Origin of the sequence: Skermanella stibiiresistens SB22 (assembly GCF_000576635.1) — a bacterium.
Lineage (GTDB): Bacteria > Pseudomonadota > Alphaproteobacteria > Azospirillales > Azospirillaceae > Skermanella > Skermanella stibiiresistens.
Genome location: NZ_AVFL01000008.1, coordinates 227,717 through 281,819, shown reverse-complemented (window position 1 = coordinate 281,819; position 54,103 = coordinate 227,717). Strand labels below are relative to the sequence as shown.

The window sequence follows — 54,103 nt, the reverse complement described above, 5'->3', positions numbered from 1 at the left end:
TCAAGACGTGGGAGAGTAGGTCGCCGCCAGGTCCGCCAGCCGCGTGTCGCGTGCGAAGCGCACAAACCATAACGCCAAAGGACCGGAAGCTTCACGCTTCCGGTCCTTTGGCGTTTCTGTCTTCCCATCAGCGGCCCCGGGTTCGGGACCCGCCGACGGAAATTTGTAACCGTCTGTGTCGATCCCACCCCGCGATACACAGGTTTACAAATCGACGGATTCCTTACACCGCCGGTAAAGCATCGGGGGCCGACCATCGGGTCAGTGTTCAGCAGTGGAGACACCAGATGATCAGCAGCCTTGGCTCGATGCCCACCGGAGGTCCCCAGGGTGGTCCGCCTCCGTCGAAACCGATGACCGATACAGAAAAGAAGAAGGCGCAGGAGATCCTCGAGCAGTACGACCCTGAAAATCTCAGCACCGACGACATGGATGCCATCAACAGCAGCCTCAAGGAGGCCGGCATCCGCCCCAGTAGCGACATGAAGACCATGCTCGAGGATGCGGGCTTCGACGCCAAGGCGCTTGGCGAGCGCGCCCGCGAGACAGGCGGTGCCGGTGGTCCTCCTCCCGGGGGGCCACCGCCCGGAGGCCCGCCGCCGGGCGGTGGTGGCGACCAGGAAGCCACCGCCTCGAACGATCAGATCAAGCAACTCGCTTCGATCCTGTCGCAGTACGATACGAACAACCTGAGTGACGAGGACCAGTCGAGCATCAGCCAGAAGCTGACGGAGCTTGGTTTCAGCGCGACGAAGTCCAAAGTCTCCTTCTCAGTATGACGTCGCGCGGCTGGGCGGCTTCCCGAACGGGTGGCCGCCCAGCCACGTTCAGACCCGGCGCAGGGCGACGATCGGATCCAGCTTGGACGCCTGCCACGCGGGATAGAGTCCGAAGACCACGCCGATGGCGCCGGCGCTGAGGAAGGCGCCCAGCGCCACCAGGGGGTCGATCACGGGAGCGATCTCGGTCAGCCCATCGACGGCCAGGATGCCGCCAAACCCCAGCAGGACGCCGAGCAACCCGCTGACCAAGGCCAGCGCCGCCGCCTCGATCAGAAACTGGGACAGGATATCGCGCCGACCGGCTCCCACCGCCAGCCGCAGCCCGATTTCGGCGGTTCGCTCCGTCACCGAGACCAGCATGATGTTCATGATGCCAATCCCGGCGATCAGCAGCGACAGTCCCGCGATGCCGATCAGCAGGACCGTCAGCATGCGGGCGGAGGAGGCGCGGGCCTCGGCGACCTCCGACAGGTTGCGGACATCGAAGTCGTCCGGCTCGTCCGGCATCAGCCGGTGCCGCTGGCGCAGCAACTCGCGGATCTCCGCCGTGGTCGCCGACAGGCTGGCGGTGTCGCGCGCCTGGATCATCAGCGAATTGACGGCGCCGGCGAACACCACCGACGGATTGGCCTTCAGTGTCTCGACCTTCTGGAAGCCGCTGGTTCCGGTTCCGTCGAACCGTTTCTTGCCGGTGATGGCGCTGACCGCCTGAACCTTGGGAGCGGGCTTGTTGTTCAGCCGCATCCGGGCTGTCGCCAAGGGGACATAGACGACGTCGTCCTGATCCAACCCCTGGGATGACTGCCCCTTGCGCTCCAAGACGCCAATCACCTGGAACGGCACGTTCCGCAGCCGGATCATTCGTCCGACCGGGTTCTCGCCCGGTTCGAACAGGCGTCCGACCACCGTCTGGCCCAGGATCGCGACTTTGGCGACCGCCGCGTTGTCCTCGTCCGACAAATCCCGGCCAGCGATCAGCGGCCAATCCCGGATGGTCAGGTATTGGGCGGTGATGCCATGCATCCGGGACCAGGAGTTCTTGTTGCCATTGATCGATTGGCCGCTGCCCCACCACATCGAACTGACCGCGCGCACCGACGGTATCTCCAGCCCGACGGCGATCCCATCCTCCTCCGTCAGGAGGACATTGGAGTCGCCGCTCAGCCGCACGCCACCGGGCCCGATCCGCTGGCCGGGCACCACCATGATCAGGTTGGCCCCGAGGTTCTGGATCTGCGCGATCACTTGGCCCTGGGTCGCGGTGCCGATCGCCACCATCAGGATCACCGCCGCGATGCCGACGGCGATGCCCGTCATGGTCAGGAGGCTGCGGAGGCGGTGTAGCCACAGCGCGCGGATCGCCGTCTTGAGCACCATCGCGTTCATGAGCCGGTATCCTCCATCACCTGACCGTCGCGGAACGCGATCCGGCGGTTGGCGCGCTGCGCGACATGACTGTCGTGGGTGACCAGCACGATGGTCCTTCCCTCATCGTTTAGCGAGCGGAACAGCGCCATGATCTCCTCGCCGGTGGCTTGGTCGAGCGCGCCGGTCGGCTCGTCGGCCAGCAGGATGCGGGGATCGTTGACCAGCGACCGCGCGATGGCGACGCGCTGCTGCTGACCGCCCGACAGTTCGGCGGGGCGGTGATGCGCCCGCTCCGCCAATCCCACGGCCGCGAGGTGGCGCATCGCCCGCTCGCGGCGTTCCTGGGCGCCCACATTGGCGTAGGTCAGCGGCAGTTCGACGTTCTCCACCGCCGTGTGGGTCGGCAGCAGATGAAAGCTCTGGAAGACGAAACCAAGCTTGCCATTGCGGATCCGGGCTCGCTGGCTTTCCGCAATACCGCCGACCTCGGCGCCGTCCAGCCAGTAATGCCCATCGGATGGCGTGTCGAGGCAGCCCAGGATGTTCATGAAGGTCGATTTGCCGGACCCCGAAGGCCCCATCACGGCGACGTATTCGCCAGCCCCGATGGCCAGACTGACACCCCGCAACGCGTGGACGACCTGTCCGGCCATGGTGTACCGCTTGGTCAGGTCGACGGTCAGCAGCAGCGGGGTCACGTCCCCGCCCCGGCACGGCGCCCGACCACCACCTGCTGCCCCTCGGTCAGGTTGCCGCCCGTGATCTGGGTGAACGCCAAGTCCGCGATCCCGGTGGACACCGGCACCGCCACGAAGGAGCCCGACTTGTCCATCACGTAGACCTCGCCTTGGCCGCCGGTCGATCTGGCTGGCCTGGACCTGCCGGCCACACGGGCGGCCATGTGGGCGGAAGGTGGCTCGGTGGGAGCGGGGCGAAAGCGCAGCGCCGCCGATGGCACGCGCAGGACGTCGGGCTGTTCCGTCACCTTGATGTCGACGGTCGCGGTCATGCCCGGATAGAGCTGCAGCGCGTCGTTGGCGGCGGTGATGATCACGACATAGGTCACGACGTTCTGGATGACCTGCGGCGCCTTCCGGACCTGCGCCACCGTGCCGCCGAACTGCTGGCCGGGAAAGGCGGAGACGCCGAAGGTGACGGACTGGCCCGGTTGGACCGCCCCGATATCGGCCTCGTCCACGAAGGTTTCGACCTGGAGTCGGCGCAGGTCGCGGGCGATGGTGTACAGGACCGGCGCCTCCAGGCTGGCGGCGACGGTTTGCCCGACATCCACGGCGCGCTCGATCACGACTCCGTCGATCGGCGACCGGATCGTCGTGCGGTCGAGATCGACACGAGCCTGCGCCAAGGCCGCCTCGCGCTGCTGGTGCGTCGCCTTGGCGACCAGGACATCGGCCTCGGCCTCGCCGACCGACGCGTCGGCCCCCAGGATCACCGTGGCCTGGGCGGCTTCCTCGGCCTGCGCGGCGGCGAGGGCGGCCTGGGCTTGGTCGGAAGTGGCGGCGGCGCGTTCCCGCTCGGCTGCGGCGACGTAGTCCGCGCGACCGGTGGCGAAGGCCCGCTGCTGGTCCCGCCGCGCCTGATCGGCGACCGACCGCGCGCTCAGTACCTTGGCGCGCAGCACCTCTTGGGTGGCTCGCGCGTTCTGGGCCTCCGCGCGGGCGCGGGCGAGCTGGGCGGTCGCCGCCGCGATGCCGGATGCGGCCACATCGCGCACGGCTGTCGCCTCCGCGACCTTCGCGGCGAAACCCTCGGGGTCGATCTGGGCTACGACTTGGTTGGAGGTGACGACCGAGTTGAAATCGGCGCTGAGGGATTGGATACGCCCCGAGACGGCCGAGCCGACCTGGACCAATCCGACGGCGTTCAGCGTCCCCGTCGCCGAGATCGTCCTTACGATGGTGCCGCGATCGACCATCGCCAGATCGACATTGGGAATGTCTTGCCGGTCCTCGTTCAACGCCGCGTAGCCGCCGACACCGCCAGCCAGAAGCACGGCGCCGACAGCCACCCAAAATGCGATAGCTCGTCTCACGCTCTCGTCCTCCGCCGGGTCAGGCGCGTATTATCCTGGAACAACATGGCGTTGACATGGCGTCGTCGCGAAGTGGTCAGGATGTCGCGTTGACCGGCGCGCGGTTCGGGTGTTGGCCATTCTGCTGTGACGGGGCTTGGGTGAGGTCATCCAGCGCCATGCGGAACCACCCTTCGGACCCCAACGCCTCCAGGGGTTGGAAGCGCGCCTTGTAAGCCATCTTGCGGCTGTTGCGGATCCAATATCCGAGATAGACGTAGGGAATGCCCTCGGCCACGGCCTGCGCCACCAGCGACAGGATCATGAAGGTCCCGAGACTGCGCTTCTCCTGATCCGCGTCATAGAAGCTGTAGACCGCCGAAAGGCCGTCGCGCAGACGATCGGTCAGGATGCCGCCGACCAAGGTGTCCCGCAGATCCCGGACCTCGAACAGGCACGTCTCCGCCCGGCCTTCGTCGACCATGGCGCTGTAGTCGCCCAAGCTCATCCGCGCCATGTCGCTGTCGCCGTGGCGGGACGATTGGTAGGCGTGGAACAACCTGAACTGCTCATGGGTGGCGATCGCCGGAACCTCGGCGACGCTGAGATCGGCGTTCGCCTTGAGGATTTTCCGCATGCTGCGGCCGGGCCGGAAATCAGCCACGGGAATGCGTACCGGCACGCAAGCCGAGCAGCCAGGGCAGACGGGCCGGTACACGATATCGTGGCTGCGCCGGAACCCGGCACGCGACAATGTCGAATTGACCTCCGAAGCGTGGGGCGTGCTCAGCCGCGTGAACAGCTTCCGCTCGACCCGGCCGGGCAAGTAGGGGCACGGCATCGGGCCGGAACGGAAGAACTGCTGCAAGGGCCGCGGTGGCGGCGGAATCACGGACATCGGTCCTGCCCTACTGCTCCGCCATCGCCTCGGCCGGAACCGCGCCGAAGAAGGCTTTGCTGATCTCCTGGGTGACGGTGTTCAGATGCAATTGCAGCCAGTCCAGATATTCATGCAGACCGCCCTTGATCACATCCTCGACCGGCCGGGAATGCAGCGCCGCCTGGATCTCGTCGATCCTTTCCATCGCGACACTCCCGCCCTTCAAGATATACCGCGATTTCAGCCTGACCAGCAATCCGTCGATCTGCCGCACGCAGGTGGTGACCGACCGGGGGAAGCTCTCGTTGTACAGCATGAAGCCGGCGACCGCCGCCGGGGTCATGCCGCGGGGATAGACCCGGCGGAAGGCGTGATATCCCGCGGCCGAGCGCAACACCGCGTTCCACTGGCTGACGTCGAGCGCCGACCCGACATCGTCGGAGAACGGCAGCAACGTGTGGTACTTGATGTCGAGCAGGCGGGTGGTCTGGTCGGCCCGCTCCAGATACTTGCCGAGCTGATAGAAATACCAGCCCTGGTCGCGGTAGAACGTGCCCTCCGTGATGCCGGTATGGGCTTGGCACGCCTCCTTGACCATGTTGCACAGCCGGGTCAGGTTGTGCGGCGCGATGTCGGAGGGCCCCAGCGCCAGCAGACGATTGTAGAACACATTGATCTGCGTCCACATCTCGGTGCTGATCAGCGGCCTCAGGGTGCGGGCGTTTTCCCGCGCCGATCGGATCGCCGAGACGATCGAGGTCGGGTTCTGGGTATCCAGCACATAGAAGTTGACCACGTTCTGCGCGGTCGCGGAGTCGTAACGGGCCGCGAAGCGCTTTTCGTCGGCGTTGAGCTGGATGATCGACATCCAGTTCTTGGCGCCGCGGGTATCGCGCGAGAAGGTTTCGTGGACATCGAGGATGCGGGCTAGATTCTCGGCGCGCTCCATATAGCGCGCCATCCAGAAAATGCACTCCGCATAGCGGGCGAGAAGACTACTCAAGGACCCACGTGTCTTTCGACCCGCCCCCCTGCGAGGAGTTGACGATCAGCGTGCCCTTGCGGAGGGCGACGCGCGAGAGGCCGCCGGGAAGCACCCAGGTGTTCCGCCCGGTGATGGCGAACGGCCGAAGGTCGACGTGGCGGGGTTCGATGCCGTCCTCCACCAGCGTCGGGCACACCGACAGTGGGATCATCGGCTGGCTGATGTAGTTGGAGGGGTCGGCAAGCAGCTTCGCGCGGCAATCGTCCAACTCCGCCTTGGTGGCGCGCGGACCGATCGTGATGCCATAGCCGCCGGCCTCGCCGACCGGCTTGACCACCAGTTCGTGAAGATGGTCCAGCGTGTAGGACAGGCCATCGGGCTCGCGGCAGATATTGGTCTCGACGTTCGGGATGATCGCGTCCTGGTCGAGATAGTATTTGATCATCCGCGGCACGTAGCAATAGACCGCCTTGTCGTCCGCGACGCCGGTGCCGATCGCGTTGGCAAGGGTCACGTTGCCCTTGCGGTAGGCTTCCATGATGCCGGGCACGCCCAACTGGCTGTCCGGGCGGAACGCCAGCGGATCGAGGAAGGCGTCGTCGATCCGGCGGTAGATGCTGTCGACCCGGGCCAAGCCGTTGGTCGTCTTCATGTAGACCCGGTCGTCCTTGACCACCAGATCGCGTCCCTCGACCAGCGGCACACCCATCTCGCGCGCCAGGAAGATGTGCTCGAAATAGGCCGAGTTGTAGGAACCGGGCGACAGCAGGACGACCTGAGGATCCTGGATGTCGGCCGGCGCCACCTCGCTCATGGCCTCCAGCAGCTTGACGCCATAGTTGTCGACCGGGCGGATGCCGATGTCGCTGACGAGGTCGGGGAACGCGCGCATCATCATGTGGCGGTTCTCGACCACGTAGGAGACGCCCGACGGAACCCGCGCGTTGTCCTCCAGCACCCGGAAGATGCCTTGCCCATCCCGCACCAAGTCGACGCCCATGATGTGGACGTAGGTGTTGAAGGGCACGTCCAGGCCGATCATCTGGGGCCGGAAATTGTGGTTCCCCAAGACCAGATCGGCGGGGATGACGCCGTCCTTGAGGATCTTCTGGTCGTGGTAGATGTCGTGCAGGAACATGTTGAGCGCGGTGACGCGCTGCACGACGCCCGCTTCGACGGCGGCCCATTCCCGCGCGGAGATCACCCGCGGGATGACGTCGAAGGGCAGGATCCGGTCCACGGCGTCCTGGTCCGAATAGACCAGGAACGTGATGCCCAGGTTGTACAATTCCCGTTCGGCGTCCTTGGCTCTCCGCTGAAGGTCGGCGAAGTCGAAACTGGACAGACGGCCCCGGATCGCCGACGTGTGCTCGGAGGGACTCCCTGGTCCGCCAAACAGCTCATCGAAGAATCCACCTGGGTCGTAGTTCGCGAGTAAGTCCGTGGGGACGGTACCGGATGGGTTCACGCTTGTTCCTCGGGGCTTGAATGCACGCAACGGGGAAAAGGCCCGCAGCCGAGCTGTTGTTCCGAGATTATGACCCGATTTTTCCGGCATTGACCAGAGTTTCTAGGGAGATTCCGCAACGCGGCGAAAATTGCCGCAACCAGCCTTTTGGAACACTGGTCGTGGGGAACCATCAACCTGGAGGATAGGTGTGTCGGTGGTGTTGGGCTCCTGGCAAGGCGCCCTCAAGGCGCTGGACCCCGTCATCGGCCCGAAAAGGGCCGGTGGCCGGTGGCGTATCGAATGGTATGTGTCGGAGCGTCAGCGGCCGCCCGGCCGTGAGAAAGCCGGGCGGCGCGGGGACTCGGCTCAAAGGACCGAATCGACCCACTGGAACAGCGCGCCCTTCGGCAGGGCGCCGATCTTGGTGGCGGCGACCTTGCCATCCTTGAACAGCATCAGCGTCGGGATGCCGCGGACGCCGAACTGGCCGGGGGTCTTGGGGTTCTCGTCGATGTTCAGCTTGGCGACGGTGACCTTCTCGCCGTACTGGGCGGCGAGATCCTCGAGCGCCGGAGCGATCATCTTGCAGGGACCGCACCATTCAGCCCAGAAATCGACCAGGACGGGGCCAGTCGCCTTGAGGACGTCGGAGTCGAAGCTCGCGTCCGTGATCTTGGTGGTGGTGCTCATGATACCTCATCTACTTATCCGGTGCGGCGGCCACTCATCCGGCAGGGATGAGGGCGGCACCTCGGGTGTTGGTTGAAATGTAGGGGCGGCCGATACCCTCGGTCAAGGAGCGGGGTGTTCACCAATTCCGCATGTGTGGAATGCCCCTTGGGCGTGACGTCTGTCACTGTGAAACCTGATGGACTGGATCACCCTGAAGTGCCGATTTCGAAAACCGGTGCCTCATGGCGCGTGGCCGTCCAGCAAACCGGGGGACAGCGGCATCAGCCGCGGTCCATCGGTCCACAGCAGAAGGCAATGGATCGGCCTGTCGGGGTAGATCTCCGCCAGCGCCGCCCGGTAGGCAGCCATCTGGCGCAGATAGACTGGGGAGACCTGGCTTTCGACCAAGGGCGGTGGACGGTTGGTCTTGTAGTCGACGATCCAGACCTCCTTGTCCGTCACCAGCAACCGGTCGATCTGACCGGACAGCGCCCGGCTCGACACCAAGCCGACGACCGGCACCTCGGCCTTGCTTCCTGGACCGAACAGCGGGGCGAAGGTTGGATCGGACAGGACCGCCAGGGTTTCCGCCGTGATCATCTCCTGCCCCTCGACGGTCAGGTTATGGGCGGGGCGCGCCAGGAACCGGCGGCAAGCCGCCTCCCGCGACGCGGGCTCCAGGTCCGGCAGGGTCTGCAACAGCCGGTGGATCAGCGTGCCGCGCAGGAAGCGCGCGCCATCGTCGTTACCCAGCGGCGAGCGCACGGCGGGTTCCGCCTCCTCGGGCCGCGACGGCGTCAGCGGACGTGATGGTGTCGGCTCCTCCGGGGCGGCCGCGCGGGCCCAGCCGGGCAGCGGCGTCGCGGCCACGCCGAAGTCCGTGTCGCGATGGTCGTCCTTGGCCGGCACCGTCTGGGGCCCGCGCAGACGCCAACCCTCGCCGGTCCAGCCGTCCTGTGGCGAGATCGCGCGGAAATCGAAGTCGCATGGCTCGGCGATCTCGCGCATCGCCTGTTCCGCCAGCCTGTACCAGCAGGCGTCGGCTGGGTCGCGCTTACCCTGCCAGCCGCAGATATACAGGCGATCCTCGGCGCGGGTCAGCGCGACATAGAGGAGGCGGCGGTATTCCTGATCGCGCCTTTGGTCGGCCAGCGCCCTGGCCCTGCCACACGAGGCGTCCTCCTGGGCGCGGCGCGGGGCGAACAGAGGCACGCCGTCGGCACGTTCGGGCCATAGGATGCGCGGGCTCTGGTTCGGCACCCCCATGCTGTCCGGCAGGAAGACGATCGGAGCCTGCAAGCCCTTAGAGCCGTGGACCGTCATGATCCGGACCCGGTCGCTTCCCTGTTCCAGCTCGCGCTTGATCTCGGCCTCGCTGGCGCCCAGCCAGTGCAGGAAGGCCTGGAGCGAGGGCGGATGGCCACGCTCGAAAGCCAGGCAGGCCGACAGGAACTCGTCCAGCGGGTCCTGCGCGTCGGGACCCAGCCGTTTGAGGATGGCGCGCCGGCCACTGACCGCGTCGGCGGGGCAGGGGGCGCTGAGCACGCGGGCGAACAGCTCGAACGGCCGGATGAAGTCCGTCTCGTTCTGGAGGGCGCGCAGATAATCGCGGGCCGGCCGGAACAGCAGGTCGCTTTCCGCCCGTTGGCGCAGCGCGTCCCACAGATGGCCGCGCCGACCATGGGCGATGTCGAACAGCTGTTCTTCCGACAATCCGATCAGCGGGCTCTTCAGGATGGTCGCCAGGGTCAGGTCGTCCTGCGGCAGCAGCAGGAAATTCGCCAGCGCCATCAGATCCATGATGCCAAGCTGCTGGGTCAGGACCATGCGGTCGACACCGGCGACCGGCACGGCGCGCTCCTTCAGCGCGCGCACCAGTTCCTCGACGAAGCCGGTGCGGCGGCGGACCAGCACCATCACGTCACCGGGCCGGATCGCCCGGCCGCGGGCGGGAAGCTCCTCGCCGCGCGCCAGCCAGTCGCGGATGGTGTCGGCGATCACCGCCGCCAGCCGGGCGGGCGGGCTGTCGGTGCGCTGGCGCGTCAGCGGCGGCTCCCAGGGTGCCGGGGCTTCCCGCTCGGTCGGGGCGACCGGCGGCCATAGCTCGACCAGCCCGGCATGACCCCGGCGGAACGCGACGTGATGAATGGTGGTCGTGGCCTCGAACGCCACGCCATCGCGGGCGGTCTGGAGCGCGAAGACGGCGTCGACCGCGTCCAGCACGGCGGCGGTCGACCGGAAGGAGATCTCCAAATCGATCTTCTCCCAGCGTCCGGCGGCGATCTGGACCCGCTCCTGGAAATGGCCGCGCATGCGGGTGAACTCGGCCGGGTCGGCCCGCTGGAAGCTGTAGATCGACTGCTTCTCGTCCCCCACCGCGAACAGCGTCCGAGACCTGTCGGCACCGGCCATGCCGGCGAAGAACTCCTCCGCCAGCGCCGCCACGACCTGCCACTGCTCGGGGTTGGTGTCCTGCGCCTCGTCGATCAGGATGTGATCGAGCCCGCCGTCCAGCTTGAACAGCACCCAGGGCGCCACGCCCGGCTTGGTCAGCAGATGCTGGGCTGCCAGGATCAGGTCGTCATAGTCCAGCCTGGAGCGATCGGACTTCAGCTTGGCGTAGGTCTCGATCAGCGACTCGGCCAGCACCAGCAGCGCCGCGGTGGCGTTGGCGACGCCCGCCGACTTGACGCGGTCCAGCACCTCGCACAGGCGCTCCGCCTCGGCCATCAGGGCGGGCAACGCCGCCGGAAAGGTGGTCGACGGCTTCTTGGTCAGCAGCGTCTTGCGGGGAGCGCCCTCCGCCGTCAGGAAATGCCGGGCGTAATCCTGGAACCGCTCGACGCGGTCCTCGGCGGCGTCGAGCCATGCCTGGACGCCGAGGCCGCGCTCCTGGTCCTTGTCGCCGCCGCTGGACAGCGCCCGGCAGGCGTCGCGCAACGCGGGAACATCGCACACGTCCTCGCGGCAGGCGCGTTCCAGGATCGACGCCTCGTCGGCGCCGGGCGGAACGCCCAACTGGCCGAAGACGGCCGCGATGGTGGCGTCCAAGCCGCCCTGCCGGTCGATGATGCGGCGGATGCGGCCACGCTCCATCGCCACCGACTTGAGGATGTCGCCGAAATCATCCTGCTGGATGTCGCGGGTCAGCCGGGCGATGGCCTTGCCAAGGTCGCTTTCCGGCTCGAAGCGCGAGCGCGCCAGCACGGTGTCGCGCGCGGCGGCCAGCAACTCGTCCGCGGTGCGCTCGTCCATCACGTCGAATTGGGGCGCCAAGTCCGCCTCCAGCGGAAAGCGCCGCAGCAGCGATTGGCAGAAGGCGTGGATCGTCTGGATCTTCATGCCGCCCGGGCAGTCCACCACCTGGGCGAACAGCCGGCGGGCGCGGGTCCGCATGTCGCCGTCGGGGCGGGCGCCGGTCAGATCGGCCAGCCGGTCCTCCAACCGCGCGTCGCTCAGCGTCGCCCACTGGGCCAGCGTGTTGTTGATGCGGATCGACATCTCCGCCGCGGCGGCCTTGGTGAAGGTCAGGCACAGGATGCGCGCCGGCTTGGTCCCCGCCAGCATCAGGCGCAGCACGCGGTCGGTCAGCACCTTGGTCTTGCCGGTGCCCGCCGAGGCGCCCACCCAGACGGAACAGTCCGGATCGGAGGCGCGGCGCTGCTTGACGTTGGGATCCATCTGCCGTGACGGGAGTTCGACGACGTTCATGGCTTCGCACTCATTCCACGGGTTCGCCGCCGCCGGCGGACCATTCCTGGACCCGGGCCAGATGGCCGTAGTCGGTGTAACGCGGCGCCCAGTCCGGACGCGGGCGCGAGCGGTAGGGTGTGGCGGGATCGTCGAAGGTTCGGATCAGGTCGAGCAGGCCCGAGCGCGCCTGTTCCGCCAGCAGGGCGAGGTCGCCCTTGACGGCGATCTCGGCACCGGCCGGCTCGCCGCCCGACAGCTTCCAGAACGACAGGCCGCCGACCGGCGCCGCGTCCACGGTGTCGAACCCGCCAACCGCCGCCATGACGGCCTCCAGCGGCAATTGCGGCGCGAAGCCCAGGGCCACCTCCACGCCGGAGGGGGGAGTGCCGGTCTTGTAGTCGATGATCGCCAAGCCGCCGTCCGGCAGCTTGTCGATCCTGTCGGCCTTGGCGCGCAGCTCGAAAGGACCGGCGGGACCGTCCAGCGCCAACTTGCCCTTGATCTCGGTCGCCAGGGGCCGGATCGTCTTCCGCCGTTCCCGCTCGAACTGGATGAACCACGCGGCGACCCGCTCGAAGCGCGGCCACCAGAAAGCCCAAACCTCTGGCTGGCTCAGCAGCTTGCCGAACGTCGCCCGTCCGACCTCCGTCAGCTTGCCGACGGCGTCGCTGGGCAGGGCGTCGGGATGGGCCTTGGTGAAGGCGTCCAACGCCTGGTGGATGAACTGGCCCCGTTCGGCGGCGCCGGGATCGGCGGCGATCGGCTCCAGCGCCTCCAGCTTCAGGATGCGGCGGGCGTAGATCGCGTAGGGATCGCGCATCCACGTCTCGATCTCGGTCACCGACAGCGTGCGGGGGCGGGCGGACAGGGGAGGGCGCGGCTCCGGCGCCGACCAGGGGCGGACCTCGTCCGGCCGGTCCAACTGCTCGACCCAGGACAGCCACTGCTCCGTCTCCATGTCGATCCTGCCGTCCAGGCCCAGGCCGCGCAGCACGGTATCGAGCCGCAGCAGCCAGCGCGACGGCACGGTCGGCGTGCCGTCGACCCGCTCCGCCCTGGACAGCACGACGCGGGCGCCGCCCGCCGCTTGGACGAAGTCGTGCGCCGCCACGCCGACCTGGCGCTCCGGCACGGGCAGGCCAAAGGCCTTCCGCATCGGGCGCGACAGCCAAGGATCGGTGGCGGCGTCGGGCGGCCACGTGCCCTCATTGAGACCCCCCAGGATCATCAGGTCGGCGTTCTGGAGGCGGGCTTCCAGCAGGCCCAAGATGCTCAGCCGCGGGTGCCGGCCATAGCGCGGGCGGACCACGTGGGCCGCCATCAGCGCTTCGAGGAAGGCCGGGTATTGGGACGCCGGGATCGGCGGGAAGTCCCCGGCGGCTTGCCGCAACTCGTTGACGAAGCTGGCGGCGGCCTCGCCGTCCTCTTGGCGCCACAGCCGGTCGGGGCCGGACAGATCGTCGCTGGCCGCCAGATGCTCGGCGAAGGCGACATGCAGGGTCAGCCACTCGGCCGGAGGCTGGGGATCCGGCGCCTCCATGGCGTCGAAGAAGGGGGCCGCGACGGCGTGCAGATGCTCGACATACTGGATCAGCTCAGCCCGGGTGTCGCCACCCCGGTCGAACCGGTTGTTCTCGGCATCCTCCAGCGCTCTCAGCAGGCCCCGGAAGCCCGGTGCCGGACGGGGGCCGCGCAGGACGGCGCGCTCCAGGTCGCGCGCCTGGGTGCGGAACCACAGCGGGTTGAGCCCGCCGCCCGCCAGCGGGTGCTTCAGCACCGCCAGCAGGGGCAGCGGGTCGGCGCGTTCCACCGCGCAGGCGGCGGTCAGGCGCAGATAGGTCCCGACGGCGGTATCCGCCAACGGGCGTCCGCCCGAATCATCGACCGCGATGTCCCAGCGTTCAAGCGCGGTCGCGACGCGGCGGGCCAAGTTGCGGTCCGGCGTCACCAAGGCGGCGGTCTGGCCGGGGTTCTCCAGGGTCTGGCGCATCATCAGGGCGATGACGGCGGCCTCCTCCTGCGAGCTTGGGCAGTCGATCCGGACGATGTTGTCGAGCGCCCGCTCCTCCACCGTCTCCAACTCCCGCCACGCCTCGGTGGTGGCGGCGGGCCGCATGGTCTCGCTGAGAAACGTCGTCCGGGCGCTGTTGTTGGGTGTCAGCGGACTGTCCCAGGCACGGACGCGGTCGCGCGGCAGGTCGAGTTTGTTCAGCAGGCTGGCGAGGCCGTGCTGGGGGTGGCCGTCATCCAGCGCCGCCGCTTGCCAACTCGTCTCGTCCATTCCGGTATCGAGGCCGGGCAGCACGACGCAGCCATTGGGCATCGTCGCCACGACGGCCAGAAGGTCGGCGGTCGCCGGGATGGTGCCGGTCGAACCGGCGGCGATCACCGGGCCGGTGGGGGGGTTGGCGCGCCACGCGTCGGCCTGCGCCTTGAGGACCCGGTTGCGCCGCTCGGCGGCGTCGATGGCGCCTTCCACCTCCAGGATGGTCGGCCAGACGTGGGTCAGGATCTTCAGGAATTCCAGCGTGATCTGCCAGTGCTGGGCGTATTCCTCGGGCACCAGGCTTTCCAGCTTGTCGAAGGCGACGCCCTCGGTCTGCACCTGGTCGAGCAGACGGGCCAAGTCCGCAGCGAGCCGCGCCGCCTGGTCGGCGGTAATGGTCTTGCCCTCCTTCGCCAGGATGGCGCGGCCCAGCAGCAGTTGCCGGCGCAGGCTGGACAAGGCGGGTGGCAGGTCGAGCGCGCCGGCCAAACCGGGGATCTCCTCGATCGCGAGGCTCAGCTCGTCCGCGTCGATGTCGCCGAGCGGGCTCATGCGCGGCAAGAGCTGCGGCGCCCCGCCCGACAGGCGCAGGAACGCCTCGCGGAGTGTCCGGCAGGCGCGGCGGGTCGGCAGCAGGACGGTGTAGCTGGCGAGGGCCAAGGGGCCGCCATCGGCTTCCACGCGGGCGAGGATGCCGCTGGCCAGCGCGTCGACGAACGGCACGCCCGACGGGATGGTGTAGACTTGCGCCATGGTTCCCGAGCTTGTTGATGCCAGAGGCTTCAGGGAACGAGCATACTAGAGCTTGACGGCCGAACGCAAATCTTCCGCATATCTGGTGTTCTGGCGATGCCTCAGGATTCGCTGTGGGATGGCCGCTCCTCCAGGCGCTGGTTGACCTCGGCGATGCTGTCGGGTGTTCCGACATGGAACCATAGACCATCGTGGCGCATGCCAAAGAGGCGTTCGGTCTCGAGCAGGCGATCCCAGATCAGGTTGGTCGAGAAGGCCCCCTCGGGCGCGTCCTTGAACAGTTCCGGCTTGAGGATCTGGACGCCGGCGAAGACGAAGGGGGCGATCTCGCCGCTGCGGCGGCGCGTCAGGCGACCCAGCGGGTCCATGTGGAAATCGCCCTTGCCGTCATAGCCGAAGGCCGCCACGGCGGGATGGACTAGCAACAGCGCGTCCATCGCATCGGGGTTCCAGGCGGAGATCAGCCGGTCGATCGCGGGCGTCGGGCCGTCGAGCCACAGGATATCGGCGTTGATCGACAGGAATGGCTTTGTGCCAAGCTGGGGCAAGGCCCGCTTGATGCCGCCCCCCGTCTCCAGCAGGTCGGCTTCCGGCGACAGCACGATCCGGGGAGACCGGCGGTCCGCGAGATGGGCCGCGATCATCTCGCCCTTATAGTGGGTGTTGACGACAGCCGTTTCGATGCCCGCCGCCGCGACCCGGTCGAGCGCGTGGTCCAGCATGGGCTTGCCCGCGACGGAAATCAGCGGCTTGGGTCGCTCCAAGGTGAGCGGGCGCATGCGCAGGCCAAGCCCGGCTGCCAATACCATGGCGTGGGTCACGGTCGTCATAATTCGTTTTCTTTCAAAACTTTGGAATGCTGGTTGAATAGGGGCGCGCGGGCCGATGCCGGCAGGGTGTCGTCGAACCACGCGCGGACCGGCGCCAGCGCGGGGTGGCTCAGCTTAGCCTCGAGCAGGCGCCAGACGCGGGGCAGGTGGCGCAGGTATTCCGGTCGGCCATCCCGGAGGAACAAGCGGGCGAACACGGCGACGATCCGGGTGTGGCGCACGGCGCCCAGCACGGCGTAGGAGCGGTGGAAGGCGGCGCGATCCAGGTCGGGGAACGCCGCCAGATAGTGGTCGAGCATGGCGGCGGCGAGATCGGTGGGAACGTCGCGCCGGGCGTCCTCCAGCAGCGATACCAGATCGTAGCTGATCGGGCCCAGTCCGGCGTTCTGGAAATCGAGCAGGCCGCAGGCCGCCGCACCAACACGGCCCTCCAGCCGCATCAGGTTGTCGACGTGGTAGTCGCGATGCATCAGCGAGGTGGCGAGGTCGACCGCGTCCGGAACGACCGATTCCCACGCCCGCTCCAAGGCTTCGCGTTCCTCGGCGGTGGCGGGGCGTCCCAATGCCGCCGGGACGTAGACGTCCGCCAGCAGCATGACCTGATCGATGAACAGCGCCGCGTCGTAGCACGGTAGGTCGAGTGCCGCCGCGTGTTCCGGCCGAAAGCCGCGCCGCAAGGCGATCAGGGCATCCACCGCCAGCCGGTAGAGTTCGGCGGGATCGGCGCCCTGGTCCATCAGGCGCGTGAAGGTGCCGTCGCCGAAGTCCTCGATCAGCAGCAACCCGTCCTCCGCCCGCTCCGCGATGATCTCCGGAGCCGACAGGCCGAGGTCCCGCAGGAGATCAGCGATGGTGACGAAGGGGATCACGTCCTCGGCCGGGTTGGGCGAGTCCATCAGGAGCACGCGGGTATCGGCGCGGTGCAGGCGCACATAGCGGCGGACCGAGGCGTCGCCCGCCAGGGGCTCGCGCCGGGCGTCGGCCCAACCCGCCGACGTGAGGAAATCGGTGATGGTCTGGTCGCGAGGGGTCACTTCGGCTCCAGGCTTTCGACGCGGCCAGCCCAAGCGCCGAAGCCGGTCAGGGTGGCGCGGCGCGCCGTGGGATCGGGGCCGAACGCCAGGGTGATGTCGAGCCGCTCGTCGGGCATCAGGGTGCCGAGCCGGTCCGGCCATTCGACCACCGCGATGCCGTCGGTGCGGGCGTCATCCCAGCCAAGCTCGATCACCTCGTCGGGTCCCCCCAGGCGATAGAGGTCGAAGTGCCAGACCGGGCCGGCGGGGGTCTCGTAGGTCTGCACCAGCGTGAAGGTCGGGCTCGGCACCTCCTCGTCCGCGTCGCCCAGTGACTGGATCAGCGCGCGGGCCAGGGATGTCTTGCCGGCGCCCAGGTCGCCGCGCAGCGCCACCATGTCGCCGGCGCGCAGCAGGCGGCCGAGGCGGCTGGCGAGGTCCGCCGTCGCGGCCTCGTCCTGGAGGTCGATGGTCAAGTCGTGCCGAATCCGTGGAGTCATGGCCGTTGGCCCGTGTCCTGCTTTCCAGCTTTCAAGTCATGGCCGGCAAATGATGGCCGGGGGTTTGATCGCGCGGGGAAATCCGGTACATGAAGGGCATGTGCCGCAACCCTCTTCCTAGCTTTTCCGGAGTCCCCATGTCGAGCCCCGAGCAGCATACCGATGTCGCCATCATTGGTGCCGGTCCCGTTGGTCTGTTCGCCATTTTCGAATGCGGCATGCTGCGCATGAAATGCCACGTGGTCGACGCCCTCGACATGGTCGGCGGCCAATGCGCCGCACTCTACCCGGAAAAGCCGATATACGACATCCCAGGTTACCCGTCGATCGACGCCGCCGACCTGATCGACCGGCTGAGCGAGCAATGCGCCTCGTTCAATCCCGTCTTCCATCTGGGACAACAAGTCGTCGGGCTGACCCGGACCGCCGATGACCGCTGGCTGGTGGAAACCTCGACCGGCACGCGGATCAACGCCGCGGCGGTGATCGTCGCGGCGGGCGTCGGCGCCTTCGGTCCCAACCGGCCGCCGCTGGATGGGTTGGAACAGTTCGAGGGCAAGTCGATCCACTATCTGGTACGCCGGCGTCTGGACTACGCCGGCAAGCGGGTCGTGATCGCCGGGGGTGGCGATAGCGCGGTCGATTGGGCGATCAGCCTGGCGGAGGTCGCCGCCAAGATCATGGTGGTCCACCGCCGTCCCAAGTTCCGCGCGGCGCCGGAAAGCGTCGCCCGGATGGACCAGCTGACCAAGGAAGGCCGGATCGAGATGGTGGTGCCCTATCAGCTCTCCGGCCTGGAAGGATCGGACGGACAACTGACCGGCGTGCGGGTCGCCACGCTGGACGGGGAAGAGAAGGTGCTGGACGCCGATGTGCTGCTGCCATTCTTCGGCCTGTCCATGAACCTGGGTCCGATCGCCGAGTGGGGCTTGGAACTGGAACGCCACCACATCAAGATCGAGCAATCGACCTGCGCCACCAGCGCTCCCGGCATCTTCGCGATCGGCGATATCGCCACATATCCGGGCAAGCTCAAGCTGATCCTGACCGGCTTCGCGGAAGCAGCCTCCGCCGCGCATTCCGCCTTCCCGCTGGTCCACCCCGGCGAGGTGCTGCACTTCGAATATTCGACCACCAAGGGTATGCCGGCGGGGGTTTGAGGAAACCCTTGGCCGTCTCGCCTGTTGTCCTACCAGCCCATCAACGGGCAACGGATTCGAGGATGACGATGAAACAGCCGCACACCGAAGAGACGGTCAAGCATACCGAGGACCAGCAGAACACCGGCAACCACCACAAGCCGAACGCTCCCGACGCCGGCGGGCCGGACAAGTTCGGCGGCACCCGCAAAGGCGCCGAGAACGTCGAGCCGGACGCCGGCAAGAAGTAAGTCGGAAACTACTGGAAGGCTGCCTCGGCGAAGCTGCGAAGCTTGCGTGAGTGCAGCTTTTCCAGCCCGTTTTTCCGCAGCAGCTCCATCGCCAGCACACCGATCTTGAGGTGCTGATCGACCTGACTGCGGTAGAAGTTGTTCGCCATGCCGGGCAGCTTCAACTCGCCGTGCAGCGGCTTGTCCGAGACGCACAGCAACGTCCCATAGGGCACCCGGAAGCGGAACCCATTGGCGGCGATGGTGGCGCTCTCCATGTCCAGCGCCACGGCCCGACTCTGGCTGAAGCGCTGGACCATCTCCGCGTGGTCGCGCAGTTCCCAGTTCCGGTTGTCGATCGTGGCGACCGTTCCCGTCCGCATCACCCGCTTCAATTCGTATCCGCTCAGGCCCGTGACATGCCCGACGGCGCCTTCCAGGGCCACCTGGACCTCCGCCAGCGGCGGCACCGGGACCCAGACCGGCAGGTCGGCGTCCAGAACGTGGTCCTCGCGGACATAGCCATGGGCCAGGACATAGTCGCCCAGCCGTTGCGTGTTGCGGAGGCCCGCGCAGTGGCCAAGCATGATCCAGGCGTGCGGGCGGAGTGCCGCGATGTGGTCGGTGATCGTCTTGGCGTTGCTGGGGCCGACGCCGATGTTGACCATCGTGATCCCGGAGCCATCGGCGCGCTTCAGGTGGTAGGCCGGCATCTGGGGCAGGCGTCCGACGCGGGTGCCTTGGGGATCGGCCGGACCCAGGTTCTGGTTCGGGATGATGAAGTCGCCCGGTTCCACGAAGGCGGTGTACTGCGCGCGATAGTCCCTCTCGTCCGGATCGTCGGTCGGCGACATCACTTCCATGCCGAGCCGGATGAACTCATCGATGTAGAACTGGTAGTTCGTGAACAGGATGAAGTTCTGGAAGTGCTCCGGCGCCGTCGCGGTGTAGTGCTTCAGCCGGTGCAGCGAATAGTCGACGCGCGGCCCCGTGAACAGCGCCAGCGGCGCCGGCTCGTCGGCGGCCAGCCGATGGGTGCCGTTGACGATGCTGTCGTCCAGCTCCGACAGGTCGGGCAGGTCGAAGCTGTCGCGCATCCGGCCAAGCCGTTCCGGCGTCAGGTCGCCCTCGACATGCAGGCCTTCCGGAAAGGCGAAATGGATCGGTATCGGCTGCCGGCTGACGCCGACCTCCAGCACGACGCCATGGTTGCGCCTCAACTGCTCGAACTGCTCCAGGTAATAATGATGGAACAGGTCCGGCCGGGTCAGCGTCGTGGCGTAGGTTCCCGGTCCGGCGACGAAGCCATAGGCCAGCCGGGTGTCCACCCGCGTGCTGGTCTCGGTGTGGACGCGGAGGAACGGGTAGCAGGCGTGGACCCGCTGCTGCATCTCCTCACCGGCCGTGAAGCGGGTGAAGCAGTCGCGGAGAAAGGCGGTGTTGGCGTCGTAGATCTCGCGCACCCGCGCCACCGCCGCGGCGGGATCGGTGAAATGCTCCGCCGCGAAGGGAAGGCCGATGTGGTTGTACGGGTTCTGCATGGTCGCCTCAAGCCTCCAGGCCCATCAGCGAACGGGCGAACGACCCAGCCTCGAAGGGCCGCATGTCATCCACGCCCTCGCCGACGCCGATATAATGGACCGGCTGGCCGTATTTCTCGGCCAGCGACACCAGCACGCCGCCCCGGGCCGAACCGTCCAGCTTGGTGACGATCAAGCCGTTGACGTTGACCATCTCGCCGAACACCTCGACCTGGGCATGGGCATTCTGCCCCGTCGTGGCGTCCAGCACCAGCAGGACCGAATGGGGCGTCTCCGGATCCATCTTCTTGAGGACTCGGACGATCTTCTGAAGCTCGGCCATCAGGTTGGCCTTGTTCTGCAGCCGTCCCGCCGTGTCGATCAGCAAGACATCGGTCTTCTCGCGCCGGGCGCGCTCCAGCGCGTCGAAGGCCAAGCCGGCCGCGTCGGCGCCGGTCTCCTTGGCGATCACGGGGCAGCCAGACCGCTCGCCCCAGACCTGGAGCTGCTGGACCGCCGCCGCGCGGAAAGTGTCGCCGGCGGCGATCATGACCGACTTGCCCTCCTGCCGGAACTGCTTGGCCATCTTGCCGATCGTCGTGGTCTTGCCGGCGCCGTTGACGCCGACCACCAGGATGACATGCGGCTTGGCCGTGCGGTCGATCACCAGGGGTTGGGCGACCGGCTCCAGGATAGCCGCGATGCTGGTCGCCAGCGTGCGGCGGACCTCGTCGGGCGAGACCTCCTTGCCGAAGCGGGTGCGCGCCAGTTCGGCCGTCACCTTCCCCGCCGTCACGGGGCCGAGGTCGGCCGTGATCAGCAGCTCCTCCAACTCCTCCAGCGCCTCGTCGTCCAGCTTGCGCTTGGTGAAGATGCCGCTGATGCCGTCGGTCAGCTTGGTGGTGGACTTGGTCAGCCCCTCGCGGAGACGCGACAGCCAGCCCTTGCGGACGGGCTGTTCCGGCTCGGGCGCGGGAGCAAGGGCCACGATTGGCTCCGGCTCCGGCTCCGGCTCCGGTTCGGGCTCCGGCTCGGGTTCTGGTTCCGGCTCTGGCTCGACTTCCGCGATCCGCGGTTCGGCGACCTCTGGTTCTTCAGGCTTGGTCTCGGTTGGCTCCTGCTTATTGCGGCGCCAGAACTTCAGCATGTGACGCTCCGATCGATCCGGCCCACCAGCATCTCTCCGTCGACGCCGATGATGGCGGCGCGCACGATGGAGCCGGGCTCGACCGGCTGGTCCAGGCGCACTTCGGCGAATTGCTCGGTTCGGCCGAGGGTTTCCTTTTCCGCCAGCACGGCGGCATGGGTTCCGACCCGCCCGGCCAGGAAGCGGCCTACAGCCTCGGCGCCGGACCGTCTCAGGCGCGACGCGCGTTCCTTCCGCAGGGTGCCGTCGATCTGGGGCATCCTGGCGGCCGGGGTGCCGGGGCGGGGTGAATAGGGAAATATGTGCAGCCAGGTCAGGCCGCATTCGTCGACCGCGCGCAAGGTGTTCTCGAACATCTCGTCGGTCTCGGTCGGAAAGCCGGCGATCAGGTCGGCGCCGAACACCATGTCGGGCCGCAACTCGCGGGCGCGCCGGCAGAACTCGATGGCGTCGCCCCGCAGGTGACGGCGCTTCATCCGCTTCAGCACCATGTCGTCGCCAGCCTGCAGGCTGACATGCAGGTGCGGCATCAGGCGCGGTTCCTCCGCGATCAGCCGCCACAGATCATCGTCGATCTCGACAGGGTCGAGCGAGGACAGTCGCAACCGCTGGAGGTCGGGGACCTGCGCCAGCAGGCGGCGGATCATCTGTCCCAGGGTCGGACGGCCTGGCAGGTCGGGACCGTAGGAGGTGATGTCGACGCCGGTCAGCACGATCTCGTTATAGCCGGACTGGACCAGCAGGCGGACCTGCCGCACCACTTCGCCGATCGGCACGGAGCGCGAGTTGCCCCGGCCATAGGGAATGATGCAGAAGGTGCAGCGGTGGTCGCAGCCGTTCTGGACCTGCACGAAGGCGCGCGCCCTGCCTTCCAGCCCGCCGATCAGGTGGCCGGCCGTCTCCTTGACCGACATGATGTCGTTGACCAGCACGCGCTCGGTCGGGGCGTCGAGACCGAAGCTTTCGGGCTTCAGCTTCTCCTCGTTGCCGAGAACCTGATCGACCTCGGGCATGGCCGCGTATTTGGCGGGGTCGATCTGGGCGGCGCAGCCGGTCACGATGATACGGGCGTCGGGCCGCTCGCGCCGCATCTTGCGGATCGCCTGCCGGGCCTGCCGCTCCGCTTCGGACGTGACGGCGCAGGTGTTGAAGATCACCGTGTCGGCCAAACCGGCCGCCAGGGCGTTCTCGCGCATCACTTCCGACTCGTAGGTGTTGAGCCGGCAGCCGAAGGTGACGATATCGGCGCTCATGCCGGCACCGCCTGAAGTCGTGGTTCGGACGGCATGTCGCCAGCCAGTTCGGCTGACAATTCGCCGGTGAAGCTGAGGGCGATCGGGCCCGTCATCAGGACATGGCCGTCCTCGCGCCACTCGATCGTCAGCCCGCCGCCGTCCAGCACGACCTCCGCGCGCCGCTCGACCAAACCACGGCGGAAGGCGGCGACCTGCACGGCGCACGCGCCGGAGCCGCAAGCTTGGGTGATGCCGGCCGCGCGTTCCCACACGCGCATGCGGATGCGGGTGGGGGTGAGCACCTGGGCGAATTCGATGTTGGCGCGTTCGGGAAAGGCCGGATGGTGCTCCAACCGGGGGCCGACCCGTTCGAGCGGTACCGCCGCCACGTCATCGACGAAGAAGACCGCGTGCGGGTTGCCCATGCTGACGGCGGTCGGACCGGCATAGGGACCTTCGACCACGTCGTCCAGCCGGAGGGTGTCCGCCGGACCGGCCAAGGGAATGTCGCGCCAGTCGAGACGCGGCGGTCCCATGTCGACCGTCACCAAGCCATCGGCCTCAAGACTGGCGGGCAGCAGGCCGGCGATGGTCTCGACGACGGTGGTGGTTCGCCCCGACTCGGTCATCAGCAAATGCGCCACGCAACGGGTCGCGTTGCCGCAGGCGCCGGATTCGCTACCATCGGGATTGCGGATGCGCATGAAGGCGGTGGCGCCGGATGTCCGGGGTGGCTCGATCACGATGAACTGGTCGCAGCCGACGCCCAATCGCCGGTCCGCGATGGCGCGGGCCTGAGCTTCGTTCAAGGACAAGTTACCGCTACGGGCATCGATGACGACGAAGTCGTTGCCGAGCCCGTGCATCTTCAGAAACGGGATGGTCATGATGCGCGGTTATATGGCGATTACCCGTCCCAAGTCCATGGCCGCAGACACCGGAGACCTCCAGCACCCTGGACAAGCCCCTCGGGCAGGGCCCTCGGTTCCCGAACTTGGAAAGGGGCGTCGCCGCGTCCTCAGCTGGTGCGGACCCGGTGTATGAAGGTGTCGACCGCCTGGTTCAGCGTCTCGGACTGTCTGGACAGCTGCGACGCCTCGGTCAGCACTTGGTTTGCGGCGCGGCTGGCCTCGTGCGCCGCTTCCGACACGCCCGCGATGTTGGAGGAGACCTCCTGCGTTCCGCAGGCGGCCTGCTCAACGTTGCGCGCGATCTCGTTGGTCGCGGCGCGCTGCTGCTCGACGGCGGTCGCGATGGCGGTGGACGCGTCGCTGACGGCGGAGATGGTGGCCGTGATGTCCTGGATCGCCGCGACCGCCTGTCCCGTCGCTCCTTGGACGGAGGAGATCTGGCTGGCGATCTCCTCGGTCGCCTTGGCGGTCTGGTTGGCGAGGTTCTTGACCTCCGACGCGACGATCGCGAAGCCCTTGCCGGCCTCGCCCGCCCGGGCCGCCTCGATCGTCGCGTTCAGGGCCAGCAGGTTGGTCTGGCTGGCGATGTCGTTGATCAGGCTGACGACCTCGCCGATCTTGTGGGCCGCATCCGACAGGCCCGCGACGATCGAGTTGGTGCGTTCGGCCTTGGTGACAGCCTCGCGGGTGGTATCGGTCGCCTGGGTGACCTGCCGGCCGATCTCGGCGATCGACGACGACAGTTCCTCCGCCGCCGACGCGACGGTCTGGACGTTGCTCGACGCCTCCTCGGCGGCGGCGGCGGCCGCCGCCGACTGCCGGGTCGATTGCTCGGCGCAGGCCGACATGGTGCTGGCGGTCGCCGTCATCTCCGTCGCGGCGGACGCCACGTGTTCCACCACGGCTTCCACATGGGACTGGAAGTCGTCCGCCATGGCGTTGATCTGCTTCTTGCGGTCGGCTTCGGCATTGGCCTTGGCGGCCTCGCGCTCCTCGCGCAGGCGTTCGACCGCGATGCCGTTCTCCTTGAAGACCTCCACCGCCTTGGCCATCTGGCCGACCTCGTTGGTCTGATCCGAGTAGGGTACGGTGACCGCGAAATCCTGTTTGGCGAGACGCCCCATGACATCGCGCAGGCGTCCGATCTGGCCGCTCACGCTTCGGGAGATACCCAAGGCGATGCCGAGACCCACGACGACAAGGGCCGCCAGCGCCGTCAGGATCAGGACCCAGGCCTGTCCGATCGAGGTCTCCGCCGAGGCAGCGGCGTCGGCGGCGCGTTTCCTCACCGCCTCGATCAGGACGTCCATCCGCTCGGTGATCAGCTTGACCTGGGCGGCGCCGATCGTCTTGGTGATATCGGCCGCCTCCGCGCGCTTGCCCTCCTTCATGAACGCGATCACGCGGGCTCGGATCGGCTGCCAATCGCGGATCGCGGTGATGGTGGCTTCGACCTCCGCCGGATTGCCGAGATAGCGCTCCTTGACGATGGCCATCGACGCCAGGACCCGTTTTTCCTGCGCGTCGACCGCCAGGGTTGCCGCGTCGATGCCCGCATTGTCGGTCGCCAGGGCGACATCCTTCATCGACCGGTGCATGCCGATGATCCCGGCATTGGCCTCCAGGGCCGATGTCGACACGGTGAAGGATCGCTCATAGAGCCGTGTGGCGAGGTCGCCGACCGTGTCCACCTGATGCAGCGCCAGCAAGCCCAGCATGGACGCCAGCCCCAATACCGCCGAGAAACCGATGAGGAGGCGGGCCAACAGGCTGCTGTTGCGGAACGTCATGAATGTTTCCCCCGGCCATCGGCCCTATGAATTCGAATGAGTTCCGGGGACTGTGAGCCGTCGCGGAACCTCGCGCCATGATTTATCTCAAAGGCGCGGTAACGCCAATCGGATATCGGGTCAGCGGCGGGCGATGTCGCGCATGATCAAATCATTGTAGAAACCGACCAGCTCATAGCAGACGGTGACGACGTTCGGCCCTTCGTGGTCCGGGCCGTTCCGATAGAAGGCGTTGGCGTCGCCGGCCCCGCAGGCTTCGAAGTGGATGGCCAAGTCGCGCGGAAGCTTGAAACCGCCGCCGATATCGTGGGCGATGGCCTCTATCAGCCCCGACTCGCGCAGCAGCGAGGCGACATGGTCGTATCCCGGCGGTGGTGGGCCGAAGGTGACCGTGACTCGGCTTGGCTGGGAGGCCCTTTGTTCGACGGGAACCATGTGGGGAGCGAGCAGGCGGGTCCAGCTGGCGCGGGCTTGGACATATTCGTTGGGACAGGTGGCGCGCCGCTCGGCGGGCAGGCTGACGCTTTCCGCCAGGGCCGCGAAGCCGGTGGGGTCGCTGCCGTACATCAGGCAGACGACGGAGTAGAAGCGCTGCATGTCGAGCGAGTGCTCGCCCCACCAGGACGGTTCGGTGTTTCCCGCCTCGTGTTGCCGAAGATTTCCCAGGAACCAGCCGTCCGCCGCAGCGACGATCAACTCGTCCATCACCGGATCGGCCTCGTCCGGGATCATCATGACGCTGGCGAGGTTGTCGGCCGCGTCCTCCTCCCGGCCCAGCACGGGAAGGCCCAGCAGGTCGATCAGCGCGTGTCCCAACTCGTGGTAGAGGATGAACACGGTGTTGCCGAGGACGAAGAGGTCGGCCTCCTGCCGCTCCTCGCCCGTCACCCGCCGCGCGTTCGTCAGGACCTCCCCAGCGTCCGCCGCGCTTGAGGCGAAGGGCGGGACGAGGCAGAGGAGGATGGCCATCCGCGCCATCAGGTGGCGCACGCATACCCGAACAATCTCCGGACCACTCACCGCCACCACGCCGTTTACTCCGCGCGAAAGTATTATCGGTGAGTATTACAAGGAGGTCAGGTTGAACTCAAGCACTCTCAGCGCATCGCCAGGATCACCAGCATCAGCGTGCCGAGCGCTATGCGGTACCAGCCGAACGGCGTGAATCCGAAGCGGCTGACGAACGCCACCAGGCTCTTGACCACGACCAAGGCCGCCAGGAACGCCGCGACGAACCCGATCGCGATGACCAGCGAGCCGTCGGAGGTCAAGGTGTCGAAGTTCTTGTAGGTGTCGTAGACGACGGCCCCGGCCATGGTCGGGATCGCCAGGAAGAAGGAGAACTCGGCGGCCGTCTTGCGCTCGACCCCCATCAGCAGCGCGCCCAGGATGGTGGCTCCGGAGCGGGAGACGCCGGGAATCATGGCCAGCGTCTGGACGAAGCCGATGCCAAGCGCCAGCCGGGGAGAAAACTGCTCGACCTTGAAATGGCGCGGCGTCGGCAGGTTCCGCTCGATCAGCAGGATGGCGATACCGCCGACGATCAGCGCCACGCAGACCACGTAGGGCGAGAACAGCACGCTCTTGATGAAGCCATGGGCCATGACGCCGATCACGGCGGCGGGCAGGAAGGCCAGCAGGATGGCGATGACGAACCGCCGCGACTCGCGACTGGTCGGGAGCGTCACGGCGATGTGCCAGAGACGCTGGAAATAGACGACGCAGATCGCGAGGATCGCGCCCAACTGGATCACGACCTCGAACAGGCGCCCGGGAGGTCCTTGGAAACCCAGCAGGTCGCCAATCAGGATCAGGTGCCCGGTGGAGGATACCGGCAGGAATTCGGTCAAGCCTTCGACCACGCCCAAGATCAGGGCGCTCAGCAACGTGGTGTCATCCATGATTTCAGCAGATCCGTGTCAGGGCGCCGGACGCGCGCCGCGCGCCGCCCGTGGGTAGGGATGGACGGTCAAGCGCGGCGGAATACCAGCTTCTTGGACGCGGTGAAATTGAAAAATAGCCCCGAGAGGGACCCCGCGGCCACGGCCAGCGCCGGATATGTGGCGAACGGATCGCCGGACGCCACCAGGGCGGCGTAGACCGCGTAGTTGACGGCGCCGCCGACGGCGTTGACCGTCACGAAGCGCGCCCATTGGTGATGGATCTTGCCGACCTTGGCGTCGCTGAAGGTGAAGGCGCGGTTCAGCGCCCATGTCGTCGTCGCGGCGGCCAGATAGGAGACCAGCCGCGACCAGTAGAGACCCAGCCCGCCGATTTCCAGGCACAGGTGGAGGACCGCGATGTCCACCAGCAAGCCGACCACCCCGACCAGTCCGAAGCGGACGATCTCGGCCTGGAACAGCCGCTGGATCATCGCTTGTCCTTCGAGTCGCGCGCCGGGTCGCGGATGCCGGGAGCCGGAATGCGGAGATACTGCATCCGCTTGATCTCGCGCCGGCCGCGGGTGACCGTTTCCAGGATCAGGCCGCAGGTCAGGCTCAGGAAGCCCAGCAGCATCAGGCCGGTCGACAACACCGCCGTCGGAAGGCGCGGGACCAAGCCGGTCTGCATGTAGGTCGCCACCACCGGCCACGCGAGCACGATCGCGACGAAGGCCAGGAAACCGGCCAGGATGCTGAAGAATTGGAGCGGCCGCTCCTCCTTGACCAGTACCAGGATCAGCTTGAGGATCCTGAAGCCGTCATAATAGGTCCGAAGCTTGCTGGCCGAGCCCGGCGGGCGGTCCTTGTAGGGGGTGCTGACATCCGACATCGGCATGCGCAGTTCCAGCGCGTGCACCGTCAGCTCCGTCTCGATCTCGAAGCCGCCGCTCAAGGCGGGGAAGCTCTTGACGAAGCGGCGCGAGAACACCCGGTAGCCGGACAGCATGTCGGCGACCCGGTTGCCGAAGATCTTGGCTACGATCCCGGTCAGCATCATGTTGCCGAAGCGGTGGCCAGGTCGGTAGGCGGCGGCGATATCCGTCACGCGCGCGCCATTGACCATGTCGAGATGCTGGCCGACCAGCTTCGACACCAGGGCCGGGGCGCTGGCGGCGTGATAGGTGTCGTCGCCGTCGACCATGACGTAGACGTCGGCCTCGACATCCGCGAACATCCGGCGGACGACGTTTCCCTTGCCCTGGAGAGGCTCCGTCCTGACGATGGCGCCGGCCTCGCGCGCCAGTTCGACTGTTCGGTCCTTGGAATTGTTGTCGTAGACATAGATGGCGGCCGTCGGCAAAGCCGCCTGGAAATCGCGGATCACCGAGGTGATCGACGCTTCCTCGTTGTAGCAGGGGATCAGGACGGCGATTTCCAGCCCGCTCAACTCTGGCGCGTCGCTGTCACCCGCGTTGGAGCCGGTGACGCTGTTGGACGTCGCGACGGGAGCGGCGGCTCGCTTGTCGACCGTGCCGATGGCTGGGCTGGCGTCGGAGTATTGGTCTATCAAAAGTCACCTGATCACGAAGTAATTCACCGGGGCTCCGCCGGGGGGCGTCGGACGGCGCAGAAGCTGTGCGGCTCTCCCAGGTTGTTGTGGATCACCTGGCAGCTGTCCCAATCCAGCCTCAATCCATAGAACGCGGCCGCGTCCGCCGCAATACCGGTATCTGGAACCGTCGCGATCATAAAGTAATCTCCGCGGTGATCCATCACCCTACGCCGAAGCACTTCCGAATAACCGTTGTCGGTCGAATCCGGCTGGACGAAATTGCTCTGCAACCTGACGAAGGGGATCACGGGCGGGAACGCTGGAATCAGGTGGCCGACGGGCTGGTAGCCACCGATCAGAACCATCGTGTGGTCGGGGTCGGGGATCTCGGGCATGTTGAATTCGACCACCTTCGTCGTCCAATCCGAGCGCCCCCAGGTTCCCCAGACCGTCGTCGCCTGCAACATCGCCAGCACGGCGCACGCGACGCTCAGCCAGACAGCGCGGCTGACCGGCAGCAGCCCAAGCGCCAGCACGACGCAGAGGGGGGCCAGCATCTCGATCGGCACGGCATAGCGGTAGATGCAGAACATCCAGGCCCAGGCCGCGTAGGACAGCGCCGCGACCGTCAATAGCCAGCGGGTCGTTCCGGGGGCGGCGAAGGGATGCGGGCGATCCCTGCGGGACAGCGCTCCCGCAACGGCCGCGACCGGCAACGCCATGTAGAGCGCCAGGATCCGGTAGTCGCGGAAGAAGATCTCGCCGGAGATCAGCGGATCGGCGCTGAAGCGGAACGGCAGGGCCAGCCGCTCCCAAGCCGTCTTGGGATGGTAGTGGAGATCCTTGTAGTCGCTGATGGCGCCGAGCGGCGATTTGAAGATGTTGTTGTAGTAGGGGTGCAGGGGATTGCCGTGGGTTTCCCACAGGAACCACATCCAGTGGCCGGACAGCGCCGCGACCGCCGCGACGATCCCGATGCCGCACACCAGCGTCAGGGCGACGCGTCGTGACCAGGGGGCGGGAGCCGCCAGGAAGCCGAAGCAGACCGCGATGCAGTAGATGACCGATGGCTGCTTGAAGCCCATGGCGGCACCGACCATCAGCCCCGCCGAGAAGGCCCAGCCGAGCGCCGCCCGCGGCGGGCCGTCGAACAAACTTTCCCACTTGATGGCGATCAGCGCCAGGGCGCCGAGGAAGCCCAGGCTGACTGTATTGTCATGGAAGGTCGTGCCGATCTGAGACACGTTCCCGCCGCCGAGCACGCCGATCAAGGCGATGGCGGCCGCCGTCCACACCCGCGTCACTGGACGGTCGATCCGTAGGATGACATAGGCCAAGGCGAATAGCGGGACGAAGTTCAGTCCCTGGACGAAGGCCAGCACGCCGTAGGCGGCCGGCGCCGGCAGCGCGTTACCAAGCAGGAAGAACGGGATGTCCAGCGTCGGATTGTAGAAACTCGGCGTCTGGGCCGGCACCACGTCGAGGAAGAAGCGCCCGTTGAGATAGCTGTAGGCGTTGTACCAGTGGTAGTTCCGCAGGTCCCAGTTGGCGTCCTGACCCATGAACAGATTCAGGAGCACGAAACCGAGGGGCACCGCCAGAGCCAGCACCCAGGCGGATAGCCGCGCGGTCCGGCCTGGGGCGCGGGCGGCGTTCCGGATCGGGATCGAGAGCGTCAAGGGACCGGCACCGAAAGTAGTGCCCCAGGGGGCGATGGCTGCTTGTTACGCGCGGACCAGGACTTTATCAAGGCTGGCGGCCCCCGGCGCACCCGATGGCGGAAGGGGCTCAGGCGTCATTTCCGCTCGATGGCGCGCCAGCCGATGTCGCGGCGGCAAAAGCCGTCGGGCCATTGGATCCTGTCCACCGCCTCGTAGGCCAGCGTCCTCGCCTCGCGCACGGTTGGCGCTATGGCCGTGACACCCAGCACGCGGCCGCCGTCGGCCAGGATCCCGCCATCATCCGCCAGGATTGTGCCGGCGTGGAAGACCGAGACGTCGGGCAGCGCCGCCGCCTCGTCCAGGCCATGGATCTCGGTCCGGCGCAGGTAGTCGCCGGGATAACCCTTGGCCGCCATGACGACGCACAGCGCCGAGTCCTCGTACCAGCGCAGCTGGAAGTTTTTCAGGACGCCGTCACGCGACGCCAGCAGCGCCGGAAGCACGTCCGACATCATCCGCTTCATCAGCACCTGGGTTTCCGGATCGCCGAACCGGGTGTTGTACTCCAGCAGCTTGGGCGACGGTCCCTCGGGGGTGTCCACGATCATCAAACCGGCGTAGAGCACGCCCTTGAACGGACGCCCTTCAGCCGCCATGCCGCGCACCGTCGGGTCGATGATCTCGCGCATGACGCGGGCCTCGAGCGCCGGCGTCATCACCGGGGCCGGCGAGTAGGCGCCCATGCCGCCGGTGTTGGGCCCCGTGTCGCCGTCGAACGCCGTCTTGTGGTCCTGCGCCGACACCAGGGGCAGGGCGGTCGTGCCATCGACCAGCGCGAAGAAGCTGGCCTCCTCGCCGGCCAAGAACTCCTCGATCACCAATTCGGTGCCGGCGTCGCCGAATCGCGCCTCGACCATCGCCTCGTCGATCGCGGCCAGAGCCTCGTCCACCGTCCGGGCGATGGTGACACCCTTGCCGGCGGCCAGACCATCGGCCTTGACGACGATCGGCGCGCCGCGCTCGTGGACGAAGCCGCGCGCCGACTCGGCGTCGGTGAACCGGCCATAGGCGGCGGTCGGGATGCCGTATTTGGCGCACAGGTCCTTCATGAAGCCCTTGGAGCCCTCGAGCGTCGCGGCGGCCGCCGTCGGGCCGAACGCCTTGACGCCGGCCGCCTCCAGGCGGTCGACCAAGCCCAGGCACAGCGGCTGCTCCGGCCCGACCACGACGAAGTCGATCGCGTTGTCCGTGGCGAATCGCGTGATGCCGTCCAGATCGTCCGCCTTGATCGCGACGCACTCGGCATCGCGGGCGATCCCGGCGTTGCCCGGCGCGCAATAGAGCTTGTCGCAGAGGGGAGACGCCGCGATCGCCCAACAGAGCGCGTGCTCGCGTCCACCCGAGCCGACCACCAGTACCTTCATGAGCCTATTGTCCCTTACGACGTCCTTTTAGCACCTTGTCACCAAGGCGAAGGCCATACGACCTTGTTGCCAAGGCGAAGGCTTGTATCATGCCGACGCCATGACACAAGACCAACCCCTAATGGACCGCGACCCGGCTCCCGGCCGCCCCGGCTCCAACCTTGCCGAACTCACCGTGACAGAATTGTCGCGGGCGCTGAAACGCACGGTCGAAGACCAGTTCGGCTATGTGCGCGTCCGGGGCGAGGTGTCGCAACCCAAGCGTCATGGCTCCGGCCACGTCTATCTCAGGCTGAAGGACGAGACGGCGGTCATCGAATCGGTCTGCTGGCGCGGCTCAGTCTCCCGGCTCTCGGTCCAGCCGGAGGAGGGGATGGAGGTCATTTGCACCGGCAAGCTGACCACATATCCCGGCCGTTCCCAATACCAGCTCGTGATCGAGACGATGGAACTGGCGGGCGAGGGCGCCCTGCTCAAGCTGCTGGAGGAGCGGAAGCGCCGCTTGGCCGCCGAAGGCCTGTTCGAGGCGTCGCGCAAGCGGCCGCTGCCATTCCTGCCCGAGGTGATCGGCGTCATCACATCGCCAACCGGCGCCGTGATCCGCGACATCCTGCACCGGCTGGCCGACCGCTTTCCCCGCCATGTGCTGCTCTGGCCGGTGGCGGTCCAGGGCGAGACGGCGGCCGCCCAGGTCGCCGCCGCGATCAAGGGCTTCAACGGCATCGCGCCGGGCGGGCGGGTGCCCCGGCCCGACCTGATCATCGTGGCGCGCGGCGGCGGCTCGCTGGAGGACCTGATGGCCTTCAACGAGGAGATCGTCGTGCGCGCGGCGGCGGCCAGCGAGATCCCGCTGATCTCCGCCGTTGGCCACGAGACCGACACCACCCTGATCGACTTCGCGTCCGACCGGCGGGCGCCGACTCCGACCGCCGCGGCGGAGATGGCGGTTCCCGTCCGGGCCGAGCTGATAGCGCTGGTGATGGACTGCCAGCGCCGGCAGCACGCCGCGACCGGGCGCATGATCCTGGAGCGGCGCAACTGGGTCGACGGCTTTGCTCGCGGATTGGGCGATCCCCAGGCCTTGCTGGAGGACAGCGTCCGGCGCCTGGACGACCGCGTCGAGCGCATGGGCATCGCGGTCGCCGGCGTCCTGGAGCGGCGGCGGACCCGCGTCGCGGAACAGGGCGCCAAGCTTCGCCACCCGCGCGAGGTGATGACGCTGGCCGATGGTCGTTTGCGCTCGGAGGCGCGCGCCTTGGGGGCGGCGCTGCGCCAAGTCGTCGCGGCGGAGCAGGGCCGCCTCGGCCGCCTGACGCCGCGGCTGACGCTGCTGCCGATCCGGATCAAGGTCGGCGACGGCGAGCGCCGGCTTGGCGAGTTGGGCGAGCGGATGGACGCCGGTTTCTCCCGCTTGCTGGGGGAGCGCGAGACCCGTCTGAAGTCGGGTGCGGCCTTGCTGGAGAGCTTTTCCTACCGGGGCATCCTGGAGCGGGGCTTCGCCCTGGTCACCGACGACGCCGAGCGGCGAATCACCTCCGCCGCCGACGCCAAGCCGGGGCTGCCGGTCACGCTGGAGTTCCAAGACGGCAAGGTTGACGCCGTGGTCGGCGGTGGCGGCTTGGTCCGGAAGGCCGAAACGGCGCCCCGCCAGCCGAAAAAAGCCGACGCCACGGCGAAACAGGACCCGGCCAAACAGGGCCTGCTGTTCTGACGGAGGACGTCAGACCGGCCAGCGGCTGTGCAGCCACAGCCACTGCTCCGGCCGGGCGCGTACCCAGCTCTCCACGATACGGTTGATCTCGACCATCAGCGCCCGGATGTCGGCTTCCCGGTCGCCGGTCCTGGGCACGTCGATCGGCGGGAAGACGGTCAGCCGGAAGTTGGCGCCCTTCAGCCGCTCGGTCATCACTGGAATGATGGCGCAGTCGAAGCGCAGGGCCAGTTGCGCGATGGCCGGCGCGGTCATGGCATCGCGGCCGAAAAACGGGATGGGGATGCCGTCGTTCATCTTCTGGTCGATCATCATGCAGACGCTGCCGCCGTTCCGCAGCGTGGCGATGATCTCACGGGCGCCCTCCCGGCCCTTCGGAACGAAGTGACTGCCAGTGACCGCCCGGACGCGGTCGATCAGCTTGCCGGCGGTGGGATTGTTAGGACGCCGATAAACGGCGGTCATCTCCAGGCCGTTGCGGCTCGCCCCCATCACGTTCAGTTCCCAGTTGGCGATGTGTGCCGAGAAGAAAAGCGTGGCCTTCCTGGTTTCGACCAAATCCTTGACAAGGTCCCGGCCGATCAGCTCTGTCCGCTCCCAGACCTTTTCAAGGTGGGGATACTCGGCCATGACCCGGCCGAGATTGTCCCAGCTGCCCACCAGGATCTCCCGGTGCCGTTCCGGTGATTCTTCGGGCAAGGCCCTTTCGATGTTTCGCAGCGTGCTCCGCGACGACCGCAGGCGTGGGCCGACCGTGCGGCCGATCCAGCCGCCGAGCGCGGAGGCGGCATCGAGCGGCAGGGCCGAGAACACGCCATAGGTCAGGTACAGGAGCGCCGCTTCGAGCGGATAGCCCAGATAGCGCCGGCGCAGCCTCGCGTTTTTCGTTCTAGTGGCCATGGACCATCGGGACATCAAGGGTAAGCAGGCGGTCGAGCGCCTTGGGATCATCCCAGGCGACCGTGACGGGTATGGTTTGGACCATCTCCCGCGCGTCCCGGGGCAGGCGGACCGCGTCCTTCGCGGTCGTGACCAGGGCGGCGTCGAGGCTGGCGGCGTGTTCGACCAGCCGCATGACCTCGTCGGGCGCGTAGGGGTGATGATCGGCGAAGGCGATCCGCCCGACCAGCTGGGCGCCGATCTCCTCGACCGTCGCGAAGAACTTGGCGGGCCTGCCGATGCCGGCGAAGGCGACGACGCGGCGGCCTCGTAGCGTCCCCGCCACGGCGGGATCCGGTACCAGCCGGGCGTGGAGGACCGGCACCTTCGCGCCGACGGCCTCCGCGACGCCCGACACATCACGGCCGAGCACGACCACGGCGTCGGCCCGCGCCAGCCCGTCGGCCACGGGTTCGCGCAAGGGACCGGCCGGGATGACGTGGCCATTGCCGAAACCGGCGCCCCCATCGACCACCAGGATCGACAGGTCCTTGGCCAGCCGCGGGTTCTGGAAACCATCGTCCATGACGATGACCTCGGCTCCCGCCGCCGCGGCCGCCTTGGCGCCGGCGACCCGGTCGCGCGCCACCCAGGTGGGGCGGGCGCGGGCCAGCAGCAGGGCCTCGTCCCCCACCGCGGCGGCGTCGTGGCGGTCGCCCTCGACCAGGATCGGTCCGGTTTCCCGCCCGCCATAGCCGCGCGTGAGGAAGTGGACGGAACGGTCGGTCAGGGCCGACGCGATGGCGAGCGCCACCGGTGTCTTGCCGGCGCCCCCCGCCACGAGGTTGCCGACGCAGATCACCGGAACGCCGGGATGCTCCGGGGTGATCGACGCCTGGCGAACCTTGCCGATCGCGGCGAATAGACCGCCGGCCGGCCGTAGCAGGCGCGCCGCCAATCCCGGTGGGGCGTACCAATAGGCCGGTGTCCTCACGGGCATGGTTGGATACCCGCCGCCGTCAACGCCGGAGCCAGGGCCTCCACGACGGCGTCGACCACGCGGCGGTTGCGTTCCGCCACGGCGCTGGCGGCCTCGGCCAGGCGTGTCCGCGCGGGCTCGTCCGACAGCAACCCGCCAACCTCCCGGACCAGTTCCGCGCCGTCCCGAACCGTGATGGCGGCCCCGGCGGCCTCCAATTGCGCCGACACTTCCGAGAAGTTCGTCATGTGCGGCCCGTGGATCACCGCGCAGCCGAGTTGGGCGGGTTCCACCGGGTTGTGCCCGCCGATCGGTACCAGCGAACCGCCGACACAGACCACCTCTGCCAGCCGGAAGAACAGCCCAAGCTCGCCAACCGTGTCGGCCAGATAGACCTCGTGACCGGGGCCGGGCAGGGTGCCGGTCGAGCGCCGCGCCACGGGCAGCCCCCGCCTCGCCAGCATGTCGGACACCTCGCCGCCGCGCTGGGGGTGGCGCGGTACGATGACGGTGAGCAGTCCCGGCAACCGGTCGCGCAACGCCGCGTGGACATCGGCGGCGATGTCCTCCTCGCCGGGATGGCTGCTCGCCATCAGCCACAGGGGGCGGTCGCCGAACGCGCCGCGGAGGACCGCCAGTTCGGCGGGGTCCGCGGGCAGCGGTTCGGCGGAGAATTTGAGATTGCCGACACAGCGCACGTCACGGGCACCCAGCCGGCGCAGCCGGTCGACCTCGACCTCGGTCTGGGCCAGGCAGAGGCTGAAGGTGGACAGCAGTGGACGGATGAAGCCCGGCACGCGCAGCCAGTTGCGGAACGACCCGGCCGACATGCGCGCGTTGACCAGCGCCGCCGGTATGCCCCGGCGTCCGATCTCGGACAGCATGTTCGGCCAGATCTCCGATTCGATCCACAGCGCCAGATCGGGACGCCAGTGATCCAGAAAGGCTCGCACGTACCGCATCCTGTCGACCGGGACATACTGATGGATCGCCCGCTCGGGTAGCCGGCGCGCCATCAACTCGGCGGACGTGACGGTGCCGGTCGTGATCAGCACGGTCAGGTTGGGATGCGTGTCAAGCAGGCGGTTGATCAGCACCAGCACCGACATGGACTCGCCGACACTCGCCGCGTGGAACCACGCCAGCCGGCCGGCGGGCCGCTCGACCGAGGCGATGCCGAGCCGCTCCGCCCCGCGAACCGGGTCTTCTTTTCCGGCTGAGCGGCGGCGGGCGAGATACAGCCGTATCGCGGGCCCGCCGATTTCCGTCAGCCCGCGATAGATCGTCTGCAACATCAGAGAACGGTGACCAGTCCGGCGTTAAAAAGCGCGGCACCTTACCACGATCGTCGGAGAGCACTAAGGCTTTTCGATTTATGACCGAATCAATCGGTCGGAACCCCGCAGTGGCCTGAGATTGTTGAGGAATTGTTCGGCGGACGCACGCCACGACCATTTCATCGCATGGTCGCGGCACGGTTCCGCCGGGATCGCGAGGGCCGCCTCGATGGCGTGGGCGAGGTCGTCGTCGAGACATCCGACGGCCGGGTCATCGATCACGTCCAGCGGTCCCGGCACGGGAAACGCCGCGACCGGAACCCCGGACGCCAGCGCTTCGAGCAGGACGAGACCGAAGGTGTCGGTCCTGGAGGGAAACACGAAAACGTCGGCCGCCGCGTAGAACTTCGCCAGTTCCTCGCCGTGGCGGGCCCCGACGAATTTGGCGGCCGGGTACCGGTTCCGGTACTCCTCCAACTGGGGGCCGTCGCCGACGACGTATTTGGTTCCCGGCAGATCCAGCTTGAGGAAGGCCTCCAGGTTCTTCTCCACCGAGACCCGGCCGACATAGAGGGAGATCGGTCGGGGATCGGACAGGAAAGCCTTGTCCCTGGGGTGGAAAAGATCGGTGTCGACCCCGCGCGACCAGCGCCGGATGTTGGTGAAGCCCCGTGCCTTGAGCGCGTCCTCGATCGTCTGGGTGGCGACCATGACCGCCGCGGCCGGGGCGTGGAAGCGCCGCACCAGGGCGTAGCTGAGCGCCAGCGGCACCGGCATGCGGTCGCGGACGTATTCCGGGAACCGCGTGTGGTAGGCGGTCGTGAACGGGATGCCGTTCCTCAGGCAATATCGCCGCGCGGCGAAGCCCAAGGGACCTTCGGTGGCGATGTGGATGGCACCCGGATCGTGGGCGCGGATCAGCCGCTCCAGCTTCCGCCCGGCGCCGAGCGCCAGCCGGATCTCCGGATAGCTCGGCATCGGGATGGTGCGGAAACGGTCAGGGCCGATCACCTCGACCGAGTGACCAAGTTTCTGAAGCTCGTCACGGACGGTCATCAGGGTGCGGACGACGCCGTTCACCTGGGGGTGCCAGGCGTCGGAGACGATCAGTATCCTCACGCCGCCGCCCTGACTGGCTGCTTGACTGGCAGCAAGCGACGTGAAGCCGCCCAGTTTATGATTTCGAGCCGTCCGTTCTCGTGCTCGACCAGAGCCGTGCAGGATTCGACCCAATCGCCGTCGTTGCAATAGAGCACCCCCTCCATGGGACGCATTTCGGCGCTGTGGATGTGACCGCAGATGATGCCGTCGACACCCCGGCGCCGCGCCTCGTCGGCGAGGGCGGTCTCGTACGCGCCGATGTATTCGACGGCGTTCTTGACGCGCTGCTTCAGATAAGCCGAGACGGACCAGTATGTGAAGCCCAGTTTTCGGCGGACATGGTTGAACCATGTGTTGATGGCCAGGAGGGCGGTGTAGGCGCTGTCGCCCAGATGGGCGAGCCACTTGGCGTATTTGACGACCGCGTCGAACTGGTCACCGTGGATCACAAGGAAGCGGCGACCATCGGCGGTCGTGTGGACGATGTCCTCGACCACCGCCACGCCACCGAATTGCAGCCCGATATAGTCGCGGAAGGCCTCGTCGTGGTTTCCCGGAACATAGAAGACCTTGGCGCCCTTGCGCGCCCGGCGCAGGATCTTCTGGACGACGTCGTTATGGGACTGCGGCCAGTACCAGCCCCGCTTCAGGCGCCAGCCATCGACGATGTCGCCGACCAGATAAAGGTATTCCGACTCGTTGGATCGCAGGAAATCGAGAAGCAGGTCGGCTTGGCATCCCCTCGTTCCCAAATGAACGTCCGAGATCCAGATGCTGCGGTAATGCCGCGTTCCAATGTCGGGCTGCATACGCCGGCTCCCCTAGGGCTTGCGAAGACGGCGCCGGTATACATCTAAATACAGGAGCGGAACAATGCTTCAACCGACCCTATAATCCCTCGCAATGTAAACTTATTGGAACTGAAACGAGGGTGTATTTTACTTGTAACATAAGCTACACACATTTTGGTTCAGCGCGTCCCGCCAGAAATCCATCAGAGCTTCACCAAACCGACTGGTGAGTGTCAATGAGCAGAACTTCTCCCGGCAGGAGAAACCGGGCGCTCCATAAGTCCATATAAATGCGCGACCTACGTCGCCACAGCTACTGCCCACAATTTTTGGCATCGTTATCCACGATGCGGAAAAACTCCTTGCGCGCGGAATTCCGACAATCAGCGGCTGTTGTTGCTCCGTTTACCCATGAACGAAGAACAACGAGTTCGGAGGACTCCATGGAGCGCACCGGGACGACCGCGATCGATCGGCCGGATGTGATCAAGAAGATCACGATGAGGCTGGTGCCATTCCTAGGCCTGATCTACCTGATCGCCTACATCGACCGCCAGAACGTCAGCTACGCCAAGCTCCAGATGGTCAGCGACCTGGGCTTGAGCGAAGCCGCTTATGGTCTTGGCGCGTCGCTGTTCTTCATCGGTTACTTCATCTTCGAAGTGCCGAGCAACGTCTTCATGGAAAAGGTCGGGGCGCGGCGCTGGTTCGCCCGCATCATGATCACCTGGGGCCTGACCACCGTGGCGCTGGGCTTCACCCAGAACACGGTGATGTTCTACATACTGCGCTTCATGCTGGGTGCCGCCGAGGCCGGATTCTTCCCCGGCGTGCTCTATGTCCTGACGCTATGGTTCCCGTTCGAGTATCGGGGGCGCATGGTCGGGTCGTTCATGATCTTCAGCGCCGTCGCCAACGCCATTGGCGCCCCGATCGGTGGCGCGCTGCTGGACCTGGATGGTGTGCTGGGCTTGCGTGGCTGGCAATGGGTCTTCATCGTCACCGGAATTCCGGCGGTGGTCATGACGTTCGTCACGCTGTCATACCTGGACGACAAACCGGCCGACGCGCGCTTCCTCGACGCCGAGGAGAAGGAGTGGCTGAGGGTCACCTTGGCGAACGAGGACCGGGCGATGAACAAGACCAGTCACATCAACCCGTTCGCGACGTTGCTCGATCCGCGCGTCATCCTGATGTCGGCCTACTACGTCGCGTTTCCGTTGGCGGCCTACGGGTTGAGCTACTGGCTGCCGACCATCGTCAAGGGTTTCGGGGTTTCGAACACCGTCAACGGCTTCATCAACATCATCCCCTGGGTGGTCGTCGCCTTCGCGCTCCACTACGTCCCCCGGATGGCGGCGAAGACCGGCAAGCAGACGCCCTTCATCGTCGGCCCGGCGCTGTTCGGCGCCGCCTGCCTGGTGCTCAGCGTCTACGTCACCGACCACACGCTCCAGTTCGTCTTCCTGTGCGGGGCGGCGGCCGGTATCTTCGCCGGACAACCGGTGCTGTGGAGCCTGCCGTCGACCTTCCTCACCGGCGCCTCGGCGGCGGCGGGCTTGGCCGCGATCAACTCGGTCGGCAACCTGGGTGGCTTCATCGCGCAGAACGCCGTTCCCTGGATCAAGGACCAGACCGGCAGCACCATCGCTCCCATGCTGTTCCTCGCGGCCTGCCTGACGGTCGGAGGGCTGATGACCTTCGTGGTCCAGGCGGCGATCCGGCGGGGCCGGGAAGCCGACCTGAAGCTTCGGCCGGCATCCCCCCTGGGCGCCGACCTCCGCGGACCGGCCCCGCGCTGAACCCCGCTCAGGTCTCCTTCTTGCCGCTGAAATGCACGCCCAGCATTTCGGCGGCGGTGTCGAGCACCTTCGGATCCACGGGCGGCGGCGCTATGTCGACACCCTCGCGGAGCGCCGCCGTGATGGTCTCCAGCGACGTGATGCGGGCGTGCCACTTGCTGTTGGCGGCGATCGGATGCCAGGGTGCCGCCACGGTCGAGGTCTTGTCGAACATGTCCTCGGCCGCCTCGATGTAGTCGTCCCAGCGTGCCCGGTTGCGCAGATCCTCCTCGGTCAGCTTCCACCGCTTGTACGGGTTGGTCAGGCGCTCCCGGAAACGGTCGAGCTGTTCCTCCTGGGTTATGTGGAAGAACAGCTTGACGATCCGGACGCCGTCATCCAGCAGCAGGCGCTCGAACTCGTTGATCTCGTCATAGGCGCGCTTCCACTCCTTCGGCTTGGCGAACTCCTGGACCCGCTCCACCAGCACCCTGCCGTACCAGGAGCGGTCGAAGATCGCGACGGTGCCGGGACCGGGCAGCCGCTGCCAGAAGCGCCAAAGATAATGCTGGCCGCGCTCCTCCGGGTTGGGGGCGCTGATCGGCCAGACATGGAAGCCCCGGGGGTCCAGCGGTTCGGTGATCCTGCGGATGGCACCACCCTTGCCGGCGGCGTCCCAACCCTCGAACACCAGTACCGCGCGCCGCTTCTCGTGCCAGTAGGTTTGCTGGATGTGCAGCAGTTCCGTCTGGAGCGTGTCCAGCCGCTTCTCGTAATCCTGCTTGTCGGTGAACCGCTCGCCATCCTGGTCCAGCTTGTCCAGGCGGATCTTGGTCTTGTCGAGCTTGATCTCGGTGCGGGCCATCGGAGTCGTCCCGGTCGTTGAAGGGTATCTCGCACTCAACGCGTGGAACCTAAGTTCAGTCGCATTGGTTTATTCGGCAACTGGCGGGCAGGGCAGGCGGCCAGACGAATCGGCTTGGAGCCACCCGCAAATATCCGCGAAAGCTCAACGTTGCGAGGATGGACTAGTGACTCTCGGACCACGCATCTACAACCTTTTTCCACTGCTGGTCGGCTCAGTCCATGATTGGTCGGGGCATCTGGCGCGGATCGCCGGCATGCAATTCGACTGGGTCTTTCTGAATCCCATTCATTATCCGGGTTTCTCCGGCAGCCTCTATGCCGTCAAGGATCCTTACCGGCTGCACGACATGTTCCAGGGCGGTGCCACGGAAAGCGCCGACGACCTGATCCGGGGCTTCTGCCGCGATGCCGCCGACAAGAACCTGCGCGTCATGCTGGATCTGGTGGTCAACCACACCGCCAAGGATGCGGTCCTGGCGGAACAGCACCCCGAATGGTACCGTCGTGAGGCGGACGGCAGCCTCTACAGCCCGCGCGCCGTCGATCCGGTCGACACCAGCAACGTGACGATCTGGGGCGATCTGGCCGAACTGGACTACGAGAACCCCGAAGCCCGGCAGGCGCTGGTCGACTATTGGGCCAATTACGTCCGCCATTACGTTGGTCTGGGCGTCAAGGGCTTCCGTTGCGACGCGGCGTACCAAGTGCCCGCTCCCGTCTGGCGTTCGTTGATCGACGCGGCCCATGAGGTCGATGACGAGGTCGAGTTCTACGCCGAGACGCTGGGCTGCACGGTCGAGCAGGTGGACGCGCTGGGCGACGCCGGTTTCGACTATCTGTTCAACAGCTCCAAATGGTGGGACTTCCAGGCGCCTTGGCTGCTGGACCAGTACAACCAGTTCCGGCACATCGCCCCGTCGGTGGCCTTTCCCGAAAGCCATGACACCGACCGGATGGCCGCCGATGTCGGAAGCCAGGACAGCGAGCGGCTCGCCGCCCATCTGAAGATGCGCTACCTGTTCTCGGCCTGCTTCTCGACCGGCGTGATGATGCCGATCGGTTACGAATACGGCTTCACCCGCAAGGTGGACGTGGTCAAGACCACGCCCCAGGACTGGGAGGAACCGAAGGTCGACATCAGCCAGTTCGTGGCCGACGTCAACTCGATGCGCGCGGCCACCCCGGCCTTCAACGTGGAGGGACCGCAGTTCCGCATCACCGCCCCCCACAACCCCGTGGTCGGGCTGTGCCGCAAGGGGGCCGGCGACGTCGAGGACTGCGTCATCATCCTGATCAATCCGGACGAGAACCGGTCCCACAAGATCGACCCCGGCCCGTTGCTGGCGGAGACCGGCGGACAGTATGACGGCTTCCGGGACGTGACGCCGCAATGCTCGCCGCAGCTTTTCCGGCCGGGCGAGCCGATCACCCTGGCTCCCCTGGAGTTGCGCGTGTTCCGCGGCGACCCGGAGGCGCGGACCAGGGTCTCAAACGGCGTCAACAGCGTCGAGCGGACCGAGGCGTCGGCCAAGCTGCTGGAGACGCTGGCGGAAGACCGGATCGCGATCGAGGCGGTCTTTCCCGAGCTTGACGGCGGCCGCTTCGCCATCAAGCGCGAGGTCGGCGATGTCCTGCAGGTCTGGGCCGACGTCTTCACCGACGGTCACGAGAAGATCAACGCTTGTCTGAGGTACCGCATCCAAGGGGAGGACTTTTGGCGCGAGGAGCCGCTGACCTTCTTCGACAACGACCGTTGGACCGGCACCATTCCGCTGACCCAGAATGGCCGATATTGGTACACGATCGAAGCGTGGCGCGACCTGTTCGAGACGTGGCGGAGCGACTTCATCAAGAAGCGCGACGCCGGTCAGGTCATGACTCTGGAGCTGATCGAGGGCCGCGAGCTGGTCGAGCGCGCCACCGCCAAGGCGACCGGCGCCGACAAGGAGGTGATGGATCGCACGCTGAACCGCTTGGCCCACGGCGGCGCAGACGGCGGACCGGCGGACGACGATCTGGCGACCACACTGATGCTGTCCGATGACCTGCACATCGCCATGCGCCGGTCGGGCGAGCGGACCAACCGGTCACGCTACAAGACCGTGCTGGAATGCTTCGTCGATCGGACCGCCGCCCGCTACGCCGCGTGGTACGAGCTGTTTCCCCGCTCCATGAGCGACGATCCGAACCGTCATGGCACCTTCGACGACGTCATCGCCAAGCTGCCCTATGTCCGCGACATGGGCTTCGACGTCCTGTACTTCCCGCCGATCCATCCGATCGGGCGCACATTCCGCAAGGGCAAGAACAACACGCTGGACGCCGGCGAGGATGATGTCGGAAGCCCCTACGCCATCGGCTCGCCGGAGGGCGGCCACGACGCGCTTCACCGCGAGCTGGGCAGCTTCGAGGATTTCGAGCGCCTGATCCAGGCGGCGCGCCAGCACGATCTGGAGATCGCCATCGACTTCGCGATCCAATGCTCGCCCGATCATCCCTGGATCAAGGAACATCCGGACTGGTTCGACTGGCGGCCGGACGGCACCATCAAATATGCCGAGAATCCGCCCAAGAAGTACCAGGACATCGTCAACGTCCATTTCTACCGGGGAGCCTTGCCCGGCATCTGGTACGCGTTCCGCGACATCGTCCTGTTCTGGGCGGAGAAGGGCGTCAGGATCTTCCGGGTCGACAATCCCCACACCAAGCCGCTGCCGTTCTGGGAATGGATGATCCGCGAGGTCCAGGACCGCTATCCCGACTCGCTCTTCCTCGCTGAGGCCTTCACCAAGCCCAAGATGATGAAGCGTTTGGCGAAAGTCGGTTTCACACAAAGCTACTCGTACTTCACTTGGCGCGACTTGAAGCCGGAGATCACCGATTATCTGGTCGAACTGACCTCGCTGGAACCCAAGCAGTACATGCGGGCGAACTTCTTCGCCAATACGCCGGACATCAACCCGCCGATCCTCCAGACCGGCGGCCCCCCGGCCTTCAAGATGCGCGCCGTCCTTGCGGCGACGCTGTCGAGCGTCTACGGCTTGTACAGCGGGTACGAGCTGTGCGAGGGCGCTCCCGTTCCGGGCAAGGAGGAATACCTCAACTCGGAGAAGTACGAGATCAAGGCGTGGGATTGGGACCGGCCGAACAATATCCGGGCCTACCTGACGCGGCTGAACAAGATCCGAAAGGAAAATCCGGCGCTGCACGAATACGAGAACCTGCGATTCTACAACGCCTTCGATGACAACATCCTGTATTACGGCAAGATGACGCCGACCAAGGACAATTTCATCCTTGTCGCCGCCAATCTCGACCCGCACGCCGCCCATGGAGCCACGATCGAGGTTCCGTTGTGGGAGTTGGGTTTGCCCGACAGCGCCCATGTCGAGGTCGAGGATCTGTTCACTGGTGGCCGATTCTTCTGGTATGGCAAGTTCCAGCAGATCCATCTGGACCCGTTCCAGAACCCCTGCGGCATCTGGCGGATCATTCCACCCGGTATGGCGGAGCGATCCTGACCACCTGAAATCGTGGAGCGATCCTGAGCTGCAAGGTTCGGCGGTACCGTCGCGAGGTTCGATGCGACGGTATCGCATGCGGCGGTTTGTCCTATGTCGGATTGGTGAGGTAAATAATCCAAAAGTAATTTATTAAAGCCCCACGGTTAGAATCTTTCCAACGGAACGCGCGCGGTGTTTCGGTTCGGCCGCATGGGGGTTGGTGATGTTTGATCGTGTGAGACTGAGAGGGCGGCTTCTCGCGATGGTGTCATTGGCCTCGGCCGGCATGATCGTCATCGGCGTCCTCGCCCTCGTCAGCCTGCGGTCGGAACTGCTGAACGACCGCGCCCTCAAGGCGCGCGATCTGGTCGACGCGGCCGCCAACATCGCGCTGACCCATGCCGACCTCGCCGCCAAGGGTGTCATGGCCCCCGACGCAGCCAAACGCGCCGCCGTCGAGTCGATCGCGATGCTCCGGTACGAGGGCGCCAATTATTTCTGGATCAACGATCTCGACGGCATTCTGATCGGCCATCCCACGTTGCCGGACCGGATCGGCCGCGACGTGCGCGACATGAAGGACGCCGACGGCATGGCGATGTTCGACGCCTTCATCAAGGTGGCGCGGGAGACCGGAGCTGGCTTCGTCGAATACCGCTGGATGAAGCCAGGAGAATCCGAGCCATCGCCCAAGATCTCCTATGTCAAGCGCATCCCCGGTTGGGACTGGGTCGTCGGAACCGGGATCTACGTCGACGATGTCGAGCGGGTTTTCCGCCAGAAGGCGCTGGTCCATGGCGCCATCTTCGCCGTGGTGTTGGCGGCGGTGCTGGCCGCGGCGTTGCTGGTCACCCGCTCCGTCGTCCGCCCCCTGGGCGAACTGCGGCTGGTGATGACGCGGATGTCCGAGGGGGCGATCGACCTGCCGGTTCCGGCCCTGAAGCGGTTGGACGAGATCGGGGACATGGCTCGCACCGTCGCGGTCTTCCAGGATGGCTTGATCCACGCCCGCATGCTGACCCAGGAGCAGGAGGGCGAACGGATCGTCAAGGAAAACAAGCAAAAACAGCTGGAAGCCTTCATCCGCGAGTTCGAAATGACCATCGTCAGCGTCCTGGACGGCTTGGCGGCCGCCGATCAGGCGATGCGCGCCAACGCGCGCCGCATGGCCGACAGCGTCATCGAGACGCGGCGGCAGGTCGCGACGGCGGCCGGCTCGTCCGAGGAGGCCATGGGCAACGTCCAGACCGTGGCCGCGGCGGCCGAGGAACTGAGCGCTTCCATCCACGAGATCTCGCGGCAGGCGACCCAGGCGTCCGCCATGGCGAACAAGGCGGTCGGCGAGACCGCCGTCACCAGCGAGGCCATCCGGGTGCTGGAGGAGAAGGTCGGCGGGATCGGCACCTTCGTCCAACTGATCGCCGACATCGCCAACCAGACAAACCTGCTCGCGTTGAACGCCACGATCGAGGCGGCGCGGGCGGGAGACGCCGGCAAGGGGTTCGCCATCGTCGCGTCCGAGGTCAAGCTTCTGGCGACCCAAACGGCCAAGGCGACCGACGAGATCACCCGGCAGATCATCGAGATCCAGAACAGCACCCACTCGTCGGTCGAGGCGATCGGGGCGATCGTCCAGATCAACCGGGACATGAGCGGCGTCGCCACCGCCATATCGACGGCGGTCGAGCAACAATACGCCGCCACGTCCGAGATCGCCCGCAACGCGGAGCAGGGTGCCTTGGGCACCTCCAATGTCAGTGGCGCCATCGGACTGGTCGAGCGGGCGGCCGTCGAATCGACCAGGGCCACCGAGGAACTTGACCTGACCGCCGCCGCCTTGGGCGAGCAGGCCGACATCCTTAAGTCGAAGGTCGATGATTTCCTGAAGCGGGTGCGGTTCGACGGTTCGGCCAGCGCGCCGCTGGTCGAGTGGGGCGTCGACCTGGAGTTCGGCATTCCCCGGATCGACGCGGAGCACCGCAAGCTCCTCGAACTCGCCAACCGCGTCTATTTCAGCGTCAAGGGCGGTGAGGATCCCAAGCTGCTGTCACGCGCATTCGACGAGCTCCGCGCCTACGCGTCGAAGCACTTCGCGGACGAGGAGGGTTTCATGACCAAGATCGGCTTTCCCGAGGCCGAAGAGCACCGCGACCAGCATCGGATGTTCATCAGCCGATTGGATGCCTTGGCCGAGGACTACCGGCAAGGTGCCGCGATCCGGGGTGTCGACGTGGTGGGGCTGCTGGGCGGATGGTGGCAGACACATATCAAGGGCTTCGACGGCGCGGTCGCCCGCTACGCGGCCGCGCGGCGCTCGCCCATCCGCGAGGCGGCCTGAGAGGCTACCTCCGGTGCCTACCCTCGAACGGCCATGACCCTTCGCCCGTGATGGCGATCACAGCGCATTGATCCAAAGGTCACCATCGCGGTATGCAATCGGAACGAATCCCGATAGAGTGGGACGAACTCATAAAGAATCGGCCAGTCCGAGGAGCGCGCGGTGGATATTCTGGAGACCATCAGAGAGTATGGTAACTATTACTATGCCATTGTTTTCGCATGGACATTTTTAGAAGGCGAGACGTTCGTCATATTCTCCGGAGTGGCGGCGCGCGAGGGGATCCTCGATCTGCCGACACTGATCTGCTTCGCGTGGCTGGGTAGCTTCCTGGGTGACCAACTCTACTTTCTGATCGGCCGGCGGTATGGAGCCCGGCTGTTGCTGCGTTTTCCCCGCTGGAAACCCGGAGTCGATCACGCGCTCAGTCTGCTGAAGCGCTATAGCACCGGGTTCGTGCTGAGTTTCCGGTTCATCTACGGGGTCCGCAACTTCAGTTCCTTCGCCATGGGCATGAGTGGCTTGCCGTGGTCGCGCTTCGCCATGCTGAACTTCATCGCCGCCGGTGTCTGGGCGGTCTGCTTCGCCGGCGCCGGCTATCTGGCCGGCATGGCCTTGCAGCATATCCTGGGCGATCTGGCGACCGGTTTCGGCCTTCTGATGCTGGCGGCCTTCCTGATCGCGATCCTCGTCCTGTTCAAGATGTCGCGCCGCCGCCCGGCCCCTCCGCCCGAACCGGTGGTCACCAGCCGGAACGTGCCCGCCCAGGCGGAGTGAGGACGGCGGCCCGAACTTCAGGGACCTCTAGTCGTCCACGCGGATCATCGCGTTGAAGGCGATAGAAATGCGCTCGGCCGGACCGTGATAGGGGTGGACGTAATGGTTCAGCCAGCCGGGGAAGAGCACCATCAGGCCATTTTCCGGCTTGATGGTCAGACTGGGGAGCATCGAGAACTTGGGATGGTGGAAGGCGGTCGGAAAGCTGCGGGGATCGACGAACTCGATGCAGCCGTTTTCCGGCCAATCGCCCTCCATCTGGGCGGTGTCGATGTAGTAGACGCCGCTCCAATGTGATTTGGAGTGGTTGTGAAGCTTGGTGTAGCCGCCGTTCGGAATGATGTTTCCCCACATCTCGCCGCTGACGCTGCACTTCGCCGGATCCAGCGCCTGTCCGAAATAGGTCTGGGTCACGGCGATCACGGCCTTGCCGACCTGGGCCTTCAGGCGGTTGAGCGCTGGATGTTCCCGCTGGAACAAGTCCTTCTCACCCTGCCAGCCGCGAACGGCCGACATGTGGTGGTCCGGATTGGTCGCGCGTTCCTTCTGGAGGATGTCCGCCAATTCGACGTTCATCGCCTCGTGGTCGCGGATACGCGCCTTGAACAGCGGCGTTCCGAAACAATACATCACCGCTTCGTTCAGTTTTATCGACTGCATGTGGATACCTTTCGGATTCCAGGCCGGATTTCCAGGGAGCCAAGCCAGATTTCAGGAAGATGGTCCGAACTCTGGCCGCTTCCCCGACACCGTTCGCCGGTGTCGACGTTGATTGGCGAATACATGGTTAGCACAACAAGCGGCGAGGCGGGAATCGCCTACGGCGCGGGATGGACGGCTGGCTGCGTTGCCGCATGTCTCCGTTGCGCGCGCGGCGTCGCGGCCCTATGGTGCCGCCTAATCTTCAGGTTTTTGGCGCAGGCATGACCGAGCTCAAGAATATTCGTAACTTCGCCATCATCGCCCACATCGATCACGGCAAGTCCACGCTGGCCGACCGGATGATCCAGATGTGCGGCGGCCTGGACGCGCGCGAGATGCGCGAGCAGGTCCTGGACAGCATGGATATCGAGCGGGAACGCGGGATCACCATCAAGGCCCAGACCGTCCGCCTGCTCTACACCGCCAAGGATGGCGAGCAGTACCAGATGAACCTGATGGACACCCCTGGCCATGTCGACTTCGCGTACGAGGTCAGCCGGTCGCTGGCAGCGTGCGAGGGGTCGATCCTGGTGGTCGACGCCAGCCAGGGAGTCGAGGCGCAGACGCTCGCCAACGTCTATCAGGCGTTGGACAACAACCACGAGATCATCCCCGTCCTCAACAAGATCGACCTGCCCGCCGCCGAGCCGGACCGGGTCAAGGAGCAGATCGAGGACGTGATCGGCCTGGACGCGTCGGACGCCGTGATGATCTCGGCCAAGACCGGCCTCGGGATTCCCGACGTGCTGGAGGCGATCGTCCAGCGGCTGCCCGCTCCCAAGGGCGACCCCGACGCCACCACCAAGGCGCTGCTGGTCGACAGCTGGTACGATCCCTACCTGGGCGTCGTAGTCCTGGTGCGCGTGGTCGACGGCCAGCTCAAGGTCGGCATGAAGATGCGGATGATGGCGAGCGGGGCCGCGCGCGAGATCGATCGCGTCGGCGTCTTCACGCCCAAGGCGCTGCTGACCGGCGTGCTGGGGCCTGGCGAGATGGGTTTCATCACCGCCGGCATCAAGGACATCACCGAGACCAAGGTCGGTGACACCATCACCGACGACAAGCGGCCATCGCAGACGATGCTGCCGGGCTTCAAGCCTTCCGTCCCGGTCGTGTTCTGCGGCCTGTTCCCGACCGACGCCGCCGAGTTCGAGCACCTGCGCGACAGCCTGGGCAAGCTGGCGCTGAACGACGCCAGCTTCCATTTCGAGGCGGAGACGTCGGCGGCGCTGGGCTTCGGTTTCCGCTGCGGCTTCCTGGGCCTGCTGCACCTGGAGATCATCCAGGAGCGGCTGGAGCGGGAGTTCAACCTGGACCTGATCACGACGGCCCCGTCTGTGGTCTACAAGATCCACATGAACGACGGCTCCGTCATCGACCTGCACAATCCGGCCGACATGCCGGATCCCGTCCGGATCGTGAAGATCGAGGAGCCTTGGATCAAGGCGACGATCATGCTGCCGGACGAGTATCTCGGCAGCGTTCTCCAGCTCTGCACCGACCGGCGGGGCGAGCAGATCGAACTGACCTACGCCGGCAGCCGTGCCATGATGATCTACCGGCTGCCGCTCAACGAGGTCGTGTTCGACTTCTACGACCGCCTCAAGAGCATCAGCCGCGGCTATGCCAGCTTCGATTATCAGTGGGACGAGTACCGCGAGGGCGACCTCGTCAAGCTGTCGATCATGGTCAACGCCGAGCCGGTCGACGCGCTCAGCACCATCGTCCACCGCGCCGCCTCCGAAAAGCGCGGTCGCGCCCTGTGTGAGCGCTTGAAGGAGCTGATCCCCCGGCAGATGTTCAAGATCGCGGTGCAGGCCGCGATCGGCAGCCGCGTCATCGCCCGCGAGACCATCAGCGCGATGCGCAAGGACGTCCTCGCCAAGTGCTATGGCGGCGACATCAGCCGCAAGCGCAAGCTGCTCGACAAGCAGAAGGAGGGCAAGAAGCGGATGCGGCAGTTCGGCCAAGTCGAGATTCCGCAGAGCGCCTTCATCGCCGCCCTCAAGATGAACGACAGCTAGGACGCCGGTTCCCGACGCGGGGATGACTCCGCGTCAGGGGATCAGCAGGATGGCGCCTGTCGTGGCGCGCGCCTCGGCGGCGCGGTGGGCATCCGCGGCTTCGGAGAGTGGGAAGCTTCGGCCGATCTCGGACCGGACGTGGCCCGCCGCGATCGCCGCGAACAGGTCGGCCGAGTTCGCCCGCAACGACGCGGCATCGGCGTTGTGGGGAAACACCGAGGGGCGGGTGAGGAACAGGTTGCCCTTCTTGTTGAGCAGTTCGGGCTCGATCGCGGGTGCCGGGCCCGATGCGGCGCCATAGATCACGACCAGCCCGAAGGGCGCCGCCAGATCGAGCGACGTGAGGAAGGTGTCGCGCCCTACCGAGTCATAGACGACGGTGGCTTTCCTACCGCCGGTCTCCCGCAGCAGCGTTTCCGCCCAGTTTGGTTGCTTGTAGTCGATCGCCACGTCACAGCCTGCGGCGCGCGCCACCTCGCATTTCTCCACCGACCCCGCCGTGCCGACGACATACGCTCCCAACGCCTTGGCCCACCGGCACAGGATCTGTCCGACGCCGCCGGCGGCCGCGTGGACCAGCACCATGTCGCCCGGTTTGACGGCGTGCGTCTTCTTCAGCAGGTACTGCGCGGTCAGGCCCTTGAACAGCAGGGAGGCGGCCTGTTCGTCGGTGATCTCTCCGGGGATCGGCACCAGCTTCGCTGCTTCGACATTGCGGAGGCTGGCGTAGGCGCCCAGGCCGGCGTTCATGTACGCTACCCTGTCGCCCACGGCGATGCCCTCGACATCCGGTCCGACCGCCTCGACGACGCCGGCCGCCTCGTGCCCAAGGCCGGAGGGCAGGGGGAGCGGATAGGTGCCGCTCCGCTGGTAGACGTCGATGTAGTTGAAGCCGACGGCGGTCTGCCGCACCAGCGCCTCGGCCGGACCCGGCTCCGGGATATCCATCGTCTCCAGCCGCATCACGTCGGGCGATCCGAACGCGTGGATGCGGATCGCTTGGGAGGTGGTCATCGGGTCGCTCCAGGTGATTGGGCTTGAACGCCGGGGCGCCAGGGTCGCTGGCACGCGACGCGGGCATGGCGGGCGTCGTGGTGACGCGGATTGATCAGGATGTTGTGGCTCTCCGGGACGATGGAGGAGGGCACCCGGAGCAGGGCCGATCGGCCCTCGGACAGCCAACGGTCGCCAAAGGCGCGGCGTTCCGTTGGGCTGTCCAACTCCGTCGCGTCCTCGAAGGCCAGATAGTTGGTGTCGATCCCCAGCAGGACGTAATCATCTGGGATCAGATCGAAGTCCAGGTCCAGGTTGGCCCGCATCTCCAGGGCGGCAAGCGCCGCGTCCATCGCGGCATAGACCACCGGTGTCCTGGGGGACGTCCAGCGTCCGCCGAGCAAATCGGCGCCGGCACCGGAAAGGTCGGCGAAGGGCAGGCGGGTCAGGCGCCAGACGCGCATCAGGCCGCCATGCCGTGGGCGATCCGGCACAATAGGTGCTCGACCACGCGGGCGCCCTCCTCGGTGTCGAGCAGGTCGAGTGGAACCTCGCCCTCCAGCGCCGCGCTGGGGCGGTGAAGCCACGTCAGGGCCTTGTCCGGTGACCGGAAGGTTTCCATCGCGTCCGCGATCACCCGCGCTACCCGGATGACGCGGCCGGACTGGTCGGGCGTGAGGCACCCCTTGCGCCGGCGTTCCATCAACTGTTTGGGGGACGCGATGATGCGATCGACCTCGGCTTGGCTGATCACCCCAAGGTCAAGCAGGTGGTCGACGACATCCACCGGCAGGCCGCCGCGGATCAGCCGCGCGATGTCCAACTCGCTCGCCAGTCCGCGGCCGATGGTCTTCTCACCCCCGACTAAGGCTATCACCTGATCGGCGTTGGTCATTCCCTCAACCTCTTGGCGCGACGCCTCGGAAGCTTAAGGTTAAATCGCGCGCCCTTCAAGAGGTCCGCTGTTAGCGCCGGGTGGCATCAAGCCGGGGCCGACACCACCCTGAAATAGGCTCGATCGCTGGCCGCACCGCCATTGTTCAGCCTTGCCGCGATGTCCTTGCCGACGATGTCGCCGGCGGATGCGCTCGGCAGTTCCATGATCGTGTGGTTGATGATACCCCGCTCGCCGGATGAGCCGACGATCAGGAAGACGGGCTGGCAATTTTCGTTCATGTCTTTGCGCATGGCATTTCCTCCGCTTTGAAATACCAGCTTAATGCAAGTTTATGACGTTTTGCATTTTACCGATCGGTTTACCGCCGTGCGGCATCCTGTCGCCCGAATTCCATTACAAGTTAGGGGTATCCCTCGGGGCCGCCCAGAACCGGTCACGCGGCCGGTCACAAGGGGCAACGCTCCGCCAGCAGGTCGTTCCAGTCGTACCGCACCATGTTCGCCGGGACCTCACCGGGAGGTCCGATCCGCGGACCCCCCAGGTATGTCACGCCGGCCGCTGCGGCGGTTTCAGCCTGCGCGGTGGTTTTGATCCCGGTCAGGGCGACGCGGACGCCGCCGCGCTCCAGCATCCTGCACACCCTGTCCAACTCGCCGGGGATGCCGCCGGAGAGATCGAAGCCGACGCCGTGGATGCCGCATTCCTTCGCATGGATGATGCCATGGGCACGCGGGTCGGCCGCCAGCAGCACCGACCGGCAGAATGGGCGCAGCATGCCGGCCATTTCCAGCAGCCGCACCCGGGAGATGTCATCCGGCACCCCATACATCTCCAGGACCAGGAAGCGCCTCAACTGGTCGCTGGTCTTTTGCAGCAGGTCCCGGATGCCGATGCGGGTCCGGCTGTTGCCCAGGCTCTCGAAATGGATCGGGGCGTTGATGAAGACGCTGAAGCGGTTGGCGAGCAGATCCGTCAGGTCGCCGAACGCCCGGCTCAAGGTCAGCCGGTCCAGCTCGGCGATCTGATCGGCTCCCGCGTCCGGGCCAAGGGTCGCGTAGCCCTCCTGGACCCGCTCGTGGAACGCGCCATGCGTCGGTCGGGTGATGGGGGTGCAGCACCAGGTCGAGATCACGGCGTGGCGCCGGTCCAGGATGGGCCGGTAGAGCCAGTCGATCCGGCTCGCCAGGGAAGGGCTCGCCAGCGAAGGGCTGCCCGCGTCGAGGCCGATCGGCTGGGCCGACGTCTCCGGTTCCAGGGATTGGGCGAACCGGGTCAGCAGACCGTTGACGGAATTCTCCTCGAAGACGACGCTGCCATCGACTTGGCCTACCGCCGTCCGGATTACGACGCCGTCCAGATCGGTGTCGCCAAGGAAGTGGCTGTAAAGGGCTTGGGCGATCACCACCGACTTCAGGCGGGCCGCGACCGGCGTCAGGCTGGAGAACGCGATCAGATAGTCGAGGGTGCCATAGCGGCAGAACACGTCGCCTGCACCGAGATGCTGGGCGATCACCTTGCTGGCCAGCAAGTGGATGTTATCCTGGAGCATCGTCCAGCGATCGCCCAGGCGGGCGCGGATCGGCTCCAGCCCGATCAGGTGGATGCGGCCGGCGGCCGCTCGGGGCTGATGCTCCAGGATATGCGCCAGTTCGATGGCGAAGCCGGCGGGCGAATGCTGGCCTGGATCTTCGGTTGCCTCACGCGCGGGCGTCACGACCGAGGGTTGCCGCCGGGGCGCGGGAGCGGGTTGTTCCTCCGCCAGGAAA

Annotated in this window: 44 protein-coding genes (1 of these 44 only partly in view); 9 read left to right on the top strand and 35 right to left on the bottom strand. The window is 66.5% G+C overall.

Translation table 11 applies throughout. The annotated features are described in order from the left end of the window. Nucleotides 1-287: 287 nt before the first annotated feature. Nucleotides 288-779 (top strand): hypothetical protein, encoded by a 492-nt coding sequence (locus N825_RS13605; RefSeq protein ID WP_037452371.1) that lies wholly within the window; start codon nt 288-290, stop codon nt 777-779. A gap of 48 nt (nt 780-827) precedes the next feature. Here N825_RS13605 and N825_RS13600 read toward each other — a convergent pair whose 3' ends face one another. The 12 genes from N825_RS13600 to tsaE form a co-directional block, all read right to left on the bottom strand. Beyond that, the gene (locus tag N825_RS13600; RefSeq protein WP_037452368.1) at nt 828-2,168 is read right to left on the bottom strand and encodes an ABC transporter permease; all 1,341 of its coding nucleotides are present in this window, start codon (nt 2,166-2,168) and stop codon (nt 828-830) included. Next, complete coding sequence (locus N825_RS13595) at nt 2,165-2,848, bottom strand: ABC transporter ATP-binding protein (RefSeq protein ID WP_037452365.1); 684 nt, start codon at nt 2,846-2,848, stop codon at nt 2,165-2,167. The genes N825_RS13600 and N825_RS13595 overlap by 4 nt, the downstream gene beginning before the upstream one ends. Beyond that, on the bottom strand, nt 2,845-4,203 hold the full coding sequence (locus tag N825_RS13590; RefSeq protein WP_157619151.1) for an efflux RND transporter periplasmic adaptor subunit: 1,359 nt from the start codon (nt 4,201-4,203) through the stop codon (nt 2,845-2,847). Before N825_RS13590 ends, N825_RS13595 begins: the two co-directional genes overlap by 4 nt. Nucleotides 4,204-4,279: 76 nt before the next feature. Next, complete coding sequence (locus N825_RS13585) at nt 4,280-5,080, bottom strand: arginyltransferase (RefSeq protein WP_051512309.1); 801 nt, start codon at nt 5,078-5,080, stop codon at nt 4,280-4,282. Nucleotides 5,081-5,090: 10 nt separating this feature from the next. Next, a complete protein-coding gene (locus N825_RS13580) occupies nt 5,091-6,065 on the bottom strand; it encodes an alpha-E domain-containing protein (RefSeq protein ID WP_037452362.1) in 975 nt (324 codons plus the stop codon). Continuing rightward, nucleotides 6,058-7,515, bottom strand: coding sequence for a circularly permuted type 2 ATP-grasp protein (locus N825_RS13575; RefSeq protein ID WP_037452360.1), 1,458 nt, complete (start codon nt 7,513-7,515; stop codon nt 6,058-6,060). Before N825_RS13575 ends, N825_RS13580 begins: the two co-directional genes overlap by 8 nt. A gap of 348 nt (nt 7,516-7,863) precedes the next feature. Further along, nucleotides 7,864-8,187 carry a thioredoxin TrxA gene (gene trxA / locus N825_RS13570; protein WP_037452358.1) on the bottom strand — a complete coding sequence of 108 codons (324 nt, stop codon included), beginning with the start codon at nt 8,185-8,187 and terminating at the stop codon, nt 7,864-7,866. A 222-nt stretch (nt 8,188-8,409) separates the two neighbouring features. Next, nucleotides 8,410-11,880, bottom strand: a complete 3,471-nt coding sequence (gene addA, locus N825_RS13565) for a double-strand break repair helicase AddA (RefSeq protein WP_037452356.1) — start codon at nt 11,878-11,880, stop codon at nt 8,410-8,412. Nucleotides 11,881-11,890: 10 nt separating this feature from the next. Then, entirely contained in the window at nt 11,891-14,881 is a 2,991-nt protein-coding gene (gene addB, locus N825_RS13560; RefSeq protein WP_037452354.1) for a double-strand break repair protein AddB, read from the bottom strand. Nucleotides 14,882-14,982: 101 nt separating this feature from the next. Beyond that, complete coding sequence (locus N825_RS13555) at nt 14,983-15,711, bottom strand: nucleotidyltransferase family protein (protein ID WP_037452352.1); 729 nt, start codon at nt 15,709-15,711, stop codon at nt 14,983-14,985. After that, nucleotides 15,708-16,745, bottom strand: coding sequence for an aminoglycoside phosphotransferase family protein (locus tag N825_RS13550; RefSeq protein WP_051512305.1), 1,038 nt, complete (start codon nt 16,743-16,745; stop codon nt 15,708-15,710). The genes N825_RS13555 and N825_RS13550 overlap by 4 nt, the downstream gene beginning before the upstream one ends. Then, nucleotides 16,742-17,224: a tRNA (adenosine(37)-N6)-threonylcarbamoyltransferase complex ATPase subunit type 1 TsaE gene (gene tsaE, locus N825_RS13545; RefSeq protein ID WP_037452350.1), complete on the bottom strand. Its 483-nt coding sequence runs from the start codon at nt 17,222-17,224 to the stop codon at nt 16,742-16,744. The genes N825_RS13550 and tsaE overlap by 4 nt, the downstream gene beginning before the upstream one ends. A 137-nt stretch (nt 17,225-17,361) precedes the next feature. On the opposite strand from tsaE, the gene N825_RS13540 reads away from it, so the two are divergent. Both N825_RS13540 and N825_RS38870 read left to right on the top strand, forming a co-directional pair. Beyond that, nucleotides 17,362-18,384 carry an NAD(P)/FAD-dependent oxidoreductase gene (locus N825_RS13540; protein ID WP_037452348.1) on the top strand — a complete coding sequence of 341 codons (1,023 nt, stop codon included), beginning with the start codon at nt 17,362-17,364 and terminating at the stop codon, nt 18,382-18,384. Nucleotides 18,385-18,446: 62 nt separating this feature from the next. Further along, on the top strand, nt 18,447-18,614 hold the full coding sequence (locus N825_RS38870) for a hypothetical protein (protein ID WP_157619149.1): 168 nt from the start codon (nt 18,447-18,449) through the stop codon (nt 18,612-18,614). A gap of 8 nt (nt 18,615-18,622) precedes the next feature. On the opposite strand, the gene N825_RS13535 is transcribed toward N825_RS38870, so the two are convergent. The 11 genes from N825_RS13535 to purD form a co-directional block, all read right to left on the bottom strand. Then, a complete protein-coding gene (locus N825_RS13535) occupies nt 18,623-20,134 on the bottom strand; it encodes an AMP nucleosidase (RefSeq protein ID WP_051512303.1) in 1,512 nt (503 codons plus the stop codon). Nucleotides 20,135-20,141: 7 nt separating this feature from the next. Further along, nucleotides 20,142-21,260 carry a signal recognition particle-docking protein FtsY gene (gene ftsY, locus N825_RS13530; RefSeq protein ID WP_157619147.1) on the bottom strand — a complete coding sequence of 373 codons (1,119 nt, stop codon included), beginning with the start codon at nt 21,258-21,260 and terminating at the stop codon, nt 20,142-20,144. Beyond that, the gene (gene mtaB / locus N825_RS13525; RefSeq protein ID WP_037452346.1) at nt 21,254-22,513 is read right to left on the bottom strand and encodes a tRNA (N(6)-L-threonylcarbamoyladenosine(37)-C(2))-methylthiotransferase MtaB; all 1,260 of its coding nucleotides are present in this window, start codon (nt 22,511-22,513) and stop codon (nt 21,254-21,256) included. Before mtaB ends, ftsY begins: the two co-directional genes overlap by 7 nt. After that, entirely contained in the window at nt 22,510-23,382 is an 873-nt protein-coding gene (gene dapF / locus N825_RS13520) for a diaminopimelate epimerase (protein WP_037452343.1), read from the bottom strand. Before dapF ends, mtaB begins: the two co-directional genes overlap by 4 nt. A gap of 131 nt (nt 23,383-23,513) precedes the next feature. Further along, nucleotides 23,514-25,196 carry a methyl-accepting chemotaxis protein gene (locus N825_RS13515; RefSeq protein ID WP_037452341.1) on the bottom strand — a complete coding sequence of 561 codons (1,683 nt, stop codon included), beginning with the start codon at nt 25,194-25,196 and terminating at the stop codon, nt 23,514-23,516. Nucleotides 25,197-25,316: 120 nt separating this feature from the next. Then, nucleotides 25,317-26,165, bottom strand: coding sequence for a DUF4344 domain-containing metallopeptidase (locus N825_RS13510; protein WP_198038315.1), 849 nt, complete (start codon nt 26,163-26,165; stop codon nt 25,317-25,319). A gap of 128 nt (nt 26,166-26,293) precedes the next feature. Next, nucleotides 26,294-27,097 carry an undecaprenyl-diphosphate phosphatase gene (locus N825_RS13505; protein WP_037452335.1) on the bottom strand — a complete coding sequence of 268 codons (804 nt, stop codon included), beginning with the start codon at nt 27,095-27,097 and terminating at the stop codon, nt 26,294-26,296. A 68-nt stretch (nt 27,098-27,165) separates the two neighbouring features. Continuing rightward, nucleotides 27,166-27,570, bottom strand: coding sequence for a GtrA family protein (locus N825_RS13500; RefSeq protein WP_037452332.1), 405 nt, complete (start codon nt 27,568-27,570; stop codon nt 27,166-27,168). Beyond that, nucleotides 27,567-28,649: a glycosyltransferase family 2 protein gene (locus N825_RS13495; protein ID WP_425423732.1), complete on the bottom strand. Its 1,083-nt coding sequence runs from the start codon at nt 28,647-28,649 to the stop codon at nt 27,567-27,569. Before N825_RS13495 ends, N825_RS13500 begins: the two co-directional genes overlap by 4 nt. Before the next feature lie 23 nt (nt 28,650-28,672). Continuing rightward, nucleotides 28,673-30,310, bottom strand: coding sequence for a hypothetical protein (locus N825_RS13490; protein ID WP_063833772.1), 1,638 nt, complete (start codon nt 30,308-30,310; stop codon nt 28,673-28,675). Between the two features lie 116 nt (nt 30,311-30,426). Then, the gene (gene purD, locus N825_RS13485; RefSeq protein WP_037452329.1) at nt 30,427-31,716 is read right to left on the bottom strand and encodes a phosphoribosylamine--glycine ligase; all 1,290 of its coding nucleotides are present in this window, start codon (nt 31,714-31,716) and stop codon (nt 30,427-30,429) included. A 100-nt stretch (nt 31,717-31,816) separates the two neighbouring features. Here purD and xseA point away from each other — a divergent pair, with 100 nt between their 5' ends. Continuing rightward, complete coding sequence (gene xseA, locus N825_RS13480) at nt 31,817-33,427, top strand: exodeoxyribonuclease VII large subunit (protein ID WP_037452326.1); 1,611 nt, start codon at nt 31,817-31,819, stop codon at nt 33,425-33,427. A gap of 9 nt (nt 33,428-33,436) precedes the next feature. On the opposite strand, the gene N825_RS13475 is transcribed toward xseA, so the two are convergent. From N825_RS13475 to N825_RS40340, 5 genes are all read right to left on the bottom strand, one after another. Further along, entirely contained in the window at nt 33,437-34,327 is an 891-nt protein-coding gene (locus N825_RS13475; RefSeq protein ID WP_037452323.1) for an LpxL/LpxP family acyltransferase, read from the bottom strand. After that, nucleotides 34,317-35,300, bottom strand: a complete 984-nt coding sequence (gene lpxK, locus N825_RS13470; RefSeq protein ID WP_037452533.1) for a tetraacyldisaccharide 4'-kinase — start codon at nt 35,298-35,300, stop codon at nt 34,317-34,319. The genes N825_RS13475 and lpxK overlap by 11 nt, the downstream gene beginning before the upstream one ends. Beyond that, nucleotides 35,297-36,580, bottom strand: coding sequence for a 3-deoxy-D-manno-octulosonic acid transferase (locus N825_RS13465; RefSeq protein ID WP_037452320.1), 1,284 nt, complete (start codon nt 36,578-36,580; stop codon nt 35,297-35,299). Before N825_RS13465 ends, lpxK begins: the two co-directional genes overlap by 4 nt. Before the next feature lie 78 nt (nt 36,581-36,658). Continuing rightward, nucleotides 36,659-37,681 carry a glycosyltransferase family 4 protein gene (locus tag N825_RS13460; protein ID WP_037452319.1) on the bottom strand — a complete coding sequence of 341 codons (1,023 nt, stop codon included), beginning with the start codon at nt 37,679-37,681 and terminating at the stop codon, nt 36,659-36,661. Then, on the bottom strand, nt 37,678-38,472 hold the full coding sequence (locus N825_RS40340) for a UDP-2,3-diacylglucosamine diphosphatase (protein WP_037452317.1): 795 nt from the start codon (nt 38,470-38,472) through the stop codon (nt 37,678-37,680). Before N825_RS40340 ends, N825_RS13460 begins: the two co-directional genes overlap by 4 nt. Nucleotides 38,473-38,897: 425 nt before the next feature. Here N825_RS40340 and N825_RS13450 point away from each other — a divergent pair, with 425 nt between their 5' ends. After that, nucleotides 38,898-40,256, top strand: a complete 1,359-nt coding sequence (locus N825_RS13450; RefSeq protein WP_051512298.1) for an MFS transporter — start codon at nt 38,898-38,900, stop codon at nt 40,254-40,256. Nucleotides 40,257-40,263: 7 nt separating this feature from the next. Here the strand turns inward: N825_RS13450 and N825_RS13445 are convergent, their stop codons facing one another. After that, nucleotides 40,264-41,100, bottom strand: a complete 837-nt coding sequence (locus tag N825_RS13445; RefSeq protein WP_037452315.1) for a polyphosphate kinase 2 family protein — start codon at nt 41,098-41,100, stop codon at nt 40,264-40,266. Between the two features lie 166 nt (nt 41,101-41,266). On the opposite strand from N825_RS13445, the gene N825_RS13440 reads away from it, so the two are divergent. The 3 genes from N825_RS13440 (at nt 41,267) to N825_RS13430 (ending at nt 47,720) form a co-directional block, all read left to right on the top strand. Then, on the top strand, nt 41,267-44,623 hold the full coding sequence (locus N825_RS13440; RefSeq protein WP_037452313.1) for a maltotransferase domain-containing protein: 3,357 nt from the start codon (nt 41,267-41,269) through the stop codon (nt 44,621-44,623). 244 nt (nt 44,624-44,867) lie between these two features. Beyond that, nucleotides 44,868-46,943: a bacteriohemerythrin gene (locus N825_RS13435; RefSeq protein ID WP_051512296.1), complete on the top strand. Its 2,076-nt coding sequence runs from the start codon at nt 44,868-44,870 to the stop codon at nt 46,941-46,943. 162 nt (nt 46,944-47,105) lie between these two features. Beyond that, nucleotides 47,106-47,720 carry a DedA family protein gene (locus N825_RS13430; RefSeq protein ID WP_063833768.1) on the top strand — a complete coding sequence of 205 codons (615 nt, stop codon included), beginning with the start codon at nt 47,106-47,108 and terminating at the stop codon, nt 47,718-47,720. A 27-nt stretch (nt 47,721-47,747) separates the two neighbouring features. On the opposite strand, the gene N825_RS36495 is transcribed toward N825_RS13430, so the two are convergent. Further along, complete coding sequence (locus N825_RS36495) at nt 47,748-48,380, bottom strand: TIGR02466 family protein (protein WP_051512293.1); 633 nt, start codon at nt 48,378-48,380, stop codon at nt 47,748-47,750. A gap of 263 nt (nt 48,381-48,643) precedes the next feature. Between N825_RS36495 and lepA the strand changes: the two genes are divergently transcribed. Continuing rightward, nucleotides 48,644-50,446, top strand: a complete 1,803-nt coding sequence (gene lepA, locus N825_RS13420) for a translation elongation factor 4 (RefSeq protein ID WP_037452307.1) — start codon at nt 48,644-48,646, stop codon at nt 50,444-50,446. Nucleotides 50,447-50,479: 33 nt separating this feature from the next. Here the strand turns inward: lepA and N825_RS13415 are convergent, their stop codons facing one another. The 5 genes from N825_RS13415 to N825_RS13395 form a co-directional block, all read right to left on the bottom strand. After that, the gene (locus N825_RS13415; protein ID WP_037452303.1) at nt 50,480-51,460 is read right to left on the bottom strand and encodes a quinone oxidoreductase family protein; all 981 of its coding nucleotides are present in this window, start codon (nt 51,458-51,460) and stop codon (nt 50,480-50,482) included. Continuing rightward, complete coding sequence (locus N825_RS13410) at nt 51,457-51,903, bottom strand: RES family NAD+ phosphorylase (RefSeq protein ID WP_037452300.1); 447 nt, start codon at nt 51,901-51,903, stop codon at nt 51,457-51,459. Before N825_RS13410 ends, N825_RS13415 begins: the two co-directional genes overlap by 4 nt. Next, nucleotides 51,903-52,334 (bottom strand): type II RES/Xre toxin-antitoxin system antitoxin, encoded by a 432-nt coding sequence (parS, locus tag N825_RS13405; RefSeq protein WP_037452297.1) that lies wholly within the window; start codon nt 52,332-52,334, stop codon nt 51,903-51,905. The genes N825_RS13410 and parS overlap by 1 nt, the downstream gene beginning before the upstream one ends. Before the next feature lie 86 nt (nt 52,335-52,420). Next, a complete protein-coding gene (locus tag N825_RS13400) occupies nt 52,421-52,627 on the bottom strand; it encodes a hypothetical protein (protein WP_037452294.1) in 207 nt (68 codons plus the stop codon). A gap of 155 nt (nt 52,628-52,782) precedes the next feature. Further along, nucleotides 52,783-54,103 carry the 3' portion of a hypothetical protein gene (locus N825_RS13395; RefSeq protein WP_037452291.1) on the bottom strand. Its footprint extends 47 nt past the window's final position, so the window shows 1,321 of its 1,368 coding nt (coding positions 48-1,368); its start codon lies off the right edge, out of view; its stop codon occupies nt 52,783-52,785.

Bases quoted from the DNA above. Each gene is read 5' to 3' on its own strand.
- N825_RS13605 (WP_037452371.1), top strand. From the start codon at position 288: ATGATCAGCAGCCTTGGCTCGATGCCCACCGGAGGTCCCCAGGGTGGT.
- N825_RS13600 (WP_037452368.1), bottom strand. From the start codon at position 2,168: ATGAACGCGATGGTGCTCAAGACGGCGATCCGCGCGCTGTGGCTACAC.
- N825_RS13585 (WP_051512309.1), bottom strand. From the start codon at position 5,080: ATGTCCGTGATTCCGCCGCCACCGCGGCCCTTGCAGCAGTTCTTCCGT.
- trxA (WP_037452358.1), bottom strand. From the start codon at position 8,187: ATGAGCACCACCACCAAGATCACGGACGCGAGCTTCGACTCCGACGTC.
- addA (WP_037452356.1), bottom strand. From the start codon at position 11,880: ATGAACGTCGTCGAACTCCCGTCACGGCAGATGGATCCCAACGTCAAG.
- addB (WP_037452354.1), bottom strand. From the start codon at position 14,881: ATGGCGCAAGTCTACACCATCCCGTCGGGCGTGCCGTTCGTCGACGCG.
- N825_RS13555 (WP_037452352.1), bottom strand. From the start codon at position 15,711: ATGACGACCGTGACCCACGCCATGGTATTGGCAGCCGGGCTTGGCCTG.
- tsaE (WP_037452350.1), bottom strand. From the start codon at position 17,224: ATGACTCCACGGATTCGGCACGACTTGACCATCGACCTCCAGGACGAG.
- N825_RS13540 (WP_037452348.1), top strand. From the start codon at position 17,362: ATGTCGAGCCCCGAGCAGCATACCGATGTCGCCATCATTGGTGCCGGT.
- N825_RS38870 (WP_157619149.1), top strand. From the start codon at position 18,447: ATGACGATGAAACAGCCGCACACCGAAGAGACGGTCAAGCATACCGAG.
- N825_RS13535 (WP_051512303.1), bottom strand. From the start codon at position 20,134: ATGCAGAACCCGTACAACCACATCGGCCTTCCCTTCGCGGCGGAGCAT.
- ftsY (WP_157619147.1), bottom strand. From the start codon at position 21,260: ATGCTGAAGTTCTGGCGCCGCAATAAGCAGGAGCCAACCGAGACCAAG.
- mtaB (WP_037452346.1), bottom strand. From the start codon at position 22,513: ATGAGCGCCGATATCGTCACCTTCGGCTGCCGGCTCAACACCTACGAG.
- dapF (WP_037452343.1), bottom strand. From the start codon at position 23,382: ATGACCATCCCGTTTCTGAAGATGCACGGGCTCGGCAACGACTTCGTC.
- N825_RS13515 (WP_037452341.1), bottom strand. From the start codon at position 25,196: ATGACGTTCCGCAACAGCAGCCTGTTGGCCCGCCTCCTCATCGGTTTC.
- N825_RS13510 (WP_198038315.1), bottom strand. From the start codon at position 26,165: ATGGCCATCCTCCTCTGCCTCGTCCCGCCCTTCGCCTCAAGCGCGGCG.
- N825_RS13505 (WP_037452335.1), bottom strand. From the start codon at position 27,097: ATGGATGACACCACGTTGCTGAGCGCCCTGATCTTGGGCGTGGTCGAA.
- N825_RS13500 (WP_037452332.1), bottom strand. From the start codon at position 27,570: ATGATCCAGCGGCTGTTCCAGGCCGAGATCGTCCGCTTCGGACTGGTC.
- purD (WP_037452329.1), bottom strand. From the start codon at position 31,716: ATGAAGGTACTGGTGGTCGGCTCGGGTGGACGCGAGCACGCGCTCTGT.
- xseA (WP_037452326.1), top strand. From the start codon at position 31,817: ATGACACAAGACCAACCCCTAATGGACCGCGACCCGGCTCCCGGCCGC.
- N825_RS13475 (WP_037452323.1), bottom strand. From the start codon at position 34,327: ATGGCCACTAGAACGAAAAACGCGAGGCTGCGCCGGCGCTATCTGGGC.
- N825_RS13465 (WP_037452320.1), bottom strand. From the start codon at position 36,580: ATGTTGCAGACGATCTATCGCGGGCTGACGGAAATCGGCGGGCCCGCG.
- N825_RS40340 (WP_037452317.1), bottom strand. From the start codon at position 38,472: ATGCAGCCCGACATTGGAACGCGGCATTACCGCAGCATCTGGATCTCG.
- N825_RS13450 (WP_051512298.1), top strand. From the start codon at position 38,898: ATGGAGCGCACCGGGACGACCGCGATCGATCGGCCGGATGTGATCAAG.
- N825_RS13445 (WP_037452315.1), bottom strand. From the start codon at position 41,100: ATGGCCCGCACCGAGATCAAGCTCGACAAGACCAAGATCCGCCTGGAC.
- N825_RS13435 (WP_051512296.1), top strand. From the start codon at position 44,868: ATGGTGTCATTGGCCTCGGCCGGCATGATCGTCATCGGCGTCCTCGCC.
- N825_RS36495 (WP_051512293.1), bottom strand. From the start codon at position 48,380: ATGCAGTCGATAAAACTGAACGAAGCGGTGATGTATTGTTTCGGAACG.
- lepA (WP_037452307.1), top strand. From the start codon at position 48,644: ATGACCGAGCTCAAGAATATTCGTAACTTCGCCATCATCGCCCACATC.
- N825_RS13415 (WP_037452303.1), bottom strand. From the start codon at position 51,460: ATGACCACCTCCCAAGCGATCCGCATCCACGCGTTCGGATCGCCCGAC.
- N825_RS13410 (WP_037452300.1), bottom strand. From the start codon at position 51,903: ATGCGCGTCTGGCGCCTGACCCGCCTGCCCTTCGCCGACCTTTCCGGT.
- parS (WP_037452297.1), bottom strand. From the start codon at position 52,334: ATGACCAACGCCGATCAGGTGATAGCCTTAGTCGGGGGTGAGAAGACC.
- N825_RS13400 (WP_037452294.1), bottom strand. From the start codon at position 52,627: ATGCGCAAAGACATGAACGAAAATTGCCAGCCCGTCTTCCTGATCGTC.